57 protein-coding genes (1 of these 57 running past the window's edge) are annotated in these 55,277 nt (G+C 71.1%); 30 read left to right on the top strand and 27 right to left on the bottom strand.

The window, feature by feature from the left end; translation table 11 throughout:
• Positions 1–219: 219 nt before the first annotated feature.
• The 3 genes from EXE50_RS15530 to EXE50_RS15540 all read left to right on the top strand — a co-directional run bounded on the left by EXE50_RS15530 (position 220) and on the right by EXE50_RS15540 (position 3,559).
• On the top strand, positions 220–1,284 hold the full coding sequence (locus tag EXE50_RS15530; protein WP_053771269.1) for a glycosyltransferase: 1,065 nt from the start codon (positions 220–222) through the stop codon (positions 1,282–1,284).
• Positions 1,285–3,030 carry a DUF2070 family protein gene (locus tag EXE50_RS15535; protein ID WP_137705504.1) on the top strand — a complete coding sequence of 582 codons (1,746 nt, stop codon included), beginning with the start codon at positions 1,285–1,287 and terminating at the stop codon, positions 3,028–3,030.
• Between the two features lie 64 nt (positions 3,031–3,094).
• A complete protein-coding gene (locus EXE50_RS15540; RefSeq protein WP_053771271.1) occupies positions 3,095–3,559 on the top strand; it encodes a hypothetical protein in 465 nt (154 codons plus the stop codon).
• Positions 3,560–3,568: 9 nt separating this feature from the next.
• Here the strand turns inward: EXE50_RS15540 and EXE50_RS15545 are convergent, their stop codons facing one another.
• Complete coding sequence (locus tag EXE50_RS15545) at positions 3,569–4,582, bottom strand: lysylphosphatidylglycerol synthase transmembrane domain-containing protein (RefSeq protein WP_053771272.1); 1,014 nt, start codon at positions 4,580–4,582, stop codon at positions 3,569–3,571.
• A 148-nt stretch (positions 4,583–4,730) separates the two neighbouring features.
• Here EXE50_RS15545 and EXE50_RS15550 point away from each other — a divergent pair, with 148 nt between their 5' ends.
• The 5 genes from EXE50_RS15550 to EXE50_RS15570 all read left to right on the top strand — a co-directional run bounded on the left by EXE50_RS15550 (position 4,731) and on the right by EXE50_RS15570 (position 9,765).
• Positions 4,731–5,597 carry a hypothetical protein gene (locus EXE50_RS15550; RefSeq protein WP_053771273.1) on the top strand — a complete coding sequence of 289 codons (867 nt, stop codon included), beginning with the start codon at positions 4,731–4,733 and terminating at the stop codon, positions 5,595–5,597.
• A gap of 58 nt (positions 5,598–5,655) precedes the next feature.
• Entirely contained in the window at positions 5,656–6,684 is a 1,029-nt protein-coding gene (locus EXE50_RS15555; protein ID WP_137705505.1) for a glycosyltransferase family 4 protein, read from the top strand.
• 88 nt (positions 6,685–6,772) lie between these two features.
• A complete protein-coding gene (gene proC, locus EXE50_RS15560) occupies positions 6,773–7,549 on the top strand; it encodes a pyrroline-5-carboxylate reductase (protein ID WP_077152265.1) in 777 nt (258 codons plus the stop codon).
• Entirely contained in the window at positions 7,542–8,417 is an 876-nt protein-coding gene (gene proB / locus EXE50_RS15565) for a glutamate 5-kinase (protein WP_053771276.1), read from the top strand. Before proC ends, proB begins: the two co-directional genes overlap by 8 nt.
• Positions 8,410–9,765 (top strand): glutamate-5-semialdehyde dehydrogenase, encoded by a 1,356-nt coding sequence (locus EXE50_RS15570; protein WP_137705506.1) that lies wholly within the window; start codon positions 8,410–8,412, stop codon positions 9,763–9,765. Before proB ends, EXE50_RS15570 begins: the two co-directional genes overlap by 8 nt.
• Before the next feature lie 141 nt (positions 9,766–9,906).
• Here the strand turns inward: EXE50_RS15570 and EXE50_RS15575 are convergent, their stop codons facing one another.
• Both EXE50_RS15575 and EXE50_RS15580 read right to left on the bottom strand, forming a co-directional pair.
• On the bottom strand, positions 9,907–10,233 hold the full coding sequence (locus tag EXE50_RS15575) for a NifU family protein (protein WP_053771278.1): 327 nt from the start codon (positions 10,231–10,233) through the stop codon (positions 9,907–9,909).
• 332 nt (positions 10,234–10,565) lie between these two features.
• Positions 10,566–11,573 carry a lysylphosphatidylglycerol synthase domain-containing protein gene (locus EXE50_RS15580; RefSeq protein ID WP_053771279.1) on the bottom strand — a complete coding sequence of 336 codons (1,008 nt, stop codon included), beginning with the start codon at positions 11,571–11,573 and terminating at the stop codon, positions 10,566–10,568.
• 250 nt (positions 11,574–11,823) lie between these two features.
• Between EXE50_RS15580 and EXE50_RS15585 the strand changes: the two genes are divergently transcribed.
• From EXE50_RS15585 to EXE50_RS15600, 4 genes are read left to right on the top strand one after another with little or no spacing between them, the layout of a single operon-like run.
• Positions 11,824–12,918, top strand: a complete 1,095-nt coding sequence (locus tag EXE50_RS15585; protein WP_053771280.1) for an extracellular solute-binding protein — start codon at positions 11,824–11,826, stop codon at positions 12,916–12,918.
• 1 nt (position 12,919) lies between these two features.
• Complete coding sequence (locus EXE50_RS15590; protein ID WP_053771281.1) at positions 12,920–14,035, top strand: ABC transporter ATP-binding protein; 1,116 nt, start codon at positions 12,920–12,922, stop codon at positions 14,033–14,035.
• Entirely contained in the window at positions 14,026–14,922 is an 897-nt protein-coding gene (locus EXE50_RS15595) for an ABC transporter permease (RefSeq protein WP_053771282.1), read from the top strand. The genes EXE50_RS15590 and EXE50_RS15595 overlap by 10 nt, the downstream gene beginning before the upstream one ends.
• On the top strand, positions 14,915–15,718 hold the full coding sequence (locus tag EXE50_RS15600; protein ID WP_053771498.1) for an ABC transporter permease: 804 nt from the start codon (positions 14,915–14,917) through the stop codon (positions 15,716–15,718). Before EXE50_RS15595 ends, EXE50_RS15600 begins: the two co-directional genes overlap by 8 nt.
• A gap of 26 nt (positions 15,719–15,744) precedes the next feature.
• Here EXE50_RS15600 and EXE50_RS15605 read toward each other — a convergent pair whose 3' ends face one another.
• The 3 genes from EXE50_RS15605 to EXE50_RS15615 form a co-directional block, all read right to left on the bottom strand.
• Positions 15,745–16,527 (bottom strand): endonuclease/exonuclease/phosphatase family protein, encoded by a 783-nt coding sequence (locus EXE50_RS15605; RefSeq protein WP_053771283.1) that lies wholly within the window; start codon positions 16,525–16,527, stop codon positions 15,745–15,747.
• Complete coding sequence (locus EXE50_RS15610) at positions 16,524–17,924, bottom strand: MFS transporter (RefSeq protein WP_199241443.1); 1,401 nt, start codon at positions 17,922–17,924, stop codon at positions 16,524–16,526. The genes EXE50_RS15605 and EXE50_RS15610 overlap by 4 nt, the downstream gene beginning before the upstream one ends.
• Positions 17,925–18,193: 269 nt before the next feature.
• Entirely contained in the window at positions 18,194–18,532 is a 339-nt protein-coding gene (locus EXE50_RS15615) for a hypothetical protein (protein WP_137705507.1), read from the bottom strand.
• A 198-nt stretch (positions 18,533–18,730) separates the two neighbouring features.
• On the opposite strand from EXE50_RS15615, the gene EXE50_RS15620 reads away from it, so the two are divergent.
• Positions 18,731–19,954, top strand: coding sequence for a DUF2238 domain-containing protein (locus EXE50_RS15620; protein ID WP_137705508.1), 1,224 nt, complete (start codon positions 18,731–18,733; stop codon positions 19,952–19,954).
• Positions 19,955–20,034: 80 nt separating this feature from the next.
• On the opposite strand, the gene EXE50_RS15625 is transcribed toward EXE50_RS15620, so the two are convergent.
• From EXE50_RS15625 to EXE50_RS17225, 3 genes are all read right to left on the bottom strand, one after another.
• Positions 20,035–20,778, bottom strand: a complete 744-nt coding sequence (locus tag EXE50_RS15625; RefSeq protein WP_137705509.1) for an SDR family NAD(P)-dependent oxidoreductase — start codon at positions 20,776–20,778, stop codon at positions 20,035–20,037.
• 112 nt (positions 20,779–20,890) lie between these two features.
• On the bottom strand, positions 20,891–21,031 hold the full coding sequence (locus EXE50_RS17540) for a hypothetical protein (RefSeq protein WP_199241444.1): 141 nt from the start codon (positions 21,029–21,031) through the stop codon (positions 20,891–20,893).
• A gap of 166 nt (positions 21,032–21,197) precedes the next feature.
• Entirely contained in the window at positions 21,198–21,335 is a 138-nt protein-coding gene (locus EXE50_RS17225; RefSeq protein ID WP_158293672.1) for a hypothetical protein, read from the bottom strand.
• Positions 21,336–21,484: 149 nt separating this feature from the next.
• Between EXE50_RS17225 and EXE50_RS15630 the strand changes: the two genes are divergently transcribed.
• Complete coding sequence (locus EXE50_RS15630) at positions 21,485–25,387, top strand: PAS domain S-box protein (protein WP_137705510.1); 3,903 nt, start codon at positions 21,485–21,487, stop codon at positions 25,385–25,387.
• Between the two features lie 92 nt (positions 25,388–25,479).
• Here EXE50_RS15630 and EXE50_RS15635 read toward each other — a convergent pair whose 3' ends face one another.
• From EXE50_RS15635 to EXE50_RS15645, 4 genes are all read right to left on the bottom strand, one after another.
• Positions 25,480–25,881 (bottom strand): DUF4864 domain-containing protein, encoded by a 402-nt coding sequence (locus EXE50_RS15635; protein ID WP_053771288.1) that lies wholly within the window; start codon positions 25,879–25,881, stop codon positions 25,480–25,482.
• A gap of 58 nt (positions 25,882–25,939) precedes the next feature.
• The gene (locus tag EXE50_RS17805; RefSeq protein WP_241982689.1) at positions 25,940–26,473 is read right to left on the bottom strand and encodes a hypothetical protein; all 534 of its coding nucleotides are present in this window, start codon (positions 26,471–26,473) and stop codon (positions 25,940–25,942) included.
• A 33-nt stretch (positions 26,474–26,506) separates the two neighbouring features.
• On the bottom strand, positions 26,507–26,812 hold the full coding sequence (locus tag EXE50_RS17810; RefSeq protein ID WP_241982690.1) for a hypothetical protein: 306 nt from the start codon (positions 26,810–26,812) through the stop codon (positions 26,507–26,509).
• A gap of 148 nt (positions 26,813–26,960) precedes the next feature.
• A complete protein-coding gene (locus EXE50_RS15645) occupies positions 26,961–27,173 on the bottom strand; it encodes a hypothetical protein (protein ID WP_077152272.1) in 213 nt (70 codons plus the stop codon).
• A gap of 304 nt (positions 27,174–27,477) precedes the next feature.
• Between EXE50_RS15645 and EXE50_RS15650 the strand changes: the two genes are divergently transcribed.
• The 7 genes from EXE50_RS15650 (at position 27,478) to EXE50_RS15680 (ending at position 35,739) form a co-directional block, all read left to right on the top strand.
• Entirely contained in the window at positions 27,478–28,788 is a 1,311-nt protein-coding gene (locus EXE50_RS15650; protein WP_053771291.1) for a sulfatase, read from the top strand.
• 322 nt (positions 28,789–29,110) lie between these two features.
• Positions 29,111–29,944 carry an MBL fold metallo-hydrolase gene (locus EXE50_RS15655; RefSeq protein ID WP_053771292.1) on the top strand — a complete coding sequence of 278 codons (834 nt, stop codon included), beginning with the start codon at positions 29,111–29,113 and terminating at the stop codon, positions 29,942–29,944.
• 93 nt (positions 29,945–30,037) lie between these two features.
• Positions 30,038–31,780 carry an alanine-zipper protein gene (locus EXE50_RS15660; protein ID WP_137705511.1) on the top strand — a complete coding sequence of 581 codons (1,743 nt, stop codon included), beginning with the start codon at positions 30,038–30,040 and terminating at the stop codon, positions 31,778–31,780.
• A gap of 108 nt (positions 31,781–31,888) precedes the next feature.
• Positions 31,889–32,794 carry a hypothetical protein gene (locus tag EXE50_RS15665; protein ID WP_053771294.1) on the top strand — a complete coding sequence of 302 codons (906 nt, stop codon included), beginning with the start codon at positions 31,889–31,891 and terminating at the stop codon, positions 32,792–32,794.
• Positions 32,795–33,212: 418 nt separating this feature from the next.
• Positions 33,213–33,593, top strand: a complete 381-nt coding sequence (locus EXE50_RS15670) for a DUF5805 domain-containing protein (protein WP_137705512.1) — start codon at positions 33,213–33,215, stop codon at positions 33,591–33,593.
• Complete coding sequence (locus EXE50_RS15675) at positions 33,586–34,617, top strand: tyrosine-type recombinase/integrase (protein ID WP_137705513.1); 1,032 nt, start codon at positions 33,586–33,588, stop codon at positions 34,615–34,617. Before EXE50_RS15670 ends, EXE50_RS15675 begins: the two co-directional genes overlap by 8 nt.
• Positions 34,618–34,866: 249 nt before the next feature.
• Complete coding sequence (locus EXE50_RS15680; RefSeq protein ID WP_199241377.1) at positions 34,867–35,739, top strand: phosphatase PAP2 family protein; 873 nt, start codon at positions 34,867–34,869, stop codon at positions 35,737–35,739.
• A gap of 123 nt (positions 35,740–35,862) precedes the next feature.
• Here the strand turns inward: EXE50_RS15680 and ftsY are convergent, their stop codons facing one another.
• From ftsY to EXE50_RS15730, 10 genes are all read right to left on the bottom strand, one after another.
• A complete protein-coding gene (ftsY, locus tag EXE50_RS15685) occupies positions 35,863–36,954 on the bottom strand; it encodes a signal recognition particle-docking protein FtsY (protein WP_121599455.1) in 1,092 nt (363 codons plus the stop codon).
• A 15-nt stretch (positions 36,955–36,969) separates the two neighbouring features.
• Entirely contained in the window at positions 36,970–37,428 is a 459-nt protein-coding gene (gene pfdA, locus EXE50_RS15690; protein ID WP_053771298.1) for a prefoldin subunit alpha, read from the bottom strand.
• The gene (gene rpl18a / locus EXE50_RS15695; protein WP_053771299.1) at positions 37,428–37,604 is read right to left on the bottom strand and encodes a 50S ribosomal protein L18Ae; all 177 of its coding nucleotides are present in this window, start codon (positions 37,602–37,604) and stop codon (positions 37,428–37,430) included. Before rpl18a ends, pfdA begins: the two co-directional genes overlap by 1 nt.
• Before the next feature lie 97 nt (positions 37,605–37,701).
• Positions 37,702–38,517 carry an ABC transporter permease gene (locus EXE50_RS15700; RefSeq protein WP_137705515.1) on the bottom strand — a complete coding sequence of 272 codons (816 nt, stop codon included), beginning with the start codon at positions 38,515–38,517 and terminating at the stop codon, positions 37,702–37,704.
• Positions 38,514–39,482, bottom strand: coding sequence for an ABC transporter ATP-binding protein (locus EXE50_RS15705; protein ID WP_137705516.1), 969 nt, complete (start codon positions 39,480–39,482; stop codon positions 38,514–38,516). The genes EXE50_RS15700 and EXE50_RS15705 overlap by 4 nt, the downstream gene beginning before the upstream one ends.
• Positions 39,483–39,557: 75 nt before the next feature.
• Entirely contained in the window at positions 39,558–40,223 is a 666-nt protein-coding gene (locus EXE50_RS15710) for a translation initiation factor IF-6 (RefSeq protein WP_053771302.1), read from the bottom strand.
• A 1-nt stretch (position 40,224) separates the two neighbouring features.
• A complete protein-coding gene (locus EXE50_RS15715) occupies positions 40,225–40,503 on the bottom strand; it encodes a 50S ribosomal protein L31e (RefSeq protein ID WP_053771303.1) in 279 nt (92 codons plus the stop codon).
• Positions 40,504–40,656, bottom strand: coding sequence for a 50S ribosomal protein L39e (locus EXE50_RS15720; RefSeq protein WP_004050128.1), 153 nt, complete (start codon positions 40,654–40,656; stop codon positions 40,504–40,506). It abuts the gene before it with no gap.
• Between the two features lie 94 nt (positions 40,657–40,750).
• Complete coding sequence (locus EXE50_RS15725; RefSeq protein WP_053771304.1) at positions 40,751–41,869, bottom strand: M20 family metallopeptidase; 1,119 nt, start codon at positions 41,867–41,869, stop codon at positions 40,751–40,753.
• 76 nt (positions 41,870–41,945) lie between these two features.
• Positions 41,946–42,230, bottom strand: a complete 285-nt coding sequence (locus EXE50_RS15730) for a DUF357 domain-containing protein (protein ID WP_053771305.1) — start codon at positions 42,228–42,230, stop codon at positions 41,946–41,948.
• Between the two features lie 79 nt (positions 42,231–42,309).
• Here EXE50_RS15730 and EXE50_RS15735 point away from each other — a divergent pair, with 79 nt between their 5' ends.
• From EXE50_RS15735 to EXE50_RS15760, 6 genes are all read left to right on the top strand, one after another.
• Positions 42,310–43,173: a DUF6498-containing protein gene (locus EXE50_RS15735; protein WP_137705517.1), complete on the top strand. Its 864-nt coding sequence runs from the start codon at positions 42,310–42,312 to the stop codon at positions 43,171–43,173.
• A gap of 61 nt (positions 43,174–43,234) precedes the next feature.
• A complete protein-coding gene (locus tag EXE50_RS15740) occupies positions 43,235–44,008 on the top strand; it encodes an RNase P subunit p30 family protein (protein ID WP_137705518.1) in 774 nt (257 codons plus the stop codon).
• A complete protein-coding gene (locus EXE50_RS15745; RefSeq protein WP_137705519.1) occupies positions 43,992–44,615 on the top strand; it encodes a class I SAM-dependent methyltransferase in 624 nt (207 codons plus the stop codon). Before EXE50_RS15740 ends, EXE50_RS15745 begins: the two co-directional genes overlap by 17 nt.
• Positions 44,616–44,625: 10 nt before the next feature.
• Entirely contained in the window at positions 44,626–45,105 is a 480-nt protein-coding gene (locus EXE50_RS15750; protein ID WP_137705520.1) for an Rpp14/Pop5 family protein, read from the top strand.
• 4 nt (positions 45,106–45,109) lie between these two features.
• Positions 45,110–45,889 (top strand): archaeal proteasome endopeptidase complex subunit alpha, encoded by a 780-nt coding sequence (gene psmA, locus EXE50_RS15755; RefSeq protein WP_137705521.1) that lies wholly within the window; start codon positions 45,110–45,112, stop codon positions 45,887–45,889.
• 66 nt (positions 45,890–45,955) lie between these two features.
• The gene (locus tag EXE50_RS15760; protein ID WP_137705522.1) at positions 45,956–46,822 is read left to right on the top strand and encodes an SDR family oxidoreductase; all 867 of its coding nucleotides are present in this window, start codon (positions 45,956–45,958) and stop codon (positions 46,820–46,822) included.
• Between the two features lie 15 nt (positions 46,823–46,837).
• Here the strand turns inward: EXE50_RS15760 and EXE50_RS15765 are convergent, their stop codons facing one another.
• Positions 46,838–47,359, bottom strand: a complete 522-nt coding sequence (locus tag EXE50_RS15765) for a hypothetical protein (protein ID WP_053771312.1) — start codon at positions 47,357–47,359, stop codon at positions 46,838–46,840.
• A gap of 221 nt (positions 47,360–47,580) precedes the next feature.
• Between EXE50_RS15765 and EXE50_RS15770 the strand changes: the two genes are divergently transcribed.
• The gene (locus EXE50_RS15770) at positions 47,581–49,506 is read left to right on the top strand and encodes a beta-CASP ribonuclease aCPSF1 (RefSeq protein WP_053771313.1); all 1,926 of its coding nucleotides are present in this window, start codon (positions 47,581–47,583) and stop codon (positions 49,504–49,506) included.
• A 39-nt stretch (positions 49,507–49,545) separates the two neighbouring features.
• Here EXE50_RS15770 and EXE50_RS15775 read toward each other — a convergent pair whose 3' ends face one another.
• The 3 genes from EXE50_RS15775 to EXE50_RS15785 all read right to left on the bottom strand — a co-directional run bounded on the left by EXE50_RS15775 (position 49,546) and on the right by EXE50_RS15785 (position 54,697).
• Positions 49,546–50,940: an APC family permease gene (locus EXE50_RS15775; RefSeq protein ID WP_053771314.1), complete on the bottom strand. Its 1,395-nt coding sequence runs from the start codon at positions 50,938–50,940 to the stop codon at positions 49,546–49,548.
• A gap of 95 nt (positions 50,941–51,035) precedes the next feature.
• Positions 51,036–52,667 (bottom strand): hydantoinase B/oxoprolinase family protein, encoded by a 1,632-nt coding sequence (locus tag EXE50_RS15780; protein ID WP_053771315.1) that lies wholly within the window; start codon positions 52,665–52,667, stop codon positions 51,036–51,038.
• The gene (locus EXE50_RS15785) at positions 52,664–54,697 is read right to left on the bottom strand and encodes a hydantoinase/oxoprolinase family protein (protein WP_137705523.1); all 2,034 of its coding nucleotides are present in this window, start codon (positions 54,695–54,697) and stop codon (positions 52,664–52,666) included. Before EXE50_RS15785 ends, EXE50_RS15780 begins: the two co-directional genes overlap by 4 nt.
• Before the next feature lie 208 nt (positions 54,698–54,905).
• Between EXE50_RS15785 and EXE50_RS17545 the strand changes: the two genes are divergently transcribed.
• Both EXE50_RS17545 and EXE50_RS15795 read left to right on the top strand, forming a co-directional pair.
• Positions 54,906–55,073, top strand: a complete 168-nt coding sequence (locus tag EXE50_RS17545; RefSeq protein ID WP_199241378.1) for a hypothetical protein — start codon at positions 54,906–54,908, stop codon at positions 55,071–55,073.
• Between the two features lie 49 nt (positions 55,074–55,122).
• Positions 55,123–55,277, top strand: partial view of a methylglyoxal synthase gene (locus EXE50_RS15795; RefSeq protein ID WP_137705524.1) — the 5' portion only. It continues 226 nt past the right edge of the window; only the first 155 of its 381 coding nucleotides appear in the window; it begins with the start codon at positions 55,123–55,125; the stop codon falls past the right edge of the window.

Genomic DNA, 55,277 nt, shown 5'->3' on the forward strand with positions numbered 1-55,277 from the left:
GTCTGGGCGGGGTCGGCCGTCGCCGGTCCGACCGGTCGGCTCGGGAAATGAAAATGTTGAAGCGGTCTGGTAGTGAATCCGGCGAATGACCGTGGTACTCGCAGTAGCCGTCGGCGCGGACGACGAGCCGAGCCCCGCCCCGACCGGCGCGTCCCCCGCCCGCCGACCCCTCCGCGGCGGTTCCGGCCGCCGGCAACCCCCCAACCGTCAGACGCGACCATGAACATCGGCTTCTTCACCGACAGCTACTTCCCCGGTATCGACGGCGTCACCTACACCATCCAGTCGTGGCGCGACCGGCTCGAGTCTCGGGGACACGACGTCTACGTGGTGTATCCGGCGAGCAGTCACGAGCCGGACGACCACGAGATTCCGGTCCCCTCGCTGCCGAACCCCTTCTACCGTCAGTACCGCCTCCCCACGTTCCGCCGCCTGTCGACGCTCCCCGACCTCGACGTGGTCCACTGCCACGGCCCGGCGTCGACCGGGCTGATGGGCCTCCGGTACGCGAGGCGGTACGGCGCGACCTCCGTGTACACGCATCACACCCCCGTCGAGGACTACTTCGTTCAGGGGCTCAAGTCGGAGCGGCTCGCCTCGGTCGTCGGGCGGGCGTACGTCGCCTACGAGAACCGCTTCCTCAACGCGTTCGACTGCGTCACCGCCTCCACCTCGCGTATCCGGCGGGACGTGGAGCCGTACCGGCTCCCCGTCGGGATCGAGATGGACCGGTTCCGGCCGCGCGAGAACGCCCGCGTGACCGCGACGGCGACCGACGGCGGGCCGACGGCCGTCGACGCGCCGGTCGTCGGGTACAGCGGCCGGATGACCCGCAAGAAGAACGTCGACGAGATCCTCCGGCTCGCGGAACGCCTGCCCGAGGTGCGGTTCGAAGTCGTCGGCGAGGGGCCGGTCCGGGCGGATTTGGAGGCCGACGCGCCGGGGAACGTCCGGTTCCACGACTTCCTGCCGCGCGAGGATCTCCCCGACTTCTACGCCGCCCTCGACGTGTTCGTCACGGCGTCGACCTGCGACACGCTCGGGCTCTCGACGCTGGAGGCGAACGCCTGTGGCACGCCGGTCGCCGCCGCGGACGTGGCGCCGTTCGACGAGACGATCGGCCCCGAGAACGGGGCGCGCTTCGCGTTCGGCGACCTCGACGACATGGAGCGCGCGGTCCGCGACTGCCTCGACGGCGACCGGGACACCCGCGGCGCGGTCGAGCGGTTCTCCGTGGAACGGACCGTCGACGAGCTCGAATCGATATACGGGGTGACGGCGTAGATGGGCGCCGACAACGTCGACGCGTTTCAACGGTTCATCTTCTCTGTGCCGCCCCTCAGGATTCAGGCGGCCGCCCTCGTCGCTCTCAGCGTCGTCTACGCCGTCGGGACGGTCGGCGGAATCTGGCTCTTCACGCCGTTCGCTCCCGAACCGTCCCGGATCTTGCCGGTGGCCGTTCTCATCTTTTTGGTCCCCTTCGTCGTCGCGGCCGAACTCTTCCCCCGGGTCCTCGACGGCTACCCGCGGTCGTGGAGCTACTTCCTCGCGCTCACCTCACAGTTCGTCCTGTTCGTCTACGCGCTGGTACTCTCCGGGGCGGACAACGTCGGGAACGCCTGGAGCATCATCTGGCTCAGCTTCATCACGCTGTACCTGATCAACATCTTGGTGCTCGTCGTCTCGACGGGCATCGACCGGTTCGACCGGATTCTGCTCGTCTCGCTGGTCGAGCCGGCGGGGCTCATCGCCGCCTTCTACGCGCTGGGCGGGAGCGAACTCGGCTTCTCGACGTACCGACACGTGTTCGCGTTCGCCTCGCTGCTCATCGCGGCGGGCTTCCTCGTGTTGGTCCTCGTCGTCGTCGACTACCTGATCAAGAGCAACACCGACGTCTCCGCGTTCGCGCTCACCTCCGGTCTCCTCCGGAACGACCGCGAGTCACTCGACCTGGGCGTCGAGGCCCGTCCGGCCGTCGAGACGTTCGCCGTCGACAACGGGAGACGGCTCACGGTGGCGGCCCCGTGGGTCCACCCCGGCCCGCTCGGCGGGTTCGGCGGCGGCCAGCTGAGCGGGAACCTGATCGAGGCGCTGAACGAGGGCCGCGGGGTCGACGGGGCGGAGCGCGCCGAGACGGCGGCCGCGACCGACGGCGGCGCCGCGGCCGCCGCGTCGGCGGACGCGGCCGGCTTCTTTTTCCACGTCCCGTGTACGCACAAGGAGGACCTCTCGAACCCCGCGGACGCGGAGCGGATCCTCGACGCGGTCGCCGACCCGGACCGGACCGAGCGCGTCTCGCGGCTCGTGACCGCGTCGTACGGCGAGCGCGAGGGCTACGCGGACGTGCGGTTCCACGGCCGCCGGATCGGGGACAAGGAGGTGATCGTCCTCCACGGCGAGGGGATCGACGACTACGACACGGGCGTGTTCATGCGCGACGTCGACCACGACCAGGTGCTGCTGATCGACCAGCACCGACACGACATCCAGAACGGCCCCGACGTCGAGATCCAGTACGGCTCCGCGACGGCCGACCGCCTGAAGCGCGCGTTCGACGACTTCCGCGACCGGCTCGCGGACACCGACCTCGTCGAGGACTACGCCGCCGGGTTCGCCGTGACGCGGACCGGTCAGGACGCGCTGGCGATGGTCGAGCGCGTCGACGGCCAGGAGGTCCTCTGGATCGGCGTCGACACCAACGGGCTCACCCCCGACGTGCGGGCGACCGCCGACGAGTACCGCGCGGAGTTCGACGCGGTGATCCCCTTCTCGACGGACACCCACGCGTCGATCCACGAGCTGGCGAACAAGCGCGAGTCCGACATCGACGCCATCGAGGGCGCGGTCGACCGCGCCGTCGACGACGTCGCGCCCGCGACGGTCGGGTTCGAGAGCAACCGGACCGAGCCGGTGAAGCTCCTGAAGAACGACTACAACGGGCTCGTGTTCAGCGTCAACATCCTCATCCGCCTCACGCTCATCTCGCTGGTGATCCTGTACGCGCTGCTCGTGTTGTGGCTGTTCTTCTGAGTCGGACGCACCACCGAGCGGCTCGCTCCCCTTCGCTTTTGCCCGTCCCGGTCCACGTGTCCCCATGGCCCCGCGAGCCCTCCTTGGCACCGGTCGGTCTCCGAATCGCGCGCTCCGCGCCGTCGGCGTCGCGTTCGTCGCCGCCTCGTTCCTCGTCGCCTTCCCGTGGGAGCCGATCCGAACCGCCTGGCGGTACCCGATCTGGGCCGTCCTCGTCGCCGTCGGCCTCGCGAGCGCCGGGTACGCCGGGCGCCACCGCGGCGGCCTCCTCGCCGGCTGGGGAGCGACGTTCCTCGCGGCGATCTGGGTCTTCGTCGTCCCGCCGCTCGCGGCGGTCGTCCGCGGCGCCACGCTCGACGACGGCGGCTACGCGGTGCCGCGGCCGTCGACCGTCGCGCTGGGTCCGCGCGCCGAGCTGCTGACCGGCCTGCGAATCGGCCCGGTCGTCGCCCTCGCGGTCGCGCTCACGCTCGGGAGCGCGGCGTACGCCCTCGGCGCGGCGGTGCGGAGGCGACCGGACCGGTTCTGACGCGGCGCGCTACTCGAACGCCCTCACGCCCAGCGCGGACGCGGAGGCGCCCCCGATCACCATCGGGACCCAGTAGACGGCCCCGCGGAAGACGAGGACGGCGGCGGTGATCGCGGAGGCGGCGACGCCGGTCGTCGGCACGAGCAGCCCGACGAGCGCGGCCTCGATGCCCCCCAGCCCGCCGGGGAGCGGGGTCGCGCCGGCGACGTACGACAGGGGAACGACGAAGACCGGGATCACCGGCGAGATCGGGTGGCCGATCGCGGCGAACGCGGCGGTGAGCGCGGCGGCCTGGAAGAGCCAGCCGAACAGCGAGAGCGCGACGATCCCGAGGAGGCGCGGCCGGTCGGTGCCGACGCGCTCGATGTCGGCGAAGAAGTTGCCGAGGCGGTCGGCGAGGCCGGCCTCGATCGTCTCGGCGTCGAAGCGGTCGAAGCGTCCGAGGAACGGGCCGACGGCGCCCGGAACGCGGTCGACGACCGCGACGCGGTAGCGCCAGACGAAGGCGATGGCCGAGACGATGGCCGCGATCAGCGCGACCGCGCTCGCGACCGCGAACCCGACGCGGTCCCCGACCGCCGTGGTGGCCGCGTAGGACCCGACTCCGATGAACACGAGCGAGACGGAGGGGACGACGTTGAGCACGTCGACGCTCGCGATGCCGACGAGCCCGGTCTCGTAGCGCGCCTCGCCCACCTTCGAGATGAGCGCCGCGGCGACCGGCTCGCCGCCGGCCTGTCCGAACGGGGTGACGTTGTTCGCGAAGGCGGCGCCGCTGTACACGAGGAACGCGGTCCGGACGGACATCTCGACGTCGAGGGCGCCCAGCACGGCGCGGAGCATGAGGCTCCACGCCGCGAGCCAGCAGAGCCCGAGGCCGAGCGTCACGGCGACGAGACCCGGGTCGGCGGCCGCGAGCGCGTCGACGATGCGGTCGACGCCGACGACGACGAACAGCACCGCGAGGAGGAGGACGGCGCCGCCCGCACCGAGGATGAGCGCGCGCCGTTGTGGGCCGTCCATGGACTGGGTGGGGCGGTAGCGAACTTGAAACGTCTGCTTCGCGCCCGCCGGCGCGTCGGCGTCTCCGGGCCTCGGCCACGCTCGCGGACCGCCGGTCCGGGGGCGAGAATGAGAATGCATACGTACCGGCGGGCCGACGGCCCACCTAATGGAAGATCAGCGGTTCCTCGAGTCGGAGTGGGATTACTGTCTGGTGCTCGACGCGTGCCGGTACGACGTGTTCGCCGACGTGTACGACGAGTACCTCGACGGCACGCTCGAGAAGCGGCGCAGCGTCGGCTCGTCGACGCCCGAGTGGGCCTACCGCACGTTCACCGACGACCACGACATCGCGTACTTCTCCGGGAACCCCTTCATCAACGACCTGGGGATCCCGCTGAACGAGCTGAAGTGGGGCGCCAGCTGCGACTACGAGTGGACCGCCTCCGAGCACATCAGCGACATCCACGACGTGTGGAAGACCGACTGGGACGACGACCTCGGCACCGTCCCGCCGGAGGGGATCGCGGACGCGTTCCACCGCAACCAGGACGCCGTCGAGCGCGCCGACCGCACCGTCCTCCACTACATGCAGCCGCACGCGCCCTACCTCTCGCGCGGGAAGGGGCAGAAGCTCAAGCAGATCCAGAAGGGGATCAGAGAGCAGGGGGAAGCGGAGGAAAACGGCGGAAGCGAGGACGACGGCGGGCTCCTCTCCTCGCTCAGCGACTCCGTCCGGCCGAAGATCGAGAGCCGGCTCGACGACAGCGAGTTCGCCCAGAAGGCGGGGCTGTGGCTCGAACTCGACCCGAAGGACCTCGTGAAGGACGGCACGCGCGTGACCGCGCTGTCGATGTACGAGGAGAACCTCCGGATCGCCTTAGAGAGCGTCTCGGAGCTCGTCGACGAGCTCGACGGCGACGTGGTCGTCACCGCCGACCACGGCGAGGCGTTCGGCGAGGAGGGCGTCTGGGAGCACCACATCGAGACGTACATCCCCGCGCTGATGGAGGTCCCGTGGCTGGAAGTCGAGTGAGCGACCGCGCCGGGGCCCGAGACGCGACCGCCGCGCGGCCGCGCCCGCCGACCCGCCGATGAAGGTCAGCCACTACTTCGAGTTCGCGGAGCGCGTCACCGGCGGCATGGCGGCGTCCGTCGACCACCAGCGCAAGATGTTCGACCGTGTCGGCGTCGAATACACGACGGAGCCGACGCTCGACGCCGACGTGCTCCACCTCAACCTGATGGGCCCGCGCTCGGTCTGGTACGCGCGCCGCGCCCGGAAGGCGGGCGTCCCCGTCGTCGCGCACACCCACGTCACCGCGGAGGACTTCGGCGACAGCTTCCGGTTCACCAACGCGCTCGCGCGACCGCTCAGGCCGTACCTCCGCCGCGCGTACGGGCTCGCCGACCGGCTGATCTGCCCCTCCGAGTACAACCGGTCGGTGATCGAGGGGTACACCGACGCGCCGACGACGGTCGTCTCGAACGGCGTCGACCAGGGGAAGCTCTACGGGTTCGAGTCGCTGGAGGCCGAGTACCGCGACCGCTACGACCTGGACCCGCCGACGGTGTTCATGGTCGGCCACGTGATCAAGCGGAAGGGGCTGGAGACGTTCGTCGAGACGGCCCACCGGATGCCGGACGTCGACTTCGTCTGGTTCGGCCCCATCGATCGCTCGCTGAAGGGCCGCGAGACGAAGCGGCTCGTCGACGAGGCGCCCAGGAACTGCACGTTCACGGGGTTCGTCGACGACATCCGCGGCGCGTACGCCGCGGGCGACGTGTTCTGCTTCCCGACCCACGAGGAGAACGAGGGGATCGCGCTGCTGGAGGCGATGGCCGCCGGCAAGCCGCTCGTCGTGCGCGACATCGAGACGTTCTCGTGGCTGGACGACGGCGAGGAGTGCCTGAAGGTCGGCGACGAGGGCGACGGGGCGCACGCCGCGGCCGACGCCGACGCTCGCGGGGACAACGTCGAGGGGTTCGTCGAGGCCATCGACGCGCTCCGCGACGCCGACCGCCGGGCGGAACTCGGCGCGCGGGCCGCCGAGCGGAGCGAGGCCTTCTCGCTCGACGCGATCGCCGACCGCTACCGATCGCTGTACGCGGATCTGGTGTAAGCGTCCGCGAGGGGGACGAAATCGACCGATCGCGGAAAATTGCGAAAACCGCAGTTGGTATGTCCGCCCGACGATACCGTAGGGCCAAATGACTCGAGTGAGCGTTATCGGCTGCGGGAACATGGGGGGTGCCCTGCTCAGGGGGCTCGCCCGCGTTGAGGGGTACCACCTGACGGCGATCGACCTCGATCCCGAGGCGCTCGCCGCGATCGAGGACGCCGTCGACGAGACGACCGAGGACGTGGACGCGGCGCGCGACGCCGACATCGTCGTCCTCGCGGTGAAACCGGACGTGGCGCCCGCGGTCCTCGACGACCTCGACCTCCGGGAGGACCAGCAGTTGGTGACGCTGGCGGCGGGGCTCCCCCGCGAGTTCGTCGCCGCCCGCACCGACGCCTCCGTCGTCCGGATCATGCCCAACCTCGCGGCGGAGACGGGGAACATGGCCGCGGCCGCGACGAACGCGGGCCTCACCGACGAGGTCCGCGCCATGCTCGACGCGGTCGGCGAGTTCGTCGAGGTCGACGAGTCGCTGATGCACGTCTCGACGGCGGTCAACGGCAGCGGTCCCGCGTTCGCGTTCTACCTGATCGACGCGATGAAACAGGGCGGGATCGACAGCGGGCTCGACGCCGAACAGGCGGAGACGCTGGCCGCTCAGACGTTCAAGGGCGCTGCCGAGACGGTGCTCCGCGACGACCGCAGCGTCGACGAGCTCATCGACGCGGTGTGCTCGCCGAACGGGACGACGATAGAGGGGATGGAGGTGCTGTGGGACAGCGAGGCCGACGCGGCGGTCGAGGACGCGGTCGCGGCCGCCGAGCGCCGGTCCCGGGAGCTCGCCGAGGCGTTCGACGATGGCTGAGGACGCGAGCGTGGAGCGGGTCGGCGCGACCGACGGCGAGCGCGTGGCGGCCGCGCGAGAGGAGGCCGCCGCGGCCGACCGCGTGATCGTCAAGGCGGGGACGAACTCCCTCACCGACGACGACTCGCGGCTGGACCGGGTGAAGCTGGACAAGCTGGTCGCGGACGTGATGGACCTCCGCGAGCGCGGTACCGAGGTCGTGCTGGTCTCCTCCGGGGCGGTCGGCGCCGGGACGGGTCGGCTCGACACGGGGCCCGAGTCGCGGGACGGCGTCGAGTCCATCGCGGAGAGCCAGGCGCTCTCGACCGTGGGCCAGGGCCTGTTGATGCGTCACTACACGCAGAGCTTCGAGCGGTTCGACCAGGACGTGGCGCAGATCCTCGTGACCGGGACCGACCTCGACGCCCCGGAGCGGTTCGACAACTTCACCAACACCGTCGAGACGCTGCTGTCGTGGGGCGTCGTCCCCGTCGTCAACGAGAACGACGCGGTCGCGACCGACGAGCTCCGGATCGGCGACAACGACATGCTGTCGGCGTCGATCGCGATCGGGCTCGACGCCGACCTCCTCGTGACGCTCACCGACGTGGACGGGGTCTACACCGGGAACCCGAAGCGCGACGGTGACGCGGAGCTGATCGAGGCCGTCGACGACGGCTACGAGCGGCTGCGGGAGATCGTCGGCGACGGCACGGAGACGGACTTCGGCGGCATCCGCACGAAGGTGGAGGGCGCCCACGACGTGAGCCGCCACGGGATCCCCGCGATCATCGCCGGGTCGGCGGAGCGCGACGTGTTAGCGCGGATCGCAGCGGGTAAGCCGACGGGCACGCTATTCGTGCCGGAGACGGGTGACGACGATGAGTGAGAGCAACACCACCGACGTGGAAGCGGACACCGACGAACTGGCCCGGCGGGCCGAGCGCGCCGCGCTGCGGCTCGCGAACGCCGACGAGGCGACCCGCGACGAGGCGCTCCGGTCGATAGCCGACGCGATCCGCGAGCGCGAATCGGAGATACTCGAGGCGAACGCGGTCGACGTGGAGGCCGCCGAGGCGATGCTCGCGGACGGCGAGTACACGCAGGCCCTCGTCGACCGCCTGAAGCTCGACGCGACGAAGGTCCAGGAGATCGCCTCGATGGTCGAGTCGGTCGCCGAACAGGACGACCCCCTCGGCGAGACGCTCGCGGCGCGGGAGCTCGACGAGGACCTCGAACTCTACCGGGTGGCGGTGCCGATCGGCGTGGTCGCGACGGTGTTCGAGTCGCGGCCCGACGCCCTGGTTCAGATCGCCGCGCTCGCGCTGAAGTCCGGGAACGCGGTCGTCCTCAAGGGCGGCAGCGAGGCCAGCGAGTCGAACCGCGTCCTCCACGAGGCGATCGTCGACGCGACCGCGGACCTGCCCGACGGGTGGGCAGCGCTGATCGAGGCCCACGAGGAGGTCGACCGCCTCCTCGAACTCGACGACCGGGTCGATCTCGTGATGCCGCGCGGCTCCTCGGAGTTCGTCTCCTACATCCAGGAGAACACCCAGATCCCGGTGCTCGGCCACACCGAGGGGATCTGCCACGTGTACGTCGACGCGGACGCCGACCTGGAGATGGCCGCCGACGTGGCCTTCGACGCGAAGGTCCAGTACCCCGCCGTCTGTAACGCCGTCGAGACCCTGCTCGTCCACGAGTCCGTCGCCGACTCGTTCCTCCCGGACCTCGTCGAGCGCTACGAGGACGCCGGCGTGGAACTGCGCGGCGACGGGCGGACCCGCGAGGTCGTCGACGTCGGGCCCGCGACCGCCGACGACTGGGACACGGAGTACGGCGACCTCGAACTGTCGATCAAGGTGGTCGACGACGCCTACGACGCGATCGACCACGTCAACGACCACGGCTCGAAACACACCGAGTCGATCCTGACCGAGGACGCCGAGACGGCCGAGACGTTCATGACCGGCGTCGACGCCGCGAGCGTCTTCCACAACGCCTCGACCCGCTTCGCGGACGGCTACCGCTACGGGCTCGGCGCGGAGGTCGGCATCTCGACCGGCAAGATCCACGCCCGCGGCCCGGTCGGCCTGGAGGGGCTCACCACGTACAAGTACTACCTCGAAGGCACCGGGCACCTCGTCGCGAGTTACAGCGGCGAGGACGCGGTCCCGTTCACGCACCGGGAACTCGACGGCGCCGAGTGGACGCCGGGAGCGCTGTCGACGCGGTAAGCGGAACGCCGCCGCCGACGCGACGGAACCGCGGCCCGAGGCGGAAGCGCGCGACGACCGGCGGTCGGTCGGCTCGCGGTCGTGGGACGCGCGCGAAAAAGCCGCGCTCGGCGGGCGGCCGGACCCGAACGGGGCGGCCGCTCAGAACGGCGGGCTGTAGTCTTCGTACTCGTCCATCTCGTCCATCTCGTCCGTCTTCGACGGCATGACCGCGGCGCGCGGCCCGCCGGCCCGGACGACCTCCACGTCCTCGAGCCCGTCGACGCTCTCGGGGAGGCGGCGCTCGATGGCCCGCATCGTCATCGGGGCGATGCCGCACCCGGAGCAGGCGCCGCCGATGGCGACGGTCGCCGTCCCCGCCTCCTCGTCGACGTGCCGGATCTCGAAGTTGCCGCCGTGCTGCTGGATCTGTGGCACTTCGTTGCTCAGGAAGCTTCGCGTCTGCCGTTCGAGTCCCTCTGCGCTCATTGCGAACGGACATTGTCCCCAACGTATCATAAATCTTTAGTTTTAGGACACCCTAAAATTTGAATATACAGGCTCCGAAACGGTTTTTCTGGCTGTTTACCGAGTGCTACTTATCGATACATATCAATTTTTAGTACTGCCTAAACGCGTGCGGAGCGTCGTCGTCGGTCGGTTCGGCGCCCGCGTCGCCGGGTCTCGTCTCAATATGTTCCCAATTAGCGTGATCGGACCGAAACGGCGGCCGGAGACGGTGACCGTCGGCGACGACGGCGGACGCACGCGCCGGGATGGTCGTCCGCGGACGAGATCGGAGCGACGGGGCTGGACGCGGGTCACCCGGTCGGGCGCCAGCCGCGGAGGGACGCGACGCAGAGCCCGCCCGCGATCCCGCTGAACGGGAGCGCGAGCGTCCGAACAACGAGGACCGCGGCCGTCGCGGCCGCGCCGGGAACGCCCGCGACCACGGTCAACGCCCCGCCGAGGAGCAGGTCGTAGGCGCCGAGGCTGCCCGGGATCGGGACGACGCTCGCGATCTGCGGGAGCGGCACGAGGACGAGGATCGGCAGGAACGCGCTCTCGACGCCGAGCCCGGACAGCGCGACCCACAGCGCGGCCGCGGTGAGCGCCTGCTCTACCAGTCCGCCGAGCGCGATGAGCCCGATCAGCCCCGGAGTCCGTCGGAAGTCGACGATGCGCTCCCAGTAGCGCGCGACGCCGGCCTCGACGAACGCCCTGTCGTGCGGCGGGTCGCGGTACAGCGCCGACACGCGAGTGATCACCGGCGCGAGCAGCGCGACGATCCCGTCGGAGAGCCGGTCGCGGGTCGAGAGCACCGCGGCGCCGAACAGCGCCAGCCCCCCGACGGCGACGCCGAACGTCGTCAGGATCGGCGCCGCGTCCGGGGCGTCGAGCAGGACGGCCAGCCCGACGAGGGCCGAGAACGCCGCCTGCGTCCCCGACTTGACGTACTTCGCCGTCGAGCGGACGCCGAGCGCCTCGGCGTACCCCGTGTCGGTGGCGACGCTGAAGAACCGGGCCATGATCGGCTCCGAGCTGACCGGTCCGGCCGGGCTGAGCGTGTCGAAGAAGTCGCCGGCGAGCGCGAACCGAACGCTCTCGCCGGCGGAGATCCCGTCCCCGAGCGGGGCGATCGACGCCCAGACGCCGATGGCGTCCGCGATCCCCTCCAAGACGACGAGCAGCGCGACGACGGCGAGGATCAGCGGCGTCACCGCGAGCGCCCGGTCGAGGACGGTCTCGATCCCGACGGTGTACAGGTACCCCGCCAGGATCGCGGCACCCGCGGCGACCCCGACGAGGAACCGCAGCGCTCGCCGCATGGGTCAGCGACGCACCGCCTGGGGGGATCCGACCATCGGTTCGGTCACCGTCGGGCGCCCGGAACGCGCGAGACGATCACATCGTGCGAGCCGAGCGACTTGAACGGTTCCATCGGCGCCGACCGGGCGACCGTAGGTGCGTCGACCGCACCCGTCTCGGCGCGTCGGCCGGCCAGTCCGACGCGGAGCGCGACCGCCGTCTGACCCGTTCGACCGACCGTTTTTGGTCGTCCGGGCATAGGGATCGGCAATGGCAGATCAGCCCGCAGGCGACGCCGTCGGAGCCAGTCGACGAACGTATCTGACGGCGGCCGGCGGCGCGGCGGTGACGGCGCTGGCCGGCTGTATGGGTGGCACCGCGAGCGGGACCGACACCCTCCGCGTCTCGGTCTGGAGCGGCACGAACGAGACGGTGTTCCGCGAGGTCATCAAGCCGATGTACGAGGAGCGGACGGGCAACACCCTCGAACTGAGCGGGAACTGGCAGGGGATCCTCTCGAAGATCCGCCAGTCCCCCGCGGACGACCCGCCGTTCGACGTGACGGTCGGCGTCGGGCGGACGAACTACCGCGGCCAGCAGGACGACCTGTGGGTCCCCGTCGACTACGACGACCTCTCGAACGCCGGCGGCATCAAGTCCAACCTGCGCCAGTACCAGATGGCCGAGTCCGGCGTCCCGGTCGCGTACGGGGCCCACGCGTACGTCTACAATGAGAACAGCGCCGCGTGGACGCCGGAGTCTTGGAGCGATCTTCAGTCCGACGCCGCCGAGAACGTCGCGCTCCCCAGCGACTTCTGGCTGAAGCTGTTCATGATGGCGGCGCTGCTCAGGGACGACGAGCCGATGGCCGACGAGGTGTACGACCCCCAGTACATGGACGCCCTCTTCGACACCGTCGAGGGCCTGCCGGTGTCGACGTTCTACCAGGGCACCCAACAGCTCTGGACGGCGCTCGGCGAGGGGCTCGCCGACGTGGGCCACTACTTCTTCGCGTACGGCCTGCGCAAGGCGCGGGACACGGACGAGTACCCGATCGGGGTCACCGTGCCCGACCCGACGACGGGGTACATCGACTACTACCAGATCGTCCGGGGCGCGTCCGACGAGGCGATGGCGACCGAGTTCATCGACTTCATGCTCGACCCCGAGGTCCAGAGCGCGTACGCCGCCGAGTTCAACCTCGGGTTCTCCCACGAGGAGACGACGCACCCCTCGACGACCGCCGACGCGCTCCCGATCGCGAACGACGACCTCGACCAGATCGCGTTCCAGAACTTCGCCGGCGTCGCCGAGTTCTCCGGCGACATGAGCGACCGCTTCCGCGCGTTCGTCCAGGACAACTGAGATGCTCGAACTGGACGGCCTCACCGTCGAGTACGGGGACTTGACGGCGGTCGACGACGTGTCGCTCGCGGTCGCGGAGGGCGAGCTCTGCTGTCTGCTCGGCCCGTCCGGGTCCGGCAAGTCGACGGTCCTCCGCGCGATCTCCGGCTTCGAGACGCCCGCGGCGGGCCGGGTGCGGATCGGCGGCGTCGACGTGACAGAGGCGCCGCCCAACGAGCGCGACTGCTCGCTGGTGTTCCAGGACTGGGCGCTGTTTCCGCGCCAGACGGTCGCGGAGAACGTCGCCTTCGGCCTGAAGATGGACGGCGTCGGGGCCGCCGAGCGCGAGGCGCGGGCCCGGGAGATGCTCGAACTCGTCGAGATGGAGGGGTACGGAGACGCGTACCCCGAGCAGCTCAGCGGGGGACAGAAACAGCGGGTGGCGCTGGCCCGGTCGCTCGTCGTCGACCCCGACCTCCTGTTGCTCGACGAGCCGCTGTCGAACCTCGACCGGCGGCTCCGCGAGACCATGCAGCTCGAGCTCAACGAGATCCACGACCGCGTCGGCACGACCATGCTCTACGTCACCCACGACCAGGACGAGGCGTTCACGCTCGGCGACCGGCTCGGGGTCATGGAGTCGGGGCGGCTCGTCCAGCACGACACCCCGGAAGCGGTGTACGACGACCCGGCGGACCGCTTCGTCGAGTCGTTCCTCGGGACGACGAACTTCGTCGCGTGCACCGCCGCGGAGCCGGGGCCGCGGCCCCGCCTGGAGACGCCGATGGGCGTCGGGTTCGAGGCCGCGGTCGAGGGCCCGTCGCTGGGGGCCGGCGACGCGGTCGTCGCCTCGCTGCGGCCGGAGCGGCTCTCGCTGTCCGTCGCTCCCGCCGAGCGGACGCCGGACGCGACCGTCAGCGACGGCGGCGAGTCAGCGGTCGCGGTGCCAGCGCGCGTCGAGGAGACGGTCTACCGGGGCGCGGACGTCCGGATCCGGCTGTCGGCCGGCGAGACGACGCTGTTCGTCGAGCCGTCGGTCGCGGAGGCGCCCGCCGTCGACGCGGGCGACGCGGTGGTCGTGCGCTTCCGGCCCGAGGACGCGCTCTACTTCGACGGGACGGGGGATAGATGTCGGTGAGCGACGCGCGGGCGGCGCTGCCGGCCGTCGAGCTGTCCGCGCGGTGGCGGACCCTGGCGCTCCTCGTCCCGCTCCTCCTGCTCGACGGGCTCGTCTTCCTCGTTCCGATGGGCTACCTGCTCCGGCTGAGCTTCGCCGAGCGCACGTCGGGCGGCGCCTTCGCGGAGGGATCGTGGTCGCTCGCGGGGTACGAGTACGTCGCCGAGACGCCGCTGGTCCACGAGATATTCGCCTTCACGCTCGGGTTCGCCGTCCTCGTGACCGCCCTCGCGGTCGCCGTCGGCGTGACCTACGCCTACGCCGTCTGGCGCGCCGCCGGGCCCTGGCGGACGCTCCTCCTCGCCGGCGCGGTCTGCTCCCTTTTCACCACCATCGTGGTGAAGCTGTTCGCGGTCGTGCTCGTCTTCTCGCCCCGGGGGGTCCTCAACGACGTCCTCACCGGCGTCGGCCCGCTCGCGGAGCCGCTCCTGCTCGTCGACAACCTCGCCGGCGCGGTCATCGCGCAGCTGTACATCGTCGTGCCGTACGCGATCCTCACCGTCTACGCCGTGCTGACGACGCTCGACGACAGCCTCGTCGAGGCCGCCCGCGACCTCGGCGCGGACCGGCCGGCCGTGTTCCGGGAGGTCGTGCTGCCGCACGCCCGGCCGGGGATCGCCGTGGCGGGCATCATCAGCTTCACCTGGTCCGTGGGCGCGTACCCCGCACCGTTGCTCGTCGGGTCCGGGAGCGAGCAGACGACGGCGATCCTCGTCTCGCAGCTCCTCCTGACCGAGTTCGACTGGCCGGCCGCCGCCGCGCTCGCGGTGATCACCGTGGCGGTGGTGCTGACGGCGCTGCTCGTCGGGCTGTGGCGCCTCGACGACGGGGGTGAGCTCCTTGGCTAGCGTCCGCGCGGTCCGGGGCTGGCTCGCCCGAGGCGCGGTCGCGGCCCTCTTCGGCCTGCTCGTGTCGCCGCTCGTCATCGTCGTCGCGACGGCGTTCGACGCGTCGAGCGCGGTCGTCTTCCCGCCGACGGAGCCGTCGCTGCGGTGGTTCGGCGAACTGCTCGCCTCGCCGACGTGGCTGCGCTCGCTCGCCAACAGCCTCGTCGTCGCGGCCGGGACGAGCGCCCTCTCGATGGGGGTCGGGACGACGGCCGCGCTCGGGCTCCGCGGGTACGACGGCCGGTTCCGCGGCGCGCTCGTCGGGCTCGCGCTGCTGCCGCTGCTCGTCCCGGGAGTCGTCATCGCCGTGACGCTGTTGACCTTTTTCAGCGCGTTCGGCCTCCAGCAGAGCTACCTCGCGCTCGTGTTGGCCCACTCGCTGTGGGCGACGCCGCTCACCTTCTCGGTGATGCAGTCCGCGTTCGCGCGCTTCGACTGGGCGCTCCACGAGGCGGCGCTGGACCTCGGCGCGTCGCGGCTCACGGCGTTCCGGACCGTCGTCGTCCCCGAGGTCCGCGCCGGGCTGGCCGTCGCCGCCCTCGTCGCGTTCATCGTCAGCCTGCAGGAGTTCGTGATGGCGCTTTTCCTCTCCGGCCCCGACACGCGGACCGTGCCGGTGCAGGCGTGGAACTCGCTCCGCCAGAGCCTCGACCCGCTCGTGAGCGTGGTCTCGACGATCCTGTTGGCCGCGGTGCTGCTGCTCGTCCTCCTCGCCGGCGGGCTCGCCGGGCTCGACCGGCTGGCGACCGATACTTGAGAGGCCGCCCGGTGCGGCTCGTCGACTCATGGGACCACATCGGCGACGACCGGGAAGTGGTCCGACGCGGGCGCGTCGGCGTCGTGCGGAACCACTCGGTAGCGTTCGACGGCGCAGCCGCGGACGAGGACGTGGTCGATCCGTCTCGCAGCCGGGTCGCCGCTGACGCCGTCGTCCGCGTCGAAGCCGACGTACGTGCGGTCGGGCCCGTCGCGCTCGTGCGCCGCGAGCCGGGCGTCCGTCAGGTCCGCCGTGAGGGCTTCGTACGGCGGGGATCCGGTCTGACAGTTGAGGTCGCCGGCGACGACGACGGGACCGTCGGGAACGCGGTCCCGGACCAGCCGGGCGCCCTCCAGCCGGGCTCGCTCGCCCGCGTGGTCGAGATGGACCGAGAACACCGCGACTGTCCGGCCGTCGGCGTCGGGGGGTGCCGGCGCCCGCCGGTCCCTGAGCGTCGCGTGCGTGACGGTCCGAGGGATGGCGGCGTCCCACGCCGTGACCTCGCGGTCCCCGCCCGGGGCGAGCCCGAACGCGCCGGCCGAGGCGACCGAGACGCGACGCCTCCGGACGGCGATCGGCGTGTGCTCGCCGTTGCGGTCCGGGAACGCGACCCAGTCGTAGCCGGGAAGACGGTCGCGGAGGTCCGGCAACTGGTCCATCCAGACTTCCTGTACCGCGAGCACGTCCGGATCGATGTCGCGCACCAGCGACGCGACGCCGTCGCGCCGTACGCTCCAGTCCAGCCGCCCCGCGTCGAGGCCCGCGTACCTGACGTTGTAGGACGCGACTCGGAGCGGGGTCCGGGTCACGAACCGCCCTCCGCCGGTCGAGACCCCGCGTCGGGATCGGCGGTCGCCGGTGCGGGACCGTCCCGGACCGCTCGCCGGCCCGCGTCGACGTCCACGCGCGACAGCAACGCGGCCCCGCCCAGGAAGAACACGAGCAGCGAAACGATGCTGTACCGGCTCGACCCGGTGAGTTGTCCGACGAACGCGAACAGTGCCGGTCCGACGACCCCCGCGAGCTTCGACGAGATCGAGAAGAAACTGAAGAACTCGGCCGACTTGTCCGGCGGCGACAGCACGGCGTAAAGCGACCGCGACAGCGCTTGCGTGCCGCCTTGAACCGTCGCGACCGCGACGGCGAGCGCCCAGAAATGCCACGTCTTTGTCATGAAAAACCCGCCGACAGAGATGCCGACGTACACGGCCAGTCCGAGGTAGATCGCCCGCTTCGTCGTGAGTGCGATCCCGCCCGCCGCGAGGCCGATCCGCCGTCCGGGAAGCGAGCCGAACAGGAACGCGAACGGAACGCCGAGGAACTGAACCAACACCAGCGCGCCCACGATTCCGGTTCGTCCGATCCCGATCTCGGAGCCGTAGATGCTCGCCATCCGGATGATCGTTCCGATGCCGTCGGCGTACAGCAGGAACGCTCCGAGGAACAGGAGGAGGTCGGGGTACTCTCGCATGTCGGCGGCCGTGGTCCGGAGCCGACGGACGGCCGTGACCACTGGCGACGAGCGCTCCGACTCAGGGGCGGTCGCGCCGTCCGTCGTGTCCGCCGGGGGTTCGTCGACGTAGGCGAAGAGCGGCAGGGAGAACACCGCCCACCAGACGGCGACCGAGAGGAGCGCCGCGCGGGTGGCGACGTCCGCGTCCGCGAACCCGAACGTCGCCGGCGAGAGGATCCACGCGAGGTTGCCCACGAGGAGGATGCCCCCGCCGAGGTACCCGACCGCGAAGCCGGCCGTCGACAGCTTGTCCGCGTCCGACGCGACGTGCGAGAGCAGCGAGTCGTAGAAGACGTTCGCGCCGACGAATCCCATGTTCGCGAGGACGAACAGCGCGGAGGCGTACAGCACCGCGCCTTCACCGGCGAGGAACAGTCCCGCGGTCGAGACGACGCCGAGGGCGACGAACCCGGCGAGGAACCGCTTCTTCGCGCGGTACCGGTCAGCGAGCGTTCCGAGTACCGGTGAGGCCAGCGCCACGAGCGCTAGCCCGACCGCGGTCGTGTAGCCGAAGTACACTGACGCGAGGTTCCCGGACAGCCCGGCACCGATCACCGACTCGTAGTAAACCGGAAACACCGCCGCGACGACAGTCGTCGCGAACGCCGAGTTCGCCCAGTCGTACAGCGCCCACGCGCCGCTGGCCCGCGAGTCGACCCCGAGCCGCGCACCCAGCGCCCCGATCCGCGTCACCGCGAGCGACCCCCGTCTGTTGGCATGGTCGGAGGCTCGGCGGCCCCCGGCAAAAACCCGACTACTGAGGGGTATAAACGGCTATTGAGCGACCGCCCGGCCGAGCGCGTCGACGATGCGTCTCTTTCCCGAGGGCCGCGCGCACCGACTCCGCCGCCTCGCGCCGACCGGCGGCCGCCTCCGCGGTCGTCCCCGCGCCCGATACCCCCGGCGCGTTGCCCGGTACGCGCGACCGTGCGGCACGGAATCCCGATTCCCTCGCGCCCGCGTCACGGTCGCTCGCCGTCGTCCGGTCGCGACCGCTCCGCCTTCAGCTGGTCCACCTCCCGTTCCACGTCGAGCGCCGCCAGCTCGACGGTCACCCCCTCGCCCCGCTCCGAGCCCGACGCGCCCGCCGTCGCGGGCGCGTCCCCCGAGCCCGACCCCAGCAGCCGCTCGACGCGACGGACCGTTACGTACGCGGTACACGCGACGCCGAGGGCGACCGCGCCGTACGCGGCCAGTATCGCCGCGGGGCTGAACTGCGCTTCGAGCACCGCGCCCGCGAGCCACAGGAAGACGCCGACGCCGGCCAGGAAGCCGACCGCGAGCGGCAGGGATCTGCTCATAGCTGCCCCTCGCGCCGCGAGCCCAAAGCCTTTCGCGTGCCGAGAACCGCTCACTGAGCGCCGTCCACCGAGCGCCCGATCCGAGCGACGTCCGGTCCGAGGCGACTACCGTTCGAGACGCCCCCGACCTCAGGCGACACCGGCCTCAAGCGACCGCGACCCCCCCAGTATTTCAGTCGCGGAGCGGTACCGGGCGGCATGACAAGGCTTCGCTCCGCGCTCGCGCCGGACCGCGCCGACGCGGTCGCAGCGTGGGCCGTCACCGCCGGTCTCGTCGCCGCAGTCGGTCGATTCCTGCTCGTCGGCGAGCCCGACTGGGCCGCGTTCACCGCGCTGCTCGCGCTCGTCGCCGTCGTCGTCCCGGTCGCGACGCGTGACCCGGCGGTCACCGTCCCGGCGGAGCTGCTCGCGGCCGCCGCCGTCCCCGTGGCCGTCCGCGCGGCGGGGGCGCTCCCGGGCGCGACGCCGTTCGTCGCGGCCGCGGCGCTCGGGCTCCTCGTCGCCGTCGTCCTCGACGCGTTCACCTCGCTGTCGATGACCCCGCGGTTCGCCGCGGTCTTCGTCGTCGTCGCGACGATGGCCGCCGCCGGCGCGTGGGCGGTCGGGTCGTGGGTCCTGGACGCGGTCGCGGGGACGAGCTTCGTCGGGACCGCGGACGACCTGATGTGGGACCTGATCGTCGCGACCGCCGTCGGCGTCGGGGCGGGCGTCCTGTTCGACGTGTACTGTCACGTCTCCGGCCGGATCGAGCGGCTCCGACCGGACGCCGACGCCGCCGACGCCGACCGCGCCGTCGGTGGCGACGCCGGGAGCGGCGCGCGTCTCGTCGGGGCACTGCAGGCGGTCCTCCTCGGGATCGCGGCGATCGCGGTCGCCCGCGGCGACGCGACGCTGCTCGTGAACAGCGCCGTCCCGCTGGGTATCACGCTCGTGCCCGCGCTGCTCCGGCGGCAGTACGGCTACGCGATGGACGCGCGCCTCGTCGCGTGGATCGCCGGGGCGTCGACGCTCCACGCCGTCGGCGCGCTGGCGCTGTACGGGGCCTTCGGCTGGTACGACAGCCTCGCGCACACGTTCTCGGCGGGGCTCGTCGCGGGCGCCGGCTACGCCCTCGCTCGGAGCGTCGAGCGGCACTCCGACGCCGTCGCGTTCACGCGCGAGTTCCGAGCCACCTTCGTCGTCCTGTTCGTCCTCGCGGTCGGCGTCGCGTGGGAGGTCCTGGAGTTCGCGAGCGGCGGCCTCGCGGCGGTCACCGGCGGCGAGGCGGTGTTGGCCCAGTACGGGACGACCGACATCGTGAACGACCTCGCGTTCAACACGGTCGGCGCGGTGCTCGTCGCCGCCTTCGCGAGCGCGCACTTCGAGGGGCTCGCGGCCCGGCTCGCCGGCCGCGTCGGCGCCCTCGTCGGCGGCGGCGACTGACGCGGGCACGGACGGGCTGACCGGGGGCGACGTGGCGACCGCGGGAGGAGACGCGACGGTGCGAGGACCCGGGTCCGCGCCTACCCGTCGAACTCCGGCAGCCGCCCGCCGTCGACGGCCACGTTCTCGCCGCTGACGTACGACGCGGCGTCGCTGAGGAAGAACCGGAGCGGCGCCGCCACGTCCGCGAAGTCGGCCGGGCGGCCGCGGGGGAAGTCCTCGACGCCGGCCTCGGTGTTCGAGACGGCGAACGGCGAGACGGCGTTGACCGTGATCCCGTCGTCGCTCGTGTCCGCCGCCAGCATCCGGGTGAACATCAGGACGCCCGTCTTCGCGACGAAGTAGGGGAAGTTGACCGGGTGGGCGTGCATCCGGTCGCTGTCGGCGAACCCGATGTTCACGATCCGTCCCCACCCCTGCTCCCGCATGGCGGGCAGGGCGCGGCGCGAGCAGAGCACGGTGCCGTAGAACGTCGTCTCGACCACGTTCCGCCACGACTCCCAGTCGATCTCGCTCCAGTGGCGCGCGTCGAAGTCGCCGACGTTGTTCACGAGCACGTCGACCGCGCCGAGCTCGGCCTCGACCGCGTCGAAGAGCGCGTCGACGGCGTCGGGGTCGGTGATATCGCCCTGCGCGGTGATCGCGGTCCCGCCGCGGTCGCGGACCTCCTCGGCGGTGGCGGTCGCCGCCGCCTCGCTCTCGTTGTAGTGCACGACGACGTCGGCGCCGCAGTCGGCGATCGACAGCAGTAGTTCGCGGCCGACGCGCTTCGCGCTGCCGGTCACGAGGGCGGTCCGTCCGCTCAGGTCGGGGCGTGGCTCCATACCGGATCCGTGGGCCGGCCCGCCCCTAAGCGTTCCTCACGGTGGGGGTGCGGACGCTCGCCACCCCGTTGAAAACGCCGTCGGCGCGGGGGACGCTCTCCGGCGCCCGCGCTCACTCGTCGCCGCCGTCGCTGAGGATCTCCACGTCCGTCGCCTCCTCCGGCTCGGACAGCGACGGTTCCTCCGCCGGCTCGTCGGTCGATTCGTCGGTCTCCTCTCGCGACCACTCTCGCGAACGATGTCCGTGGCACATGTTACGTAATACCGTATCAGCTGCTGACGGGTAAATCCTCGGCCGAATACGGCTCCGATTCGGGCGCGATGGCCCCGGAGAGCGCCGGACGCTCGGTCTCCCCGGCCGACGGTCGGGCCGCTTCCGTCGGGGTCGGGCGCGCGTCGGACCGTCCCGTCGCGGTCACTCAGAACACGACGATCAGAACGTACCCCACGACGACCGTGAGGGCGGTCCACAACGGGAACCCCTTCGCCTGTCGTCGCTGCTCCGGGCCGAGGTCGCCGATGGACGCGGGATCGGTATCCGCCCGGAGCCACGTCACTCCCCGCCACGCTCGGTCGCCCTCGCGCCGGCGGGCCGTCGAATCCGCCCGCGGTCGACCGCTCTGGGACGGTCGTGCGCGTTCGTGGATTTATCACGGCTAAGAACTGGCGGGAATGATTGATATCGCCGCTTCACCGAGAGATATCAATGAGTACTGCGAGCGACGAGCGCCCGGAGCCGATTCGCGTCCTGTACGTGAACGGCGACGCCGACTTCGCCGCGCTCACGCGGGCGAAGCTCCGACGGCTCGGGTCGGGTCTCGAGGTCGCGACAGTCGATAGCGCGGAGGCCGCGCTCGAACGCGTCGCGGCGTCGTCGGTCGACTGCCTCGTCACCTCGTACTCGCTTCCGGACGGAACCGGGATCGACCTCTTAGAGCGTATCGCGGACGAAGGGGCGGCCCTGCCGACGATCCTCTTCACCGGCCGCGGGAGCGAGCGGATCGCGAGCGAGGCGACGCGGGCGGGCGTGTCGGACTACGTCCCGATCCACGGGACCCACGACGGCTTCGATCTCCTCGCGCGCCGGGTCCGGACGCTGGTCGACGCCGCGCGCACCGAGGCGGCCGCCGAGCGGCTCTCCGACCGCTTTCAGCGGACGCTCGAACGCGCTACGGACGCGATCTACGCGGTCGACGAGGAGTGGCGCGTGGAGTATATGAACGAGAAGATGGCCGACCGGGTCGGTCGGAACGCCGAGGCGGTCGTCGGGAACACCATCTGGGAGGAGTTCCCGTCCATCGTCGGCACGGAGCTCGAAGAGCGGTACCGAACCGCGATGGAGACCGGCGACCCGGCGGTCTTCGAACAGTGGCTCGGCGAGCCGTTCGAGTACTGGGTCGAGGTGCGCGCCTTTCCCGACGCGGACGGGATGACGGTGTTCTCCCGAGAGATCACCGACGAGTGGGAGCGCGAGGTGGAACTGGAGCGCAACGAGGCGGTCTTGGAGAACGTCCACGACGTGGTGACGGTCATCGACGAGGACTGGGAGATCCGCTTCGCCAACGCCGCCGCGAACCGAGTGCTGGGCGACCGGCGATCGGCGGACATCACGGGAGAGCGGTTGAACGCGCTCGTCGGGGACCGCGTCAGCGAGGCCGACGCCCGAGCGTTCTCGCGCGCGGTGGAGTCGACGCTCGACGAGATGACGAGCGACGGCGGCGTTAGCGGCTTCTACGACGCCGACCTCCAACTCGACGCCGCGGTCGGGGGGGCGGAGCGCACGTTCGACGTGCGGCTCACGCCGTTCCGACGACACCGGCGGACGCAGGTGCTCGTCGTCGCACGGGACGTGACGGACCAGAGCGAGACCAAGCGCCAGCTGCGCCGCGAACGGGACGCCTTGCGGCGGATTCAGCGCGTTATGGCCGAGAGCGACCCCTCGTCAGCGGCCCGCATCGAATCGCTGCTCAAGGTGGGGTGTGACGCGCTCGGCCTCGATATCGGTATCGCCTCGCGGATCCGCGACGAGGACTACGCGGTCGAGGCCGTTCACGCTCCGGACGCCGACATCGCCGTCGGCGACCGGTTCGACGTCAACGCGACGTACTGCGAGGAGGTGATCGCGGCGGACGGGGTCCGAGCGTTCGCGGACGCGCACGACCGCGGGAAGGGGTCGCATCCCGCGTACCGAGCGCTCGGGCTGGAGTCGTACATCGGCGCGCCGCTCGACGTCGACGACAGTCGGTTCGGTACGCTCAGCTTCTCCAGCCCCGCGACGCGGGCCGCGCCGTTCGGGGCGCTCGAACGGACGTTCGTCGAGCTGCTGGCGCAGCTCGTCGGCGCCGAGCTCTCCCGGGCGCGCGAGCGCGCCCAGTTACAGCGACACGAGTTCCTGTTCGACCGGGTCCAGGATATCGCGGCGATCGGCGTCTGGGAGTACTACCCGTCGAGCGACGAGCTCACGTGGTCCGACGGGGTCCGGCGGATCCACGGCGTCGACGACGAATACGAGCCGTCCCTCGACGACGGCATCGAGTTCTACCACCCGGACGACCGGGCGACGATCACCGAGGCGGTCGACGCCGCCGTCGAGGGCGGCGGCTCCTACGACCTCGACCTCCGGATCGTGCGGAGGGACGGCGCCGTCCGCGACGTCCGGGCGTGGGGCGAGTACGTCGCGGACGCTCGCTACGGCGAGGCCGCCCTCCGAGGCGTGTTTCAGGACGTCACCGAGCGGAAAGAAGCGCAGCGCGACCACCGGAGGCTCGCGGAGGAGTACGAGGCGCTGCTCGCGACGTCCGGCGACGCGATATTCCTGCTTGACGTGGACACGGCGGGCGAGGAGCCGTCGTTCGAATTCGCTCGGCTCAGTCCGGGGTACGAGGACCAGACCGGGCTCTCGACCGCGGACGTGCGAGGGAAGACGCCGCGGGCGGTGTTCGGCGACGAGCGGGGGGCCGAACTCGAGGCCAACTACGCCCGCTGCGTCGAGGCGGGCGGCCCGATATCGTACCGCGAAGAGCTCGACTTAGACGCCGACGCCCGGTTCTGGGAGACGAGCCTCGCACCCGTGACCGTCGACCGCGAGACGCTGCGGATCGTCGGTATCGCGCGGAACGTGACCGACCAGGTCGGGCGGGAACGCGATCTTCAGGCCTCGAACCGCCGGCTGGAGTCGCTGTTCGAAGCGACGCCGCTCTCCGTGGTGGAGGTGGACGCCGACGGAACGATCGTCCGCTGGAACGAAGAGGCCGAGACCATGTTCGGCTGGTCATGCGACGAGGTCGTCGGCGAGCGGCTCTCGGACGTCACGGCTGGCGAGCGGAACGCGCTCAGGGACCACTGCCAGCGCGCCCTGCGCGGCGAGCGGGTTCGAGCGGCGGAGATCCGACACGAGACGAAGGCCGGAGCGGAGTTGGACCTGCTCCTGTCGGTCGCGCCGATTCCGAGCTCGGACGGCGAGGTCGCGAGCACGCTCGCCGTCGTCGAGGACATCACCGAACAGAAGCGGTCGGAGGCGCGACTCAGAGCGCTCCAGGACACGGCCCAGCGGCTCAGCGCCGCCGAGTCGACCGAGGCGATCGCGGCCGTCGCCGTCGACGCCGCGGCCGAGGTCCTCGACCTCGAGATCACCGCGCTCTGGGAGTTCGACGCGGCGGCGGACGCGCTCGTCCCGGTCACGGAGACGGACCCGGCGGCCGACCTGCTCGGGGAGCCGCCGCGATTCGCGAGCGGCGAGGGGCTCGCGTGGGAGGCGTTCGAGTCCGGCACCGCCCGGGTGTACGACGACGTCCGGAACGCGGACGGGCGGTACAACCCCGACACCGCGATCGAGAGCGAGATCCTCGTGCCGCTGGGGGAGCACGGACTCATGATCACCGGCTCCACCGCCCCGCGAGAGTTCTCCGAGACCGACGCGGACCTGTTCCGGATCCTCGGCGCGACCGTCGAGGCGGCCCTCGCCCGCGCGAGCCGTGAAGCGGAACTACACCGGCAGAACGAGCGCCTCGACGAGTTCGCGAGCGTCGTCGCGCACGACCTCAGAAACCCGCTCGCGGTCGCACAGGGATTCCTCGATCTCGCCGAGGAGACGGGCGACCCGGACCACTTCGAGCGCGTCGGGTCCGCCCTCGATCGGACCGAGCGCCTCGTGGACGACCTGCTCGCTCTGTCGCGCGGCGAGACCGCGGTCGAGGACGCAGAGGCGGTCGACCTCCAGGCCGTGACGACGGAGGCGTGGGGGTACGTCGACACGGCGGCGGCGTCGCTCGCGGTCGCCGACGGGCTCCCGACGGTCACCGGCGACCCGGGCCGGTTGACCCAACTCTTCGAGAACCTCTTCCGGAACGCCGTCGAGCACGGCGGTCGGGACGTCTCGGTCACCGTGGGCGGCGCGGACGACGACGGGTTCTACGTCGCGGACGACGGGCCGGGGATCCCGCGAGCGCGACGCGACGAGGTGCTTCGCCACGGCGTCACGTCGAGCGCGGAGGGGACGGGGTTCGGCCTCTCGATCGTGGCCGACATAGCGAGGACGCACGGGTACGTCGTCTCGGTGGAGGAGAGCGCCGACGGCGGTGCGCGGTTCGAGTTCGCTCGGAGCGACTGACCCGAGTGGCGGTCCGGTCGGGCGCCGCGCGCCCGGTCACCGGACCCGCGCGGTGAGGTCGGTGAGAAGCGCCGCGCGCGCCGAGCGCCGCGTCACTCCAGCGCGACCCGGTCGGTGAGCCAGTGGCCGTCGAGGTCGCCGTCGCGAGCGCTCGACAGGCCGAACGCGTACGTGACGGTGCGGCCGTCCGGGCCGGTCAGCGTGACGCGCTGTTCCGCCCGGCTCCCGCGGCGCTCCAGCGCCCCCGTCGTGGCCTCGACGTGGTCGATCATCGGGGCGTACCGCGGGCCGCGGACCATCCGGACGAAGCGGTCGAACGGCCCGGTCGCCCGCCTGTTCGCCGGCGACGCGAAGTTGTACGCGACGGCGATCCCGGCGTCCTCGAACGGGTCGTCGTTCGAGGCGAGCGCCCCGAGTTGGATCGAGACCACCTCCTCCGGGGAGTGAGACGGGTCGGGGGTCGGGACCCCGTCGATCGGGTGCCGGTCGCACATCGGAATACCGCGTCTTAGCGCGCGAACGGCTTGAATTCTCGGCTTCGTCGCCGACGCGTCAGGCCGACAACGACGTGAGAATCCCGTTAAGCGTCTCGAGCTCCGAGGGGTCTCTGGCCACCTCGGCCGCGGTCTCGGCGATCGCGGTCCGGTCGACGAACTCCAGTCCGTCGCCGTACACCGCGAGCACGGGCTCGTCTCTGAACTCGCCGATCGGTCGCGCGCGGACGCTCTCGACGGGGACGTAGGGGCCGTCGGGGAGCGTCGCCGCGTCGGCGTGCGTCGTCGGGAGGTCGGCGCGGTGGACGCCGACCAACACGTGCCCCGGGAGGAACGCGAGCGCCGTCCGGTACCCGAAGGGCGGCTGCGAGAGCATCCCGACGAGGAGGTACGTCAGGTCCTCGCAGTCCCCGCCGGCGTCGACGAGCGTCTCCGGAACCGCGCGGACGTAGTCCGGGACCCCCTTCGACGCCGTGTCCGTCACGTAGGGGAGGGAACGGACGAACGAGACCGCGCGCTCGAACCGCGCCGTGTCCGGGAACGCCACCCCGTTGCGATTTTCGAGGGCGTTCGCGGCGTCGATCCGCTCCACGAGCCGGCGGGCGTGGGGATCGGTCCGGGCCGACTAGAGCGCCGAGAGGTACCCGCGCGGGCGGCGGGCGGCGGCCGCGTACGCCGGTCGCGGAACGGAGAGGTCGACGCTCCACCGTCGTCCCCGGCCGTCGGTCCAGTCGTACGTCAACGCGTACCGCCCGCCGACGCGGTTTCTCGCGACGCCGTCGGCCGCGTCGAGCGACCTGGGGGTCGCGGCGCGGCCCGGCGACGGCGTGACGGCCGACGAGTACAGGCGGGAGAGCCCCCCGAGAGCGGAGGCGACCAGCCCGAGCGCGCACTGCGCGACGCCACGCCGGAGCAGTTCGCGCCGTTTCACGGGTGCCTCGCGGCAACCGTCGCTCGGTCGGCGGGCGGTGCGAACGGCGTCTCCGCCACGCTTTCTGGTCGCTGTGACCATCCTCCCAGTCGCCCGCGCTCGGGGAGTCGAACGCGTCGTGGGCAGCACACGCGCGCGGGACGACGAGTCACCGGAACCACCTGGCCTCGATCACGCAGTCGGCGTTCACCGTCAGCCAGGTGGCCATCTTCTCGTCTCCGGAGGCGCCGACGGGGTACACGGTGACCCGATCCGGGCCGGCGGGCCGCGTGTCGGCCCGCGAGGTCAACTCGGTCTGGACTGGGCCCGGTTCGCGCTCCGCTGCGGTCTCGTGCGGCGTCTGGTCGCTGTCGGAGGACACGGGTGGATCGACCGGGACCACTCGGAGCCGCCGCTTGAACTCTTATAATAGGCGACCCGACGCGGCGGGAGTCGACCGGAGCGGTATATAGCGGTGCGAGGCCTCCGGACCCCGCCGCGCGTCCGGCTCCATGGGGCCGGTCCACTCCGGCGCGTCTTCGGCGCTCCGCCGGGCGAGGCCGGCTGGGGACCCCTCCACCGCGCTCGGTTGCGCTCGGGAGCGCTCTAAACCGCTCGAGCGGGAAACGGTACCATAATATATAATATTTGATAAGAATCAATAGCCGGCGGTCGTCAGCGGGGGTATGGGACGTGATCGCTCCCCGAACGTGTTGCTCGTCGTGTTGGACTCGGTCCGCGCGAAGAACTGTTCGCTGTACGGCGCGGCCCGGACCACGACGCCGTTCCTGGAGTCGCTCGCCGAGGAGGCCGTCACGTACGCGCAGGCGAGAGCGCCGTCGAACTGGTCGCTGCCCAGCCACGTGAGCGTCTTCACCGGGCTGGAGGCACACGAGCACCGGCTCACCGTCCACGACCGACTTCGCCCGGGGAACACGGTCTTCGAGTCGCTCGCCGAGGACGGGTACGAGACCGGCCTGTTCACCGAGAACGGATTCCTGAACGGTCACGATTCGGGGATCGAGGAGTGCTTCGGGACGGTGGGAGGAGTCCCGGAGGAGTACGACGACGCGTACGACACCGCCTCGCTCAATCCCGGCCCGGACGGGTTCTACTACGCTGACCGACTGCTCGACTGGACGGCCGAGCGCGACGGAGCGTGGGCCGCGTGTCTGAACCTGATGGACGCTCACCGACCGTTCGAGCCGCGCGCGGCGTACGACGAGTGGGGCGACGAGCGCGCCCGCGACCTACAGGCGGACCTCGACGTCCGCTGGGAGTGGGAGTTCTACGGCTCGACGCACCCGTACTGGCGGCTCGGCGGTCTGGAGTCGCTCTACGACGGCGGGATCCGGCAGGCCGACGCCGTCGCCGAGCGGGTGGTCGAGACCCTGCGACGTCGGGGCGAACTCGACGACACGCTCGTGGTCGTCTGCGGCGACCACGGAGACGGCTTCGGCGAGCCCGGTCACCTCTCGAACGAACCCCACGCCGTCTCGCACATCATCCCGATGCACGAGGAGCTGCTCCACGTCCCGCTTCTCGTCCGTCCCCCGGGCGGCGCCGACGGCGAGGTGTGTCACCGCCCCGCCGCGCTGACCCGGTTCCCGTCCGTGGTGGCGGCCCACGTCGCGGGCGAGCCGCCGGAGGCCGGCTTCGCCGCCGAGCGCGTTCTGTCGCTGAAGCAGCCGGTCACCGCGGACCTGCGCGACCGGTTCGAGGACGCCTGCGAGGACGTGACCCCGTTCACGGCCGCGAGTCACGCCGTGTACACGAACGAGACGGGCAGGGGAGTCCGCAAGCGGTACCACTGGGGCGACGAGGGGCTGGAGGCGTCCGTCTCCGGCCCCGGCGACTTCGCGCCGCGTCGGGAGATCGATCCGGCCACGGTCACGGACGCGTTCGAGGACTCGGAGGCCGACGTTCGGGAGCCGATGGGCGGTCGGCAGGCGACGGAACAGGCGAAAGAACAGCTCGCTGCGCTCGGGTACTACTGACGCGGCGCGGTCGCCGTCGCCCGGCGGCCGGTCGCGGGGGGGTCCGTCGCGACGGACGAAGCCGGCGGCCCGAGCGTCCTCGCCGGCGGACGGTCTGCCCCGGGCGAAGAGCGAAAGCACCACGGGCTCGGCCCCGTGGCCGGATTTTCGAGCCCAGAACGGGGCGTCCGGAACGTCGGTCGCTGGCCACCAATTCGATATAGCGACATGAGATATACGAGTCGCGCTGACGACGAAAATACGTCGTCCTTCGAGCGACGGAAGTTGACTGATTCGGCGGAACTCCGGAATTATTACCCCCGCCGCCCGCGCAGCGATGCTCATGGTTGAGTCCGACTGGGGCGACTGGCTGCCGCGCGCGGTGGCCGACGCCGACCCCGACACCGCTGCGCTGTGGTACCTGGGTTGTAACGGCTTCGCGATCAAGGGGAGCGAGGGGACGGTCCTCTGGATCGACCCCTACGTCGGCACGGGCGACCCGCCGCGGACGGTCCGAATGGTTCCGGTCCCGTTCGACCCCGCCGACGTTGAGGTCGCGGACGCGGTGCTGGCGACTCACGAGCACACGGACCACGTCCACGGCCCCTCGCAGGCGCCGATCCTAGAGAACACCGACGCGGACCTCGTCGCGCCCGACGACTCGCTCGCGGTCGCGCGCGAGGAGGAGCGGTGGACCGAGGAATACGACGTGAGCGAGGCGGCCTTCACCGAGGTCACTGAGGGCGACGAGCTACGCGTCGGCGAGTTCACCGTTCACGTCGTCGAGACGCACGACGCAGACGCCACGCACCCGGTCGGCTACGTGATCGAACACGACGCCGGGACGGTGTTCCACGCCGGCGACAGCAAGCCCTCGCCCTCGTTCGCCAGGCTCTCGGAGCGGTTCGACATCGACCTCGGAATCCTCGCGTTCGGTTCCGAGGGCACGATACCCGACAAGGAGACGGGCGAGCCGGTTCAGACGAAGTGGTACAGCGACGAGAACGAGGTCGCGACGGCGGCGAACGACCTCGGCTTGGACCGCCTGGTGCCGACCCACTGGGACATGTGGAAGGGACTGACGGCCGACCCGACCGCGCTTCACGACCACGTGCGGAGCTACGAGTCGCCGAACCGGCTGGAGATAGTCGAGATCGGCGACCGGATCGACCTGTAAACGGGAGTCGAGCGGCCGATTTGTCGACGTTTCGGTTATCAACCACGAAACGCGGCCCGTGGAATTTAAGCCCTTGCTCCGGGACGTGCGGGTATGAGCGAACGGACGGCGGAGGCGGCCACGACCGTCGACGAGGACGGCATCCGCGTCGAGAAATCCTTCACTGACGACGCGTTCCCCGTGCCCGCGGTGATGTACACCCTCTCTTCGCACCGCGAGGACCCCGTACGGGTGCGTATCGTCGACCGGATCCCGGAGTCGTTTCCGATGGACCGAGTGGGGTTCCACCCGGAGTACGAGAGCGAGAACTGGACGGCGTACAAGGACCACCGCGTGGAGTTCGAACGGGTGATAGACCCGGACGAGACCGTCGAGACGGTGTTCGGGATCCGCGACGAGGACCCCGACCTCGACGGCTTCCTCGGCACGCCGGTGATCGAACACGTCCCCGTCGGCGAGGAGATAGAGGACGTCCTCGGCGCCGGCGACACGGACGCGGTCCGCGAGGTGCTCTCCGGCGACCGCGCGACGCTCCCGGGCATGGCGGAGGACGACGAGCTGCTCCCGGACGACCGGGCCCAGGAGCGTGCCGAGGAGCCCGACTCCGAGGCCGTTTCCGATGCCGAGGAGTCCGACGCGGAGTCGACCGAGCCACCGGAGACAGACGCCGAACCGGAGTCCGCTACCCCCGAACCCCGACCCGTCGAGGCGGAGACGGCCGCCGTGACGGCACACGAGGGAGAGCCCGTCGGCGCAGCGGTGGCAGAGAGCGAGTCTTCCCCGGACGAGGAAGCAGAGACGGCGACCGACGATATGCCCGAGGAAGCGCCCGAGGCGGACGACACGGACGCTGAGGAGCCTCACGAGGACGAGGCGGACGAGGAGAGAGCGGTCGAGGACGACGGCCAGGCGGCGAGGCTACCGGGCGAGGGCGGCCTCGCGGCGGCCCTCGCGGCCGAGATCCGTACCGGCGCGGCCGACGAGGAGGACATCGCGACCATCGAGGAGGCGTTCGAGGCCGACGTGCCGCGCAGCGTCGACGTGCGGATCGCCCGCCTCCAGTCGAGCGTGGCCGACATCGAGGCGTACGCCGACGCGCTCGCGGAGTTCATCGACGGCGAGGGCACGGCGCGGGAGATCCTCGACGGGATCGACGAGCGCGTCGACGCCGTTGAGGCGGAGGTCGACGCCCTCGACGACCGCCTGGACGAGGCTGACGACGAGCGCGAAACGCTCGCCTCGGACGTCTCGCGCGTCGACTCCGAAGTCGACGCCGCCACGGACGCGGTCGACGAGGTGGAGGACCGCGTGGACGCGGTGGCGGACGACGTCGAGACGGTCGAGAGCGACGTTCGGGCGGTTGAGGACGACGTCGCAGCCGTCGACGACAGCGTCGAATCGGTCCGGGACGCCGTCTCGACCGTCGAGACCGACATCGAAGACCTCGCCGCCGACGTGGACCGGGTCGAGGGAGAGGCCGACGCCGTCGCGGAGTCGGTCGACGACCTGGGAGACGACGTGGAAACCCTCTACGAGGAGGTCGACAGGGCGGCCGAGCGCGCCGAGAACGCCGAGGAGACGGCCGAGAGCGCGGAGGACCTCGCCGCCGACGCGACGGAGCGCGTGGACGAGGTCGAGTCCGGGCTCGACCGCTTCGACGAGGAGTTCGACGACCTGTGGGACGACCTCGCGGAGGTGGACTCGCGGCTCACCGACATCGAGGACCGCATCGGCGAGGACCTCGACGACGTGGCGGCCGAGATCGAGGAGATCAACGACCACCTCGACGAGCTCGACGAGTTCCGGACCAGGCTCAACGAGGCCTTCGGCCCGTAAGTCGGCCGCTCTCGACGCTGCGCAGCCGTTTCGGAGGGGAGCAGTCGCGAGCCGCCGTTCCGGTTCAAAAACGCAACCCGTTTCACCCGCCCGTCCGCAGATCGCTCAATGACAGATCCGGTTCCGGTCGCGGTCCCGCGGAAGGGACGCCCGCTCGAAGCGGTGTTAGAGCGGATCGCGGCCGTCGCGGACGGCGACCGCCTCGACCGGCTGGCGGACGGCGTGAGCAACACGCTCCGGTACGAGAAGGCGGTCACGAAGGGCTCCGTCGACGCCGACGCGGGCCCGTACGAGCGGCTCGCCGAGTACTCGGACCCGGCGACCGCCGCCGAGCCCGAGTTCACGCTGCTTCGCGACGACCGAAACGGGAAGCCGCGTCGGATCGTGTTCGACGCCGCGACGGTCGATCTGGGCGACGTGACAGTCAAACTCGTCGGCCGCGAGGAGCCGTTCCGCGCGCTCCGGACCCACGAGTTCGCGCTCGGATTCGACTCCGCGGACCTCGTCTTGGAGGAGGTGGTCGGCATCCGGGAGGGCGGCCTCGGCGACATCGCGGACATCAACGACCGCATCGACCCGGTCGACACCGACGTGCGCGTCGTGTCCGGCCTCGGTGACACCGTGTATCACACGCTGATGGGACGCGAGGACCGACGCGCGCCGAACACGACCTTCGATCGCGGGTACCTCGCCGACTACGAGGGGCCGCTGTGTATCTCGCCGCGGTACGAGCGCCTGGTCACCGCGGTGCTGGGCACCGACGCGCTCGACGGCGTGGAGTTCGTCTATCCCGACGCCGACGAGGAGGAGGAGGCGGCCATCGCTCGGGTCGGCCTCGGCGTCTACCTCACCGTCACCGGCTCGACGGCCCGGGAACACGGCCTCGCCGTCGGCGAGCACCTCTTCCCGAGCGAGACGGTCCTGATGCGTAACGCCGCCGAGACGGACGAATCGGTCTCTCGCGTGCTCGGGGCGTTCGAACGCGAACCGACCGACTCGGAGATACGCGTCTGAGTCCGGGTATCGTATAGCGGCATGAGATATACTCGTCGCGTCTGAACTGGATCCGACCTCGTCGCGCTGGCCTCGGTCCGTGTTTTCGTACCGGCAGTGACAGGAACTCCAGTCGATACGTCTCGGCGGTAACCTCTGTCGACGAAGGTCGTCCAGTTCGTGCCGTGTTCTCGAACAGTCCGACGGAATCGGTTAGCCGACTCCCTGGGAGGACGTGTCTCGGTGACCCTCGCATGGAAGCGATCGGGCCTACTGTATATCTGGAAGTGTAGTACTACAAATCCCAGATAGCAGTACTACAAGGTAAGATATACATCTAATACCGACGAAAACAGAGTGCCACACACCGAGATAAATTCACTTATCCGCAAATCTGGGATAGATTGAAGTTGGGAGCGCGAGAACGCTCGCTCTAAGGATGGCAGGGGATCGACAGTCGGTGAAGACGTACGTGCCGACGGATCAAAAAGAGATCTGGCGCAATCACGCCGACGAACTGGACATGTCGCTGAGCGAGTTCGTCAGGACGATGGTACAGGCCGGCCGCAAAGGGTTCGCGCCGAGCGAGTCGGCGACCGACGAGGGACCCGCTTCCGAGGGCTCCAACCCCGGGGGTCACGACCTCGAAAGGCGTGTCCGCGCGGCTCTCGAATCCGGCCCTCGATCGTGGGACGAACTGGTCCAAGCCGTGGTCGGTGACGTGGAGGACGAACTGGAGGAGACGCTCGACGAGCTCCAGGATCGCAACCGCGTTCGATACAGCGGGCGAGACGGGGGGTACGTGTTGACCGATGAGTAGCACGCGCGCGGCCCCCGATCCCGACGACCCGGTCGGATACTTCCTCGAGGACCTCACCTACCACGGAAAGACGGACCGGACCAGGGCGGCGTACGAGCGCGTCCTCCGGCGGTTCGAGGCGTTCCTCGACGAGAGCGGCCCGGCGTCGGCGACTCACCGCGACTGTATGGCGTTCGTCCACTCGCTTCGGGGCGACGTCGCCGACAGCACGGTCGCGACGTACGCCGCCTACCTCCACCGGTTCTACGGGTACATGACCGAGGTGGGCGCCTTCGAGGGCAATCCGATGACGCTGGTGATGGAGGAGATGGACGAGACCGTCGACAAGGACCCCGCCCGACGCGACGTCTCGATCCCGGCCATGCAGTCGTTCGTGGCCGAGATCCGTCACCCGCTCCACCGGGCGCTCGTGGTGACGCTTTTGAAAACCGGGATGCGGGTCGGCGAGCTGTGTAACCTCGATTTACGGGACTTATCCGTCACGGACCCGGACCTAGAGGCGGCCTACGCGCTCGGCGACCGACCCGCGCTATCCGAGCGTCCGGACTCGGTCTTCGTGACGGCCGACGCGGCCGTCGGCGAGGAGTTGAACGGGGAGGTGCGCACGGCCGCGAACAAGCGGAAGCGGGGGACCGTGATCCCCGTCGACGACGAGCTCCGCCGGGTGCTGAAGGCGTGGCTCGCGGTTCGACCGGACTCGCCGTCGCCCGCGGAACCGCTGTTCGTCGGCACCGCAGAGGGCTGGGGCGAGCGGCTGCGACCGCAGGCGGTCAGACACGTCGTCGAGCGCTACGCCCGCGAGGAAGGATGGTATCGGACCGGCGGCGGCGCGGACGAGAACGTCACGCCCCACTACTTCAGACACTTCTTCACGACGCACCTCCGCGATAGGACCGGCGACCGCGGGGCGGTGAAGTACCTCCGCGGCGACGTGGCCGACGACGTAATCGACACTTACACGCACAACTGGGGCGACCAGGTGCGCGAGGTCTACGAGGCGAACGTCTACCGACTGCTCCCGTAATCGACTCAAATTTGGTCGGGTAGAAAGCGACGAATTCTGTTCCAGGGCGAGTAGATAAATTGTATGTCGCTATATCGAAATTCTGCCTCGATTCGCTCACGTCCGATCGACCGATCGCGGCAGTTAGGCAGGCGACCCCGTCGGAACGTGAACGGTAGCGGCGCCAGCAGCAGCTCGCGTTACCCTGCTGTACCGGTGTACTCCGACACCGTGTCACTCATGTGGCGCGAAGACGGTGAGGGAGGGACGATGGCGCTCCTCAGAGTGACCGCCCTCACCGGCCTCTCGGTTATCGTCGGGTCGGCGGTCACAGCCCTCCTCTGTGTCGGGCCTCGACAGCTGTCCCGCGCGACGAACGACCTCGGCCACCGCGCTCGCGACGTCGCGCCGTACCTCGCAGCGGCGCTGGGGTTACTGGCGGTCAAACAGCTCACCCAGGGGTACCGGATCCGGATCTCTCGCGCGCTCGACTGGCACATTACGGACGAGCTGTACGCTATCGAAGGAGAGTTCGTCACCGCGCTCCAGCGTGCGACGCCGGACGCGACGCTCGAACTCTTCTCGGCGGCGTACATGCTCGGGTTCGCTGTCCTCCTCGTCGCCGGGCCGGCGGTCTACTTCCTCGCCCGGGAGGGCGGGCAGCGACACCTGAAGGAACTGCTCGTCGCCTACATGGTGAACTACGCGGTCGGGACGCTCTGTTACACGCTGTTCGTCGGGTACGGACCGCGCAAGTACCTCGACTCGGTCGACGGACTGCTGTATCAGTTCTACCCCGAGACGCAGGAGCTGACGGCCGCGGTCGCGTCGAACACGAACGTCTTCCCCTCCCTCCACGCCTCGCTCTCCGTGGCGGTGGCCGCCGTCGCGTGGCGCTCTCGGCAGCGGTTCCCGCGATGGACGTGGATCGCCGGCGCCCTCGCCGCGACCGTCGTCTACTCGACGATGTACCTCGGGATCCACTGGGCGACCGACGTCGTCGCCGGCGCCGTACTCGGCGCGGGTTCGGCGGCCATCGGGGCGCGGATCGTGACCCGCGCCGAGCGCCGGGCGCCCGGCGAAGGTCCCGATCGACTCGACGGGCCGACATCCGAGCCGGAGCCGACGCCTGGCGACGACTGAACGAGCCGGGGGCCGGAGCCCGTCGACCGAGCGGGGCGATGGACGCGTCCCGAGAGCCACGGCTCGTGAGTCGTGAGACGTGACGAGCGGGCTCGGGCCGGCGGGGTCGGGGTCGGCAGTCCGCTACTCCTCGTCGAGGAGGCTCTCGACGAGTTCCTCGGGGTCGAACAGCGTGATGTCGCCGTACCCCTGTCCGGTGCCTAAGAAGAGGATGGGCTTGCCCGTGACGTACGCGACCGAGATGGCGGCGCCGCCCGAGGAGTCGGCGTCGGCCTTCGTCAGGATGGCGCCGTCGATCGCCGCGGCATCGTCGAACTCCTTCGCGCGGTTCACCGCGTCCTGCCCCGCGACCGCCTCGTCGACGAACAGCGTCATGTCAGGGTCGACGACGCGGTCTATCTTCTCCAGTTGGGCCATCAGGTCGTCGCTCGTGTGGAGCCGGCCCGCCGTGTCGCCGAGTACGACGTCGACGCCGTTCGCCTCGGCGTACTCGACGCCGTCGTAGATGACGGCCGCCGGGTCGCCGCCCTGGTCGTGGCTGATCAGGTCGCGGTCGAGCCGGTCGGCGTGTTCGCGGATCTGCTCGTTCGCGCCCGCGCGGTAGGTGTCGCCGTTCGCGAGGACGGACGAGTAGCCGCGGTCGGCGAGCCACTCGGAGAGCTTCGCGATGCTCGTCGTCTTGCCCACGCCGTTGACGCCGGTGAAGACGATGGTGACCGGCTTGTCGGCCTCGGCGATCCGCTGCTCGAAGTCGAACTGGCCGACGGCGATGACGTCGAGCAGGGCGTCGTGAAGCGCTTCCTCGACGAGCTCGCCGGTCGTCTCGACCTGCTTGCGCGACTCGCCGAGCATGCTCTCGCGGACGCTGTCGAGGATCTGTTCGGCGACGCTCATCTCCACGTCGCTCTCCAGCAGGGCCATCTCGAGGTTCCACAGCGGCTCCTCTAAGTCCTCCTCCTCGATGATGATCCGGCCCGTCGCGAACGCCTTCGCGCGCTGGAAGGTGCTCGGCTCGTCGTCCGACGCCGAGTCGTCGTCGGTCTCGCTCTCGTCCGCTTCGGACGCGTCACCGACGGCCGCCGGTCGGGCCTCGTCCGCGTCGGCGCCGCTCTCGGCGGTCGCCGCCTCGTCGTCGGGAGGCGCTTCCTCGGTCTCGGTCGACTCCTCGACGTCCTCGCGGAAGCCGGAGAGCTTGTCTTTCAGTCCGTCGAACACGGTCGGATCCCCGTCTTACTCCCCGTCGTCTTCCTGCGCCTGCTGCATCTGCTGCATCTGCTGTTGCTGCATCTGCTGTTGCATCTGCTGGGCCTGCTGTTCGAGCTCGTCGCTCTCGGACTCCAGCTCCGCGACCTCGTCTTCGGTCTCGTCGATGCGGTCGTCGAGCGCCTCCTGCTTGCTCCGGAGGACGTCGATGGCGTCGTCCTGCTCCTGCTCCGCGGAGTAGTTGCCGCCGAGCGAGACGATGACCTCGTCGATGTCCTGGACCTCGGCGCGGAGGTAGGCGCCGCCGCCGAGCGGGACCTGGACCGTCGAGCCCGTGTCGAGCGTCTCGATGGCCTCGATCGCGTCGTCGATGTCCGCCTTCTCCTCGCGGTAGTCGGCGATCTCGGCCTCGAGGGCCTCTATCTCCTCGTCGAGCGCCTGGATCTCCTGCGAGAGCTGCTGAAGCTGCTGTTGTCCGCCGCCCATCATGCCTCGGACACCTCCTCGATCTCGATCTGGGTGCGCTTGCGGTTGTGCTGGCTCCCGACCGTGGTGTAGATGCGCTCGCGGGCGAGGTCCTCGTTCTCCGCTTCGACGTCCTTCGTGAACGGCTGGTCGCCGTCTCGGCTCTGGAACCGTCCACTCACCGTGTAGGTACTCATGTTCCTTAATCCGGCAGGGACAGGGAAGTATCTTCCTAAAAGGGGACAGGCGGCAACGCCGGGGCGGAGGGGGCGCAGCGGCCGCGCAAGCCGGGTCTCACCCCGTGAGATCCGCGAGCCGGAACCGAACGGCGGCGAGCGCGACGAGGGCGGTCGTCGCCGCGAGCAGGACCGCGGCGCCCGTCGGGTCGTACTCGCCTAAGACGAGGACGGCAGAGGGGTCGTAGTGGGCCGTCGGGCTGACGTTTCCGACCTCGGCGTAGTCGGTGCTCGCGACGACGGACTCGAACATGAACAGCGCGAACAGCGCGCCGAGCGCGATCCGCTGGGCGATCCCCGGCCGCGACGCGAGCGTCGACACGGCGATGCCGAGCGCGACGCAGGTCAGGTGGTACGGGACCGCGAGCGCGTGGACCGCGGCGAGCCGTTCGACCGCGATGGTCTCCCCGACGGCGAGGACGCCGACGTACGCGACGACCGGGAGGACGACGTTGAGGAGCGCGACGAGCGGGATCAGACCGAGGAACCGCCCGATCACCACGTCGCGGCGGGCGACCGGCGCGGAGAGCGTGAGGTCCATCCGGCCGGAGGCGACGTCGCCGGCGATGGTCCCCCCGGCGAGGTACGCGAGGTAGAGGCCGACGAGAAGCAGCCACGCGAACTGATAGAACTCCACCGCGAGGAACCCCTCGATGGATGAGAAGGCGATGATCCCGAACGCCTCCCGGAACGCCGGCGGCAGCGCCTCGACGTACGCGTCGAGGTCGATGCCGGCGGTCGACAGCGACGGGTAGAAGGCCAGAAAGAGCAGCAGGAACGCTGAGAGGAGACCCGTCACGACGAGCGACCCGCGGGCGCGGCCGGCGGCGTCGTACCGCGCGATCGCGAGCCACGGTGCGGGGCGATCGCTCATCGGGCGTCACCTGCCGGCTCCGCGGCAGTGTCGCTCCGCGCGTCGTCGCCCGGCGCCCCGCCCGCTCCCCCGTTCCCGGTCGGGCCCGGCACGTCGCCGTCGTAGAAGGTCATGAACGCCTCTTCGAGCGGCGCGTCGACCACGTCGAGGTCCTGGACGGTGTACCTCGACAGCAGGTCGATCAGCGCGTCGTACTCGCCGGTCCACGTGAACGAGACGGTCTCGCCGACGCGGAGGTTCATAATCCCGCGGACCTCGAAGTCGCTCCTGTCGACGTCTTCGGCGATGCGGACGCGGACCTGCTTGCCTCCCCGAGAGCGGAGGTCCGAGACGGACTCGACCGCCACGAGGTGGCCCTGCCGGAGGACGCCGACGCGGTCGCAGAGCGCGGCCACCTCGCCGAGGACGTGCGAGGAGAGGAGGACGCTCGCCCCGTCGTCGACGCGCTCGCGAACGAGGGCGGCGAACTCCTCCTGGAGGAGCGGGTCGAGCCCGGAGGTCGGCTCGTCGAGCAGCAGCAGGTCCGGGTCGTGCATGAACGCGGCCACCAGCGCCACCTTCTGCCGGTTCCCCCGAGAGAGGTCCCCGATCCGGCGCGACTCGTCGAGGCCGAACCGCTCGACGAGGTCCTCGCGGCTCGACTCGCCGCGGAGCGCCGCCTGATGGTCGAGGAACGCCGCCGCGGTGCGGTCGCGGTCGAGCCCCGGGTCGCCCGGGAGGAACCCGATGCGCTCGCGGGCGCGGCGCGAATCGACCGGGTCGGTCGCGTCGTGACCGAGCAGCGTGGCGCCGCCGCTCGTCGGCGAGAGGAACCCCAGCATGGTGCGGATCGCGGTCGTCTTCCCCGCCCCGTTCGGGCCGAGGAAACCGAACACCTCGCCGTCCTCGACGGCGAAAGACACGTCTTCGATCCCTCGGACGTCGCCGTAGTACTTGGAGAGGTTGCGGCACTCGATAGCGGGCATACCGACCGCAACACGGCTGCGGCTCTTAAATGTAAGAGTGCGATCGGAACGAAGGAGAACGGAGCGCGGGACGGCTCAGTCGATGAAGGCGAGAGTCTCTTCGATGCGGCCCAGCTCGGGGCCGGTGGTGTCCTCGCCGACGACGTACCCCTCGTCGGTGGCGACGAGGCCGGAGCCGACGAGCGGGGCGCCGTAGTTGACGGTGCCGAGGTCGGCGCGGACGTCGAGCGCCTCCTCGACCGCCTGAAGCTCCGACTCGGTCGACTGGGGGTGGCAGAGCACGCCCGTGTTGTTGGCGACCGCCGCGGTCCCGACCGTGCGCACGTCGCCGAGGTCGCCCCGCGTCACCGGCACGTCGAGGGCGTCGGCGACCGTCCGGACCGCCTCGCGCGAGAGGTCCGGGTGGACGTACGCGCCCGAGTCGTTCGCGAGGACGACGTTCCCGGCGGCGTTGATTTCTCCCGGCAGCTCTCGCACCGGGACGCCCGCGGCGTCGGCGATCCGGTCCTTCTCGCGCTCGGTCGCCCGCGCGGAGACGAGGACGCCGTTCTCGTTGCCCGTCGCGAGCGCGCCGACCGTGTTCGACCCGCCGACCGTCGTCGGCAGCGGCTCGGCGCCGAGCTCCGCCGCGAGGTCCTCGGCGAGCCCCTCGTCGACGTCCGGCCGGACCAGCAGGAGGTCGTCGACGGCGCGGGCGAATACGCCCACGTACGACGAGCCGGTGAAGGTCGCCCGTAACACGTTACTCCGCGTGTTCGGCCTCGACGACCGGCTCGCCGTCCTCGACGAACCGAGCCGCGCGGACCCGCACCGAGCTGGGCGGGTTCTGTCTTCCGTTCGCCCAGACGGCCTCGTTGACGGAGCCGTCGATGATCACGTCGCCCTCGTCGACGGAGAAGTGCTTCGCGAGGTGCTGCCGCGTGATCTTCATGGCGTAGTCGGCGCGCTGCTGGACGGGCTTGTCTTTGGCGTCGCGGAGCGGCACGGTGACGACGCGCTCCTCGAAGTCGTTCGTCGACATTTACTCGTCCAGGTCGTTCCGGCGCCAGTTGCGCCGCTTGGGGTTTCGCGTCACGTTCATGTCAGTCTTCATCATGACCCACGCGGGGACGCGGGTGTTCTGGCGCTCCGCCTTCGCCAGACGCTTCTTTTGAGCCTTCGACTTGTCTCCCATAGTGGCGCTCACTTTCCGCGGAACGCATAAAACCCCTTCCATACGGGGCCGCGCGGGGCCCGCGGGAGCCGGACCGAGGCCGGCGTCGCGACCGCTACCGTTCCCGCTCGGCGATGCCCATGTAGATCCGGTAACAGCGGTCGAGGGCGTCGAGGCTCGCGCTCTCGGTGTCGGTGTGGGCCTCGCCGGGCTCGGAGGCGCCGCAGACTAAGCACTCGGTGCCGGCCTCCGCGAGCCACCCCGCGTCGGTCGCGTGCGGCTTGGTGACGTGTTCGGGCGCGTCGAGGCCGAGGTCGTCGTGGACCGCGCGGGCGACCTCGAGCGCGGCGTCCGCGAACGCGGCGTCGCCGCAGGCCATCGGCGGGAGGTCCTGGTCGACGACGAGTTCGACGCCCGGCGTCGCGTCCGCCACGCCGGCGAGGTCGGCGCGGCCGCCCGGCACGGTGCGCTCGTCGACCGTCGCCTCGCAGCGCTCCGGGATCACGTTCCACGTCTCGCCGCCGTCGACGACGGTGACCGCGAGCGACCCCGACACGTCGTTTCCGAGGACCGTCGCCCGCGGGGCGTCGAGGTCGCGGACCGCATCGATCGCGTCGCAGGCGCGGTAGATGGCGTTCTCGCCGGCCTCGGGCTCCGAGGCGTGCGCGGCCTCGCCGCGCGCGACGAGCCGCGAGCCCCGGCGCCCGCGGTGCGCGACGACCACGTCCGTGACCCCGGGCTTCGAGTAGTTCGTCGACCCCTCCGCGACGACCGCTCGGTCCGGCGCGAACCCGGCGTCGATGGCGTGTCTCGCGCCCTCGCCGCCGACCTCCTCGCCGACGAACGAGGCGAAGATCAGCTCCCGGTCGGCCGGCGGCGTCGCGTCCCGGAAGGCGCACATGGCGGCCGCGACCGATCCTTTCATGTCTGCGGTCCCGCGGCCGTAGATCCGGCCGTCGCGGCGCTCGACGACGTAGTCGCCGTCGAGTCCGTCGCCGGTCGTCTGCTCGGGGGCGGGCGGGACCACGTCGTGGTGGCCGACCAGCGCGAGCGAGTCGGCGTCCTGGCCGTCGGTCGCGCCCCGGTACGCGAGGACGTTGCCCGTCCCGTCGCGCTCGACAGTCGCGTCCGTCTCCGCGCGCAGCCACTCCTCGATGGCGTCGCCCGCGGCCGTTTCGTCCTCGTGAGAGGGGATCGAGACGAGCCGCTCGGTCAGGTCCGCGAGTTCGTCCATGCCACCAGTGGCGGTCGTCGCCGCTTAAGAGCGTCCCTCGCGGGCGCTCCGGGCGACCGGCCGCCGCGTCGCGGCCTCACGTCGTGAACAGCTCGGTGTCGTCGGGCACCGCGAACAGCCCGAGCCGCACCGCGGCGTCGAGCCAGCCGTAACCGTACGAGTACGACGCGAGCGCGTTCACCGGGTCGCCGTCGTCGCGGAAGTGGCGCCCGTCGTCGAGGTACGACTCGGCCATCTCGGTCACGTCGGCCGCGGCCTCGCCCAGGGGCGTGTCGGCCGGGGGGCGGGGTTCCGCGACCGCCAACGCGTCCGCGAGCATCCGCTCGTAGCGGTCCGTCTTCTCCTCCAAGTCGGCGGCCATACGCGGTGGTTCCCGCGAGCGAATAAAAAGGGCGGCGGGGTGGCGAGATTTATGTTCGACGCGAACCGGTACCGATACGATTCCCTCCGACGGATCACCGAGGTCCGACCGCGGCCCGTCGCGCCCGCTCGCCCCCACGGGTCGCGGGGCGCTGGCGCTCGTCGTCGCGACGAACCTCCTCCCGCTCGCCGGCGTGGTCGCGTTCGGCTGGCGCGTCGGCGAGCTGCTCGCGGTGTACTGGATCGAGGTGGCCGTTCTCGTCCTCGCTCACGCCGCCGCCGCGATGTTCGCCGAGCGACCGATCGTGTTGGCGGACCGCTCGTTCTACATCACCGGCTACGACGAGGACGCCGAGCGCGACGAGGTGTGGGAGCGCGAGCCGGAGCCGACCCGCCTCGTCCCGTGGCTCCCGCCGATCTACCGGCGGAACTTCCGCGTCGTCCGCCGCTCGCTCGGGGTGTTCGTCTTCCTCCTGTTCCCGCTCGTGCCGGTCGGCTGGGACGCGCTCTCGTATTTCACGTCCACGGTCGCGCTGGCGACGCTCGGCGTCTGCGGCGCGCAGGTCGCGGAGGTACGCCGGGAGTTCTTCGCCCAGCGCGCCTACGAGGAGCAGTCGCCGTACATGGTCGTCGAGGCCGCCCAGCGCGTCGTCTTCTTCTACTTCGTCATCGGCATGCTGACCGTCGTCCCCGTCACCGCCGGGATCTTCGCGATCGAGGCGGCGCTCGCTCCCGGACTGCTCGACCGCGTCGGCGACGCGTTCGGCGTCGGGGCCGTCCTCCTCCCGTACCTCCTCCCGATCACGCTCGCCAAGGCGGTCGTCGAGTGGGGGCGGCGGCGGGCGTTCCGCGAGGACGACCCCGACGGCGTCGCGACGTGGTTCACCGGCGAGGACCCGCGCCGCGAGTGGAAGAAGGAGGAGGAGTCCGCCGGCGAGGGGTGATTTGCGGATCGGGAGCGCCGAAAGCGCAACGCCGATACCCACGGCCGAGAAAGGAGGGGGCATGTACGAGGCCGTTCACGCCGCCCCCGACGGGGAGGCGACCGCCGCCCGCCAGGCGGCGACCGCCGCGCGACACGGCTACGACGGGATCGTCGTGCGGTCGCGCGACGCGCTGGACCCGGCCGACGACGGCTCCGCCGCGGCCGGCGACGCGAGGGGCTCGGTCGGAACGGGCCGCGCCGAGCGCCCGGTCCGCGACCCGACCGCCATCGGGGATGAGTACGGGATCGACGTGGTCGACGCGGTCGAGATCGACGCCGACAGTCCGACGAGCGCCTCCGGCGCGGTCGGGAACTACCGCTCCGACCGGACCGTCGTCTGCGTCGTCGGCGGCGACGACGCCCTGAACCGGTTCGCGGTTGAGCAGCCGCGCGTCGACGTGCTCGTCCGCCCCATGGCGGCCGGCGGCGACTTCAACCACGTCCTCGCGAAGGCGGCGCGCGACAACGGCGTCCGCGTCGAGTTCGACTTCGGGCCGGCACTCCGCGAGACCGGCGGGAAGCGGGTCCGGGCGCTCGCGGACCTCCGGAAGCTCCGCGAGATCGTCGACCACTACGACGCGCCGTACGTCGTGAGCGCGAACGCCCGCTCGCACCTCGAACTGCGGGCGCCCCGAGAGCTGGTCGCGGTCGGCGAGGCGGTCGGGTTCGACGCCGAGGCCGTCCGCGAGGGGCTCCGGGCGTGGGGCGAGCTGGTCGACCGCAACCGCGAGCGCCGCTCCGAGGGCTTCATAGAGCCGGGGGTCCGACGTGGCAGGTATGAAGAAGACGGTTGAGGAGCACGCCGAGCGGTTCTCGGAGAAGGCCGCGGAGTACGACGACTCGAAGAGCGAGGAGTACCACGCCTGCGCGAGCCTCGTGATCGACCACGCGGCGCCCGGCCCGGACGACGTGGTCCTCGACCTCGGCGCCGGCACCGGCGCCATCGCGCTCGCGGTCGCCGAGGACGCCGAGCGCGTCCTCGCGCGCGACATCAGCGAGGGGATGATGGACGAGGGGCGCCGGAAGGCCGACGAGCGCGGGCTCGACAACGTCGAGTTCGCGTACGGCGAGTTCCGCGGGCCCGAGGTCGACCCGGACCGGGGGGTCGACGTCGTCACCTCGAACTTCGCGCTCCACCACCTCGCGGACGACGAGAAGCGCGAGGCGATCCGGGTGATGGCCGAGACGGGCGCGCGCCGGATCGTCCTCGGCGACGTGGCGTTCTTCGAGGCGCCCGACCCCGACGAGCCGTTCTACAGCCCCGAGGTCGACGACCCCGCGACCGTCGGCACGCTCGTCGAGGCGTTCACGGCCGAGGGGTTCGCGGTGACCGCGGTCGAGCGCGTCCACGACCAGGTGGCGGTGATCGTCGCCGAGCGGATCCGGGAGCTCCCGGCGTGAGGGCCCCGTCGTGAAGCACCTCCCGAAACACCTACGGCCGCGGTGGCGGTACGTCGCGGTCGGCATCGAGTCGTGGGCGGACGCCGAGGTCGGTCGGCGGGCGTTCCAGCGCGCGCTGTGGTACAGCGCTGGCAACCTCCTCGGCGACGCCGGCAGCGCCGACGCCGACCTCACGCTGCTGTCGTTCGACCACGCGGACGGCAGCGGCGAGGCCGTCGTCCGCGTCAGGCACGGCCACGTCGACGACGCGCGCGCCGCGATAGCCTGCGTGAGCGAGGTCGACGGCGAGCCGGTCGGGATCCTCGTCAGGGGGATTTCGGGGACGGTGCGTGCCTGTGAAGAAAGATATATGGGTCGCGCGACCGCCAATTCGACACAGCGAGACGTCGCGTTCGAGGGCGCCGAGCGGACCGCGACCGTGCGCGGAGACGCGTGCGACGTGCGGACCGAATCGGGCCGCGTCGGCGCGACGACGTTCGACACCGAGTGATATCATGCAGGGCCAATCCCAACAGCAGGCGTACGACCGCGGCATCACAATCTTCTCTCCGGACGGCCGACTCTACCAGGTCGAGTACGCCCGGGAGGCGGTGAAGCGAGGGACGGCGAGCGTCGGCGTCCGCGCCGAGGACGGCGTCGTCCTCGCGGCCGACAAGCGCGCCCGCTCCCCCCTCATGGAGCCGGAGAGCATCGAGAAGCTCCACAAGGCCGACGACCACGTCGGCGTCGCGAGCGCCGGTCACGTCGCCGACGCGCGCCAGCTCATCGACTTCGCCCGGCGGCAGGCGCAGATCAACCAGCTCCGCTACGGCGAGCCCGTCGGCATCGAGACGCTGACGAAGAACATCACCGACCACATCCAGCAGTACACGCAGGTCGGCGGCGCGCGCCCGTTCGGCGTCGCGCTCATCGTCGGCGGCATCGAGGACGGCGAGCCGCGCCTGTTCGAGACCGACCCCTCGGGCACCCCCTACGAGTGGCAGGCGCTGTCGATCGGCTCGGACCGCAACGACCTCCGCGACTACCTCGAAGCGGAGTACGAGGAGGGCGTCTCGACGGACGAGGCGGTCGGGCTCGCGCTCGACACCCTCGCGCAGTCGAACGACGGCGAACTGGAGCCCGACGGCGTCGGCGTCGCGACGATCACCGTCGACGACCCCGAGTACGGCGAGCTGTCCGCGGACGACATCGAGGGGGTCCTTGACGAGCGGGACCTCCTCGCGACCGACGAGGACGAGGACGCCGCGGACGACGCCGAGAGCGACGAGGAGTAAGTCGTCGGCGCCGCGGGCGCGACGGCCGGCGCGTCTCCGGCTCGACCGCCGTCGGTCGGGAGAGTTATGGCGTCGGAGACTGACCGGAGACGCGTGCAGAAGACGGTACTCATCACCGGCTGTTCCTCGGGCATCGGCCGCGCCGCGGCGCACGCGTTCCTCGACGAGGGATGGACCGTGTACGCTACCGCGCGGAATCCGGCGGACATCGAGGCGCTCGGCGAGGCGGGCTGTGAGCTCGCCACGCTCGACGTCACCGATCGGGACGACATCGACCGCGTCGTCGAGCGGATCCTAGACGAGGAGGGCGCGATCGACGCCCTGATCAACAACGCCGGCTACGGCCAGTTCGGCCCGGTCGAGGACGTCACCACGGACCGCGTCCACGACCAGTTCGACGTGAACGTGTACGGGCCGCACCGGCTGATCCGCGCGGTTCTCCCCTCCATGCGCCGCGAGCGCGACGGGACCATCGTCAACGTCTCGTCGGTCGCCGGCCGGGTGTCGATCCCCGGCGGCGGCGTGTACAGCGGCTCGAAGTTCGCCCTGGAGGCGATGTCGGACGCGCTCCGCAACGAGGTGGCCGACCTCGGCATCGACGTGGTCGTCGTCGAGCCCGGCCCGGTGAAGACGAGCTTCTCCGAGCGCGCGGAGCGGGAGGCCGACCCCGAGGAGCGCGAAGGGATCGAGCGCACCGACGCCTACGCGGACTTCTACGCCATGTTCGAGGACGCGCAGCTGATGGGCGGCGACGGCCCGGGGGCCGTGGAGCCGGAGCTCGTCGCGCACGCCATCTACGACGCCGCGAGCGCGACCCAGCCCCCCGCGCGAGTCCAGCCCGGGACGGTCGCTCGCGTCGGCGTGCTCGCGCGGTTCGTTCCCGACGCGCTGATCGACCGGGTGTACGGCCTCGTCAGGAACGTCACGTCGTAGACGGCCGCGCGTCCGTCACTCGCTACCCCCCGCGTCGACCGCGAACGGGCTCTCTCCCTCCCGCCAGTCCCAGCCCGGCAGCCGCGTCTGGAACCCCGCCGCGAGCGCGGCGTCGAGGTCGTCCGCCCCCGCGGTGCCGGCGCCGTCTCGATCCGTCTCGGCCGTCGCGTCCCGGTCCACGTGAACGTCGGCGACGTGGAACGTCGCCTGCGCGAGCAGCGAGAGCGGGCGCCCGCCGGCGACCGTCGCCGCCAGCTCGCGGCCCAGCGCCTCGTCGACGACGAAGCCCGGGTAGTCGCCCTCGACGTCGAGGTCGCGTAAGAGCGCGACGCAGCCCGCGACGTTGACCGCGACCTCGCCGTCGGCGAAGACGGCGTCGACCTCGCGGCGGTACGCGTCGGGCGCGACCGCGTCCACGTCGGCGTCGAAGAGGCGACCGAGGCGGTCGCGGGTGTCGTTGAGTATCGGGACGACCACGTCGGCGCGGTCGCGGACCCAGGCGTGTTCGTCGCGGACCGTCTGCGGCGTGACGCGCATGGCCGGGCTTGGGTCGGCCGGGGCTTGCCCTTTGCGAAGGCTTTTATAACGGCGGGGCAGTACCGTGATCCAAGCGGGTTTTCGCTGGCTGTTCCCGCGTACGGAACCAGTACGGACAGTACTTCCACTATGCCTACCCCGTCACGGCCGATCGATCGGCGCCGAGTCGCCGCGCGACGCGATTCGACGACGACGGCGGCCCCGACGACCCGCAGTGAGATATGAGTCAAGTCGACAAGCAGCTCGATACGTTGAAATCAGAGATCGAACAGGAGATTCCGAACGACATCACGGTCACCGACGTGAAATACGAGGGGCCGGAGCTGGTCGTGTACACGCGCGACCCGAAGCGGTTCGCCGGCGACGGCGACCTGATCCGGCGGCTCGCCTCGAAGCTCCGCAAGCGGATCACGGTCCGACCGGACCCGAGCGCCCTCTCGCCGCCGGCGCGGGCCGAGGACCAGGTCCGCGAGGTGATCCCCGAGGAGGCCGGCGTCACGGACCTCGACTTCCACGAGGACACCGGCGAGGTCGTCATCGAGGCCGAGAAGCCCGGCATGGTGATCGGCCGCCGCGGCTCGACCCTCCGCGAGATCACCCAGGAGGTCGGCTGGACCCCCGAGGTCGTTCGGACGCCGCCGATCGAGTCCTCCACCGTCTCGAACGTCCGCGGCTTCCTGAAGAACGAGCGCGAGGAGCGCCGCGACATCCTCGAACGCGTCGGCCGGCAGATCCACCGCGAGGAGATGTCCGACGACGAGTGGGTGCGGATCACGACGCTCGGCTGCTGCCGCGAGGTCGGCCGCGCCGCCTTCATCCTCTCGACGCCCGAGACCCGGATCCTCATCGACTGCGGCGACAAGCCCGGCGCTGAGGGCGAGGTGCCGTACCTCCAGGTACCCGAAGCGCTCGGCGCGGGCGCGGCGACCCTCGACGCGGTCGTGTTGACCCACGCCCACCTCGACCACTCGGCGCTGGTCCCGCTCCTGTTCAAGTACGGCTACGACGGCCCCATCTACACGACGGAGCCGACCCGCGACCTGATGGGCCTGCTCACGCTCGACTACCTCGACGTGGCGGCGAAGGACGGTCGGACGCCGCCGTACGAGTCCGCGCAGGTCCGCGACGCGATCAAACACACCATCCCGCTGGAGTACGGCGACGTGACCGACGTGGCGCCTGACGTGAAGCTCACGTTCCACAACGCGGGCCACATCCTCGGCAGCGCCGTCACCCACTTCCACATCGGCGACGGCCTCTACAACGTCGCCTTCTCCGGCGACATCCACTACGAGGACACGCGGCTGTTCAACGGCGCGGTCAACGACTTCCCGCGCGTCGAGACGCTCGTCCTGGAGTCCACCTACGGCGGCCGCAACGACTACCAGACCGATCAGGAGGACTCCGAGGAGGCGCTCAAACGCGTTATCAACGAGACGTACGAGCAGGGCGGGAAGGTCGTCATCCCCGCCTTCGCGGTCGGACGCTCTCAGGAGATCATGCTCGTCTTGGAGGAGGCGATGCGCGAGGGCGAGATCCCGGAGATGCCCGTCCACCTCGACGGGATGATCTGGGAGGCGACGGCGATCCACACCACCTACCCCGAGTACCTCCGCGACGACCTCCGCGACCGCATCTTCCACGAGGACGAGAACCCGTTCCTGGCCGACCAGTTCAACCACATCGACGGCGGCGAAGAGGAGCGACAGGACGTCGCCGACGGCGACGAGTGTATCATCATCTCCACGTCGGGGATGATCGAGGGCGGGCCGATAATGTCGTGGCTCCGCCACATCGGCCCCGACCCGGACTCGAACCTCGTCTTCGTCGGCTACCAGGCGCAGGGGACGCTCGGCCGCCGGATCCAGAACGGCTGGGACGAGATCCCGGTCGACGGCTGGGGCGGCGGGAGCCGCGGCGACACGCTCACCCTGGAGATGGACACCGAGGTCGTCGACGGCTTCTCCGGTCACGCCGACCGGCAGGGCTTAGAGAACTTCGTGAAGACGATGAACCCGCGCCCGGAGAAGGTGCTGTGCGTCCACGGCGACGAGAGCTCGGTCCAGGACCTCTCGTCGTCGCTGTACCACGACTACAACATGCGGACGTTCGCGCCGAAGAACTTGGAGACGTTCCGGTTCAAGTAGGCGGTAGAGAACTGGCGTGCTGGCGAGAGCGCCGCGCCGTCAGTCGTCTCGCTGTTCCGCGGCGGCGGCCTCGTCCGGCGGGTCCGTGGCGTCGTCGTCACGGTCGAGGAACGTCGCCAGCGCGCCGGTGCGAGCGGTCCGCGAGCGCGCGTACGCGAGGTACCACGCGAGGCTTCCGAGGGTGATGCCGACCGCGCCGAGGATCGAGAGGCGCCCCATCTGAACGATCAGCACGGCGCCGCCGATCACGCCGAGTATCTGTAACACCGGGTACCCCGGAGACCGGAAGTCCGGGTCGTAGAAGTCCACGTCGGCCTCCCGGAAGACGATCACGGAGAGGTTCTCCAGCGAGAAGACGAGGATGAGGAAGGCGCTCGCCAGCTTCGCCAGGTCGACCACCGGGACGAACGCGATGAGCGCGAGCAGCAGCGCGCCGGTGACGAGGACGGCGTTCACCGGCGTGAGGAACCGGGGGTTGATCCGCCCGACGCGCGCGGGGATGAGCGAGTCGCGGCTCATCGCGAGCAGGAACCGAGAGGTCCCCAAGACGCCCGCGTTCGCCATGCTGGTGAGCGCGAGGACGGCGGTGACCGCGACGACGGTGACGCCGGCGCCGCCGAACACCCGCGCCGCGCTGTCGGCCATCGGCGTGAGGGAAGTCCCGCCGCCCGGACCGCCGGTGACGAGGGTCTCGCCCGGCACGACGCCGACGACGACGGCCACGACCGCCGTGTATATTGCCATCATCACGCCGATGGAGACGAGCATCGCGAGCGGGATGTTCCGGTCCGGGTCGGCGATCTCCTCGGCGACGGACGCGACCTCGCCGATCCCCGCGTACGAGACGAACACGAAGGCGGCGGCGGTCGCGATCCCGCCGACGCCGTGGGTCGTGAACGGGACGTACTGCGCCGACTCCGCCGGCCGGATCCCGCCGACGACGTAGGCGCCGAGCACGAGCACGACGAAGGTGACGAGGACGCTCTGTACCTGCCCGCTCTTCTCCGTGCCGACGACGTTGAGCAGGATGACGACGACCCCGAGGACGAGCGCGACCGTCTTGACGAGGCCGAATGGGATGTTCACGAGCAACAGCAGGTAGGCGCCGAGGCCGACGAGCGCGAACGCGCTCTTGAACACGAGCGAGAACCAGACGCCGACGCCCGCGATCGTTCCGAACAGCGGGCCCATCGCGCGGTCGATGTAGATGTAGGTCCCGCCGTCCTCGGGCATCGCCGTCGCCATCTCGGCCTTCGAGAGCGCGTTCGGGAGGACGATCAGGCCGGCGATCAGGTACGCGAAGATGACCGCCGGGCCGGCCTTCTCGTAGCCGACCGCCGGGAGGACGAAAATGCCGCCGCCGATCATGGCGCCCATGCTCAGCGTCACCGCCGAATAGAGCCCGAGGTCCCGGCTCAGGTCCCCTTCACTCATTACCTATCGCTTGGAATACCCACAGTTAATCCTTCGCGATCAGTAATAGAGGACTCGCGTATTTCGGGTCCGATAACGCGGCGGACGGCCGCCGCTCACTTCCGCCGGTCGTCGTCGGGTCCGTCGCCGCTCGCGTCGACCTTCCCGTCGCGCCGGTCTCGCTCCCGCGCCTCGGGGTCGCGCTCGGCGGGGTCGCCGTGCCCGCCGCCGCCCGGCGTACGGACCGAGACCGCCGTGCCGGCCGGGACGTCGACGGACGCCTTCGCCGGGACCGGCTCCCCGTCGATCAGGTTCTCGCCGAGCGCGCCGTCGCCGCCGCCGTCGAGCCCGCGCGGGGCGGTCCGGCGCCGCTCCGTCAGCAGCGAGACGGTCGCGTCCGCCTCGACGGTGAGGCGCCGCTCGACGCCGAGGCCGCCCCGGTGCCGGCCGTCGCCGCCGCTCGACGGGCGGAGGGCGTAGCGCTCGATCCGGAGCGGGTACGCCGCCTCCAGCGCCTCGACGGGGGTGTTGAGCGTGTTCGTCATCCCGACCTGGACGCCGTCCATCCCGTCCTTGCCCGGCCGGGCGCCGAAGCCGCCGGCGATGGTCTCGTAGTAGGTGAACTCGCCGGCGCGGTCGCCGATTATCAGGTTGTTCATCGTCCCCTGGCCGCCGGCCGGGACGACCGCCGGGACCGCCTCGGCGAGCGCCGCCAGCGTCACGTCGGTGACGCGCTGGCTCGTCTCGACGTTGCCGCCGACGACCGCGGCCGGCGGGCGCGGGGCGAGCAGCGACCCCTCGGGCGCCGATATCGACACCGGCTCGTAACAGCCGTGATTCGGTGGGATCTCCGGGTCGGTGATCGCGCGGACCACGAAGTAGACCGCGCTCTTCGCGACCGAGAACGGGGCGTTCAGGTTTCCAGGCACCTGGTCGGCGGTGCCGGCGAAGTCGACGTCGAGGGACGCGCCGTCGACGGTGACCGCGGCTTCGACCGGGATGTCCCCGTCGCTCACGCCGTCGCCTTCGAGCACGTCTCGCGCGCGGTAGGTCCCGTCCGGGAGCTCCCGGATCTCGGCCTCGATCCGGTCGCGCGAGTAGTCGATGACGGCGTCGAAGGCGTCGAGGAGCGCGTCGCCGTGCTCGTCAAGCAGCTCGCCGACCCGCTCCTCGGCGCGCGCGTTCGCGGCGCGCTGCGCCCGGAGGTCCGCCGCCCGCTCGTCCGGCGTGCGGACGTTGGCGAGGATCAGGTCGCGGACGGCCTCGTTCGGCTGGCCGCCGTCGACGAGCCGGACTGCCGGGAGCCTGAGCCCCTCCTCGTAGATCTCCCGCGCGCCGGGCGGCATGCTCCCCGGCGCGCTCCCGCCCACGTCGGCGTGGTGCGCGCGCGACACCGCGTAGCCGACGACCTCGCCGCGGGGCGCGACCGTCGAGACGAGCGTCACGTCCGGGAGGTGGGTCCCGCCCGCGAACGGGTCGTTGACGACGAACACGTCGCCCGGCTTCGGGTCCTTCCCGAGGACCGCGTCGACGGCGTCCGGCATCGCCCCGAGGTGGACCGGGATGTGCTCGGCCTGCGCGACCATCCGCCCGTCGGCGTCGAACAGCGCCGTCGAGCAGTCCTGGCGCTCCTTGATGTTCGGCGAGTACGCCCCGCGGATCAGCACGTGGCCCATCTCGGCCGCGACGCTCTCCAGTTGGTTCCGGAGGATCTCCAGCGTGACCGGGTCGAGGTCGGCGCCCGTCACGCCTCGCTCACCTCCGCGACCAGCGCGCCGTCGCCGCGGAGCCGCACGCCCCACCCCGGCGGGACGACGACCGTGCTCTCCGGCCCCTCGACGACGACCGGTCCTTCGACGGCCTCGCCGAGCGGGAACCGATCGCGGTCGTAGACCGGCGTCTCCCGGGCGCCGTCGGGGAACACCGCCTCGCGCGTCGTCCGCGGACCGGGGTCCTCGGGGGCGTCGACGCCGACCGCCGGGGCCGTCCGCGGGACCGTCGCCGTCGCGCGGCAGTTCACCAGTTCGACCGGCTCGCCGGCGCGGTAGCCGTACGCCGACTCGTGGGCCGCCGCGAACCGCTCGCCGACCGCCGCCGGGTCGAACGGTCGGTCGACGTCGACGGTCAGTTCGAAGCTCTGTCCGGCGTAGCGGCAGTCCGCCGCGTACTCCATCCCCGCGGCCGCCGGGTCGCTGACCTCGTCCGACAGCCCCTCGGTCAGCTCCGCGTAGACGGCCTCGACCGCGTCGGGGTCGACCTCGGCGAGGGGGGCCTGCCGGGTCCGCACCGCGTCGCGCGTCTCGTCGGCCGCGAGCAGGCCGTACGCCGACAGGACGCCGGAGGCGCGCGGCACGACGACGCGCTCGACGTCGAGGCCGTCGGCGATCGCGACCGCGTGCATCGGGCCGGCGCCGCCGAACGCGACGAGGCCGAACCCGCGCGGGTCGTGGCCGCGCTCGACCGTGACGGATCGGATCGCGCGGGTCATGTCGGCGTTCGCGACGCGGTGGACGCCGAGCGCGGCCGCGACCGGCCCCTCCATTCCCGCCTCGTCGGCGAGGTCGGCGAGGGCGTCGCGGGCGGCCGCGGCGTCGAGCGAGAGGTCGCCGCCCAGGTCGGTGTCCGCGCCGACGTACCCCAAGACGAGGTCCGCGTCGGTGACGGTCGGCTCCGTTCCCCCCTTCCCGTAGCAGGCCGGGCCGGGGTCGGCGCCCGCGGAGCGCGGGCCGATCCGGAGCGCGCCGCCGGCGTCGACCCGCGCGATCGACCCGCCGCCGGCGCCCACGGTCTCGACGTCGACCATCGGGGTGCCGATCGGCCGGTCGGCGATCGCCGACTCCGTCGTCCGCTCGACCTCGCCGTCCCGGACGAGGCTCACGTCGCTGGAAGTGCCGCCCATGTCGAAGGTGATCAGCCCGTCGCGCTCGGCGTCGCTCGCGGCCGTGGCGCTCGCGCCCACGACCCCGGCGGCGGGCCCGGAGAGGACGGTCGTCACGGCGTTCCGCCTGACCGTCTCGGCGTCGGTGACGCCGCCGTTGGCCTGCATGATCCGCGGCTGCGGTAGCCCGAGGTCCCGCGCCCGCTCCGTGAGGCGGCCGACGTAGCCGTCGATCGCCGGGCGGACGTAGGCGTCGACCACCGTGGTGGAGGTGCGCTCGTACTCGCGGAACTCCGGCAGCACCTCGTTGGAGGTCGAGACGGGCGCGTCGAGCGCGTCGCGGAGCGCGTCCGCGAGGCGGTCCTCGTTCTCAGGGTGGGCGTAGGCGTGGAGCAGGCACACGGCGACGGACTCGACGTCGGCGTCACGGAGGTCGGCGACGAGCGACTCGATCGCCGCGTCGTCGACCGGTCGATCGATCCCGTCGACGGTCGCGCGCTCGGGGACCTCGAACCGCCGGCGCCGGGGAACGAGGGGGGCCGGCTTCTCGGCGTCGAGGTCGTACAGCGACGGCCGGGTCTGCCGGCCGATCTCCAGCACGTCGCGGAAGCCCTCGGTCGTCACGAGCGCGGTCCGCGCGCCGTCGCCCTCCAGGAGCGCGTTGACGGAGACGGTCATCGCGTGGGAGAACTCGGTCACGCTCTCGGGGGCGATCCCGGCCGCCTCGCAGGCCTTCTCGACGCCGGCCGCGACGCCCTCGCTCTGGTCGTCGGTGCTCGGCACCTTCGCGGTGACGAGGCGGTCGTCGAGCGCGAGCGCGACGTCGGTGAACGTCCCGCCGACGTCGACGCCGACGGCTCGCGCGTCCGTCGCCCGGCCGTCGGTCGTTCCGCCGCCCATCTACGACACCCCCGCGGCGTCGCGGAGCGTCCGGACGCCGAGCGGCGACGTGGCTCGGTCGCGTGGCATGGCCCGTCCTCGTCACCGGACGGACTTAAGACCGCCCCGTTCGGCGGCCCGACGGACTCGATCCGTTCGCCGCGCTGCGCTCGTCGGGCTGTCGCTCGCGACGCTCGGCGTCGCGGTGTTCGCGGCTAACGCCCTACTGGTGATCCGCCGACACAGCCCCGGGACGCTGGCCCGCGTCGCGCTCGGCCCGTTCGGGGCGTCCTTGGCGTCCGGGGGAACAGACGGCAGCGACGGTGACGGCCACGGCACCGGGGAGGGCCCGAACGACGGCGACGGTCCGGGCGACGGCCCCGCGGCGGTGGAGTGAACGCCGCGGCGAGGCGAGCGCTTAAGCGACGCCGGAGCGAGCGCCACGTATGCGCATCGCGCTCATTGCACACGACGAGCTGAAGGACGAGATGGTCGCGTTCGTCGAGCGACACACCGGCGCCCTCGACGAGTGCGAACTTGTCACCACCGGGACGACGGGCAAGCGCATCTCGGACGCGACCGGGCTCGCCGTGAATCGACA

It is taken from the genome of Halorubrum sp. ARQ200 (assembly GCF_005435115.1).
GTDB classification, from domain to species: domain Archaea; phylum Halobacteriota; class Halobacteria; order Halobacteriales; family Haloferacaceae; genus Halorubrum; species Halorubrum tropicale.

Excerpts from the sequence above, each read along its gene's own strand:
- EXE50_RS15575 (WP_053771278.1), bottom strand. The coding sequence starts at position 10,233 with ATGAGCGCAGAGGGACTCGAACGGCAGACGCGAAGCTTCCTGAGCAAC.
- EXE50_RS15730 (WP_053771305.1), bottom strand. The coding sequence starts at position 42,230 with ATGGCCGCCGACTTGGAGGAGAAGACGGACCGCTACGAGCGGATGCTC.
- EXE50_RS15775 (WP_053771314.1), bottom strand. The coding sequence starts at position 50,940 with ATGAGTGAAGGGGACCTGAGCCGGGACCTCGGGCTCTATTCGGCGGTG.
- EXE50_RS15785 (WP_137705523.1), bottom strand. The coding sequence starts at position 54,697 with ATGGGCGGCGGAACGACCGACGGCCGGGCGACGGACGCGCGAGCCGTC.
- EXE50_RS15535 (WP_137705504.1), top strand. The coding sequence starts at position 1,285 with ATGGGCGCCGACAACGTCGACGCGTTTCAACGGTTCATCTTCTCTGTG.
- EXE50_RS15715 (WP_053771303.1), bottom strand. The coding sequence starts at position 40,503 with ATGTCGACGAACGACTTCGAGGAGCGCGTCGTCACCGTGCCGCTCCGC.
- proC (WP_077152265.1), top strand. The coding sequence starts at position 6,773 with ATGACTCGAGTGAGCGTTATCGGCTGCGGGAACATGGGGGGTGCCCTG.
- EXE50_RS15545 (WP_053771272.1), bottom strand. The coding sequence starts at position 4,582 with ATGGACGGCCCACAACGGCGCGCGCTCATCCTCGGTGCGGGCGGCGCC.
- EXE50_RS17540 (WP_199241444.1), bottom strand. The coding sequence starts at position 21,031 with ATGTGCCACGGACATCGTTCGCGAGAGTGGTCGCGAGAGGAGACCGAC.
- EXE50_RS15650 (WP_053771291.1), top strand. The coding sequence starts at position 27,478 with ATGGGACGTGATCGCTCCCCGAACGTGTTGCTCGTCGTGTTGGACTCG.
- EXE50_RS15580 (WP_053771279.1), bottom strand. The coding sequence starts at position 11,573 with ATGCGGCGAGCGCTGCGGTTCCTCGTCGGGGTCGCCGCGGGTGCCGCG.
- EXE50_RS15595 (WP_053771282.1), top strand. The coding sequence starts at position 14,026 with ATGTCGGTGAGCGACGCGCGGGCGGCGCTGCCGGCCGTCGAGCTGTCC.
- EXE50_RS15700 (WP_137705515.1), bottom strand. The coding sequence starts at position 38,517 with ATGAGCGATCGCCCCGCACCGTGGCTCGCGATCGCGCGGTACGACGCC.
- EXE50_RS15550 (WP_053771273.1), top strand. The coding sequence starts at position 4,731 with ATGGAAGATCAGCGGTTCCTCGAGTCGGAGTGGGATTACTGTCTGGTG.
- EXE50_RS15720 (WP_004050128.1), bottom strand. The coding sequence starts at position 40,656 with ATGGGAGACAAGTCGAAGGCTCAAAAGAAGCGTCTGGCGAAGGCGGAG.
- EXE50_RS15665 (WP_053771294.1), top strand. The coding sequence starts at position 31,889 with ATGACAGATCCGGTTCCGGTCGCGGTCCCGCGGAAGGGACGCCCGCTC.
- EXE50_RS15660 (WP_137705511.1), top strand. The coding sequence starts at position 30,038 with ATGAGCGAACGGACGGCGGAGGCGGCCACGACCGTCGACGAGGACGGC.
- EXE50_RS15740 (WP_137705518.1), top strand. The coding sequence starts at position 43,235 with ATGTACGAGGCCGTTCACGCCGCCCCCGACGGGGAGGCGACCGCCGCC.
- EXE50_RS15725 (WP_053771304.1), bottom strand. The coding sequence starts at position 41,869 with ATGGACGAACTCGCGGACCTGACCGAGCGGCTCGTCTCGATCCCCTCT.
- EXE50_RS15680 (WP_199241377.1), top strand. The coding sequence starts at position 34,867 with ATGGCGCTCCTCAGAGTGACCGCCCTCACCGGCCTCTCGGTTATCGTC.
- EXE50_RS15555 (WP_137705505.1), top strand. The coding sequence starts at position 5,656 with ATGAAGGTCAGCCACTACTTCGAGTTCGCGGAGCGCGTCACCGGCGGC.
- EXE50_RS15590 (WP_053771281.1), top strand. The coding sequence starts at position 12,920 with ATGCTCGAACTGGACGGCCTCACCGTCGAGTACGGGGACTTGACGGCG.
- EXE50_RS15620 (WP_137705508.1), top strand. The coding sequence starts at position 18,731 with ATGACAAGGCTTCGCTCCGCGCTCGCGCCGGACCGCGCCGACGCGGTC.
- EXE50_RS15635 (WP_053771288.1), bottom strand. The coding sequence starts at position 25,881 with ATGTGCGACCGGCACCCGATCGACGGGGTCCCGACCCCCGACCCGTCT.
- EXE50_RS15625 (WP_137705509.1), bottom strand. The coding sequence starts at position 20,778 with ATGGAGCCACGCCCCGACCTGAGCGGACGGACCGCCCTCGTGACCGGC.
- EXE50_RS15770 (WP_053771313.1), top strand. The coding sequence starts at position 47,581 with ATGAGTCAAGTCGACAAGCAGCTCGATACGTTGAAATCAGAGATCGAA.
- EXE50_RS15670 (WP_137705512.1), top strand. The coding sequence starts at position 33,213 with ATGGCAGGGGATCGACAGTCGGTGAAGACGTACGTGCCGACGGATCAA.
- rpl18a (WP_053771299.1), bottom strand. The coding sequence starts at position 37,604 with ATGAGTACCTACACGGTGAGTGGACGGTTCCAGAGCCGAGACGGCGAC.
- EXE50_RS15765 (WP_053771312.1), bottom strand. The coding sequence starts at position 47,359 with ATGCGCGTCACGCCGCAGACGGTCCGCGACGAACACGCCTGGGTCCGC.
- EXE50_RS15655 (WP_053771292.1), top strand. The coding sequence starts at position 29,111 with ATGGTTGAGTCCGACTGGGGCGACTGGCTGCCGCGCGCGGTGGCCGAC.
- psmA (WP_137705521.1), top strand. The coding sequence starts at position 45,110 with ATGCAGGGCCAATCCCAACAGCAGGCGTACGACCGCGGCATCACAATC.
- EXE50_RS15745 (WP_137705519.1), top strand. The coding sequence starts at position 43,992 with ATGAAGAAGACGGTTGAGGAGCACGCCGAGCGGTTCTCGGAGAAGGCC.
- proB (WP_053771276.1), top strand. The coding sequence starts at position 7,542 with ATGGCTGAGGACGCGAGCGTGGAGCGGGTCGGCGCGACCGACGGCGAG.
- EXE50_RS15760 (WP_137705522.1), top strand. The coding sequence starts at position 45,956 with ATGGCGTCGGAGACTGACCGGAGACGCGTGCAGAAGACGGTACTCATC.
- EXE50_RS15530 (WP_053771269.1), top strand. The coding sequence starts at position 220 with ATGAACATCGGCTTCTTCACCGACAGCTACTTCCCCGGTATCGACGGC.
- EXE50_RS15630 (WP_137705510.1), top strand. The coding sequence starts at position 21,485 with ATGAGTACTGCGAGCGACGAGCGCCCGGAGCCGATTCGCGTCCTGTAC.
- EXE50_RS15675 (WP_137705513.1), top strand. The coding sequence starts at position 33,586 with ATGAGTAGCACGCGCGCGGCCCCCGATCCCGACGACCCGGTCGGATAC.
- pfdA (WP_053771298.1), bottom strand. The coding sequence starts at position 37,428 with ATGGGCGGCGGACAACAGCAGCTTCAGCAGCTCTCGCAGGAGATCCAG.
- EXE50_RS15540 (WP_053771271.1), top strand. The coding sequence starts at position 3,095 with ATGGCCCCGCGAGCCCTCCTTGGCACCGGTCGGTCTCCGAATCGCGCG.
- EXE50_RS15615 (WP_137705507.1), bottom strand. The coding sequence starts at position 18,532 with ATGAGCAGATCCCTGCCGCTCGCGGTCGGCTTCCTGGCCGGCGTCGGC.
- EXE50_RS15585 (WP_053771280.1), top strand. The coding sequence starts at position 11,824 with ATGGCAGATCAGCCCGCAGGCGACGCCGTCGGAGCCAGTCGACGAACG.
- EXE50_RS15570 (WP_137705506.1), top strand. The coding sequence starts at position 8,410 with ATGAGTGAGAGCAACACCACCGACGTGGAAGCGGACACCGACGAACTG.
- EXE50_RS15705 (WP_137705516.1), bottom strand. The coding sequence starts at position 39,482 with ATGCCCGCTATCGAGTGCCGCAACCTCTCCAAGTACTACGGCGACGTC.